This window comes from Roseovarius mucosus DSM 17069 (assembly GCF_000768555.3).
In the GTDB taxonomy this organism is placed as follows: Bacteria; Pseudomonadota; Alphaproteobacteria; order Rhodobacterales; family Rhodobacteraceae; genus Roseovarius; species Roseovarius mucosus.
Genome location: NZ_KN293975.1, coordinates 671,520 through 725,886, shown reverse-complemented (window position 1 = coordinate 725,886; position 54,367 = coordinate 671,520). Strand labels below are relative to the sequence as shown.

Annotated in this window: 61 protein-coding genes and 1 tRNA gene (2 of these 62 only partly in view); 37 read left to right on the top strand and 25 right to left on the bottom strand. The window is 61.9% G+C overall.

Features of this window, described 5'->3' with window-relative positions; translation table 11 throughout:
• Positions 1–73: the 3' portion of a DUF1194 domain-containing protein gene (locus ROSMUC_RS03670; protein WP_037269632.1), read on the top strand. Its footprint begins 608 nt before the window's first position; only the last 73 of its 681 coding nucleotides appear in the window; the start codon falls outside the window, past its left edge; the stop codon is at positions 71–73.
• Here ROSMUC_RS03670 and ROSMUC_RS03665 read toward each other — a convergent pair.
• The 3 genes from ROSMUC_RS03665 to ROSMUC_RS03655 all read right to left on the bottom strand — a co-directional run bounded on the left by ROSMUC_RS03665 (position 67) and on the right by ROSMUC_RS03655 (position 1,348).
• Positions 67–567 carry a MarR family winged helix-turn-helix transcriptional regulator gene (locus ROSMUC_RS03665; protein ID WP_037269914.1) on the bottom strand — a complete coding sequence of 167 codons (501 nt, stop codon included), beginning with the start codon at positions 565–567 and terminating at the stop codon, positions 67–69. The two genes, ROSMUC_RS03670 and ROSMUC_RS03665, sit on opposite strands and share 7 nt — an antisense overlap.
• 90 nt (positions 568–657) lie before the next feature.
• Positions 658–954, bottom strand: a complete 297-nt coding sequence (locus ROSMUC_RS03660) for a succinate dehydrogenase assembly factor 2 (RefSeq protein WP_206018420.1) — start codon at positions 952–954, stop codon at positions 658–660.
• The gene (locus ROSMUC_RS03655) at positions 947–1,348 is read right to left on the bottom strand and encodes a helix-turn-helix domain-containing protein (RefSeq protein ID WP_037269630.1); all 402 of its coding nucleotides are present in this window, start codon (positions 1,346–1,348) and stop codon (positions 947–949) included. Before ROSMUC_RS03655 ends, ROSMUC_RS03660 begins: the two co-directional genes overlap by 8 nt.
• 85 nt (positions 1,349–1,433) lie before the next feature.
• Here ROSMUC_RS03655 and ROSMUC_RS03650 point away from each other — a divergent pair, with 85 nt between their 5' ends.
• Complete coding sequence (locus ROSMUC_RS03650) at positions 1,434–2,636, top strand: pyridoxal phosphate-dependent aminotransferase (RefSeq protein ID WP_037269628.1); 1,203 nt, start codon at positions 1,434–1,436, stop codon at positions 2,634–2,636.
• An 8-nt stretch (positions 2,637–2,644) separates the two neighbouring features.
• Positions 2,645–3,049, top strand: coding sequence for a hypothetical protein (locus tag ROSMUC_RS03645; protein ID WP_037269626.1), 405 nt, complete (start codon positions 2,645–2,647; stop codon positions 3,047–3,049).
• Between the two features lie 256 nt (positions 3,050–3,305).
• On the opposite strand, the gene ROSMUC_RS03640 is transcribed toward ROSMUC_RS03645, so the two are convergent.
• Positions 3,306–4,259, bottom strand: coding sequence for a radical SAM protein (locus ROSMUC_RS03640; protein WP_037269624.1), 954 nt, complete (start codon positions 4,257–4,259; stop codon positions 3,306–3,308).
• A gap of 160 nt (positions 4,260–4,419) precedes the next feature.
• Between ROSMUC_RS03640 and zwf the strand changes: the two genes are divergently transcribed.
• The 9 genes from zwf (at position 4,420) to ROSMUC_RS03595 (ending at position 14,342) form a co-directional block, all read left to right on the top strand.
• Positions 4,420–5,874 carry a glucose-6-phosphate dehydrogenase gene (zwf, locus tag ROSMUC_RS03635; RefSeq protein WP_037269622.1) on the top strand — a complete coding sequence of 485 codons (1,455 nt, stop codon included), beginning with the start codon at positions 4,420–4,422 and terminating at the stop codon, positions 5,872–5,874.
• Positions 5,871–6,542 carry a 6-phosphogluconolactonase gene (gene pgl / locus ROSMUC_RS03630; protein WP_037269620.1) on the top strand — a complete coding sequence of 224 codons (672 nt, stop codon included), beginning with the start codon at positions 5,871–5,873 and terminating at the stop codon, positions 6,540–6,542. Before zwf ends, pgl begins: the two co-directional genes overlap by 4 nt.
• 12 nt (positions 6,543–6,554) lie before the next feature.
• Positions 6,555–8,135, top strand: a complete 1,581-nt coding sequence (gene pgi, locus ROSMUC_RS03625; RefSeq protein WP_037269618.1) for a glucose-6-phosphate isomerase — start codon at positions 6,555–6,557, stop codon at positions 8,133–8,135.
• A 117-nt stretch (positions 8,136–8,252) separates the two neighbouring features.
• Entirely contained in the window at positions 8,253–9,230 is a 978-nt protein-coding gene (ppk2, locus tag ROSMUC_RS03620; protein ID WP_037269616.1) for a polyphosphate kinase 2, read from the top strand.
• A gap of 100 nt (positions 9,231–9,330) precedes the next feature.
• Positions 9,331–10,089 (top strand): TylF/MycF/NovP-related O-methyltransferase, encoded by a 759-nt coding sequence (locus tag ROSMUC_RS03615; protein ID WP_037269613.1) that lies wholly within the window; start codon positions 9,331–9,333, stop codon positions 10,087–10,089.
• A 78-nt stretch (positions 10,090–10,167) separates the two neighbouring features.
• A complete protein-coding gene (locus ROSMUC_RS03610) occupies positions 10,168–10,812 on the top strand; it encodes a DUF1007 family protein (protein ID WP_037269611.1) in 645 nt (214 codons plus the stop codon).
• Positions 10,794–11,702, top strand: coding sequence for a nickel/cobalt transporter (locus ROSMUC_RS03605; protein ID WP_037269609.1), 909 nt, complete (start codon positions 10,794–10,796; stop codon positions 11,700–11,702). The genes ROSMUC_RS03610 and ROSMUC_RS03605 overlap by 19 nt, the downstream gene beginning before the upstream one ends.
• A gap of 42 nt (positions 11,703–11,744) precedes the next feature.
• Positions 11,745–13,097, top strand: coding sequence for an MATE family efflux transporter (locus tag ROSMUC_RS03600; protein ID WP_037269607.1), 1,353 nt, complete (start codon positions 11,745–11,747; stop codon positions 13,095–13,097).
• A 78-nt stretch (positions 13,098–13,175) separates the two neighbouring features.
• Positions 13,176–14,342, top strand: a complete 1,167-nt coding sequence (locus ROSMUC_RS03595) for an alpha-hydroxy acid oxidase (RefSeq protein WP_037269605.1) — start codon at positions 13,176–13,178, stop codon at positions 14,340–14,342.
• Between the two features lie 6 nt (positions 14,343–14,348).
• On the opposite strand, the gene ROSMUC_RS03590 is transcribed toward ROSMUC_RS03595, so the two are convergent.
• On the bottom strand, positions 14,349–15,377 hold the full coding sequence (locus tag ROSMUC_RS03590; protein ID WP_037269603.1) for a hypothetical protein: 1,029 nt from the start codon (positions 15,375–15,377) through the stop codon (positions 14,349–14,351).
• Between the two features lie 164 nt (positions 15,378–15,541).
• Here ROSMUC_RS03590 and ROSMUC_RS03585 point away from each other — a divergent pair, with 164 nt between their 5' ends.
• The 3 genes from ROSMUC_RS03585 to ROSMUC_RS03575 all read left to right on the top strand — a co-directional run bounded on the left by ROSMUC_RS03585 (position 15,542) and on the right by ROSMUC_RS03575 (position 18,326).
• Complete coding sequence (locus ROSMUC_RS03585; RefSeq protein WP_037269601.1) at positions 15,542–16,168, top strand: 50S ribosomal protein L25/general stress protein Ctc; 627 nt, start codon at positions 15,542–15,544, stop codon at positions 16,166–16,168.
• Positions 16,169–16,306: 138 nt separating this feature from the next.
• A complete protein-coding gene (pth, locus tag ROSMUC_RS03580) occupies positions 16,307–16,987 on the top strand; it encodes an aminoacyl-tRNA hydrolase (protein WP_037269599.1) in 681 nt (226 codons plus the stop codon).
• Positions 16,988–17,162: 175 nt separating this feature from the next.
• Positions 17,163–18,326, top strand: coding sequence for a serine hydrolase domain-containing protein (locus ROSMUC_RS03575; protein WP_037269597.1), 1,164 nt, complete (start codon positions 17,163–17,165; stop codon positions 18,324–18,326).
• 92 nt (positions 18,327–18,418) lie between these two features.
• Here the strand turns inward: ROSMUC_RS03575 and ileS are convergent, their stop codons facing one another.
• A complete protein-coding gene (gene ileS, locus ROSMUC_RS03570) occupies positions 18,419–21,358 on the bottom strand; it encodes an isoleucine--tRNA ligase (protein ID WP_037269595.1) in 2,940 nt (979 codons plus the stop codon).
• Between the two features lie 283 nt (positions 21,359–21,641).
• Between ileS and ROSMUC_RS03565 the strand changes: the two genes are divergently transcribed.
• Both ROSMUC_RS03565 and ROSMUC_RS03560 read left to right on the top strand, forming a co-directional pair.
• On the top strand, positions 21,642–22,052 hold the full coding sequence (locus ROSMUC_RS03565; protein WP_037269593.1) for a group III truncated hemoglobin: 411 nt from the start codon (positions 21,642–21,644) through the stop codon (positions 22,050–22,052).
• A gap of 183 nt (positions 22,053–22,235) precedes the next feature.
• The gene (locus ROSMUC_RS03560; RefSeq protein ID WP_037269591.1) at positions 22,236–22,496 is read left to right on the top strand and encodes a hypothetical protein; all 261 of its coding nucleotides are present in this window, start codon (positions 22,236–22,238) and stop codon (positions 22,494–22,496) included.
• Positions 22,497–22,568: 72 nt separating this feature from the next.
• Here ROSMUC_RS03560 and ROSMUC_RS03555 read toward each other — a convergent pair whose 3' ends face one another.
• On the bottom strand, positions 22,569–23,192 hold the full coding sequence (locus ROSMUC_RS03555; RefSeq protein WP_037269588.1) for a helix-turn-helix domain-containing protein: 624 nt from the start codon (positions 23,190–23,192) through the stop codon (positions 22,569–22,571).
• Positions 23,193–23,259: 67 nt separating this feature from the next.
• On the opposite strand from ROSMUC_RS03555, the gene ROSMUC_RS03550 reads away from it, so the two are divergent.
• Positions 23,260–24,786 (top strand): class I adenylate-forming enzyme family protein, encoded by a 1,527-nt coding sequence (locus tag ROSMUC_RS03550; RefSeq protein WP_037269586.1) that lies wholly within the window; start codon positions 23,260–23,262, stop codon positions 24,784–24,786.
• Entirely contained in the window at positions 24,773–25,408 is a 636-nt protein-coding gene (locus tag ROSMUC_RS03545) for a DsbA family oxidoreductase (RefSeq protein WP_037269584.1), read from the top strand. Before ROSMUC_RS03550 ends, ROSMUC_RS03545 begins: the two co-directional genes overlap by 14 nt.
• 3 nt (positions 25,409–25,411) lie before the next feature.
• Here ROSMUC_RS03545 and ROSMUC_RS03540 read toward each other — a convergent pair whose 3' ends face one another.
• The 4 genes from ROSMUC_RS03540 to ROSMUC_RS03525 all read right to left on the bottom strand — a co-directional run bounded on the left by ROSMUC_RS03540 (position 25,412) and on the right by ROSMUC_RS03525 (position 28,115).
• Complete coding sequence (locus tag ROSMUC_RS03540) at positions 25,412–26,287, bottom strand: DMT family transporter (protein ID WP_037269582.1); 876 nt, start codon at positions 26,285–26,287, stop codon at positions 25,412–25,414.
• A 79-nt stretch (positions 26,288–26,366) separates the two neighbouring features.
• Positions 26,367–27,251 carry a cation diffusion facilitator family transporter gene (locus tag ROSMUC_RS03535; protein WP_037269581.1) on the bottom strand — a complete coding sequence of 295 codons (885 nt, stop codon included), beginning with the start codon at positions 27,249–27,251 and terminating at the stop codon, positions 26,367–26,369.
• 25 nt (positions 27,252–27,276) lie between these two features.
• A complete protein-coding gene (locus ROSMUC_RS03530) occupies positions 27,277–27,693 on the bottom strand; it encodes a Fur family transcriptional regulator (RefSeq protein ID WP_037269580.1) in 417 nt (138 codons plus the stop codon).
• 83 nt (positions 27,694–27,776) lie between these two features.
• Positions 27,777–28,115 carry an SMR family transporter gene (locus tag ROSMUC_RS03525; protein ID WP_075571703.1) on the bottom strand — a complete coding sequence of 113 codons (339 nt, stop codon included), beginning with the start codon at positions 28,113–28,115 and terminating at the stop codon, positions 27,777–27,779.
• A 357-nt stretch (positions 28,116–28,472) separates the two neighbouring features.
• On the opposite strand from ROSMUC_RS03525, the gene ROSMUC_RS03520 reads away from it, so the two are divergent.
• From ROSMUC_RS03520 to ROSMUC_RS03495, 6 genes are all read left to right on the top strand, one after another.
• A complete protein-coding gene (locus ROSMUC_RS03520; RefSeq protein WP_037269578.1) occupies positions 28,473–29,162 on the top strand; it encodes a M48 family metallopeptidase in 690 nt (229 codons plus the stop codon).
• A gap of 183 nt (positions 29,163–29,345) precedes the next feature.
• A complete protein-coding gene (locus ROSMUC_RS03515; protein ID WP_037269577.1) occupies positions 29,346–30,662 on the top strand; it encodes a glutamine synthetase family protein in 1,317 nt (438 codons plus the stop codon).
• A gap of 47 nt (positions 30,663–30,709) precedes the next feature.
• Complete coding sequence (locus ROSMUC_RS03510) at positions 30,710–31,405, top strand: type 1 glutamine amidotransferase (protein WP_037269575.1); 696 nt, start codon at positions 30,710–30,712, stop codon at positions 31,403–31,405.
• A complete protein-coding gene (locus tag ROSMUC_RS03505) occupies positions 31,389–32,756 on the top strand; it encodes a glutamine synthetase family protein (RefSeq protein ID WP_102105841.1) in 1,368 nt (455 codons plus the stop codon). The genes ROSMUC_RS03510 and ROSMUC_RS03505 overlap by 17 nt, the downstream gene beginning before the upstream one ends.
• 48 nt (positions 32,757–32,804) lie before the next feature.
• Complete coding sequence (locus ROSMUC_RS03500; protein ID WP_037269573.1) at positions 32,805–34,109, top strand: NAD(P)/FAD-dependent oxidoreductase; 1,305 nt, start codon at positions 32,805–32,807, stop codon at positions 34,107–34,109.
• 126 nt (positions 34,110–34,235) lie between these two features.
• The gene (locus ROSMUC_RS03495) at positions 34,236–35,444 is read left to right on the top strand and encodes a DegT/DnrJ/EryC1/StrS family aminotransferase (protein WP_037269571.1); all 1,209 of its coding nucleotides are present in this window, start codon (positions 34,236–34,238) and stop codon (positions 35,442–35,444) included.
• A 65-nt stretch (positions 35,445–35,509) separates the two neighbouring features.
• On the opposite strand, the gene ROSMUC_RS03490 is transcribed toward ROSMUC_RS03495, so the two are convergent.
• Together ROSMUC_RS03490 and ROSMUC_RS03485 are read right to left on the bottom strand one after the other, a co-directional pair.
• Entirely contained in the window at positions 35,510–36,085 is a 576-nt protein-coding gene (locus ROSMUC_RS03490; RefSeq protein WP_037269570.1) for a YceI family protein, read from the bottom strand.
• A gap of 137 nt (positions 36,086–36,222) precedes the next feature.
• Entirely contained in the window at positions 36,223–36,732 is a 510-nt protein-coding gene (locus ROSMUC_RS03485) for a hypothetical protein (RefSeq protein WP_245875103.1), read from the bottom strand.
• 235 nt (positions 36,733–36,967) lie between these two features.
• Between ROSMUC_RS03485 and rpsF the strand changes: the two genes are divergently transcribed.
• The 5 genes from rpsF (at position 36,968) to ROSMUC_RS03460 (ending at position 40,334) form a co-directional block, all read left to right on the top strand.
• Positions 36,968–37,384, top strand: a complete 417-nt coding sequence (rpsF, locus tag ROSMUC_RS03480; protein ID WP_037269567.1) for a 30S ribosomal protein S6 — start codon at positions 36,968–36,970, stop codon at positions 37,382–37,384.
• Positions 37,385–37,413: 29 nt separating this feature from the next.
• Positions 37,414–37,641, top strand: a complete 228-nt coding sequence (gene rpsR / locus ROSMUC_RS03475) for a 30S ribosomal protein S18 (protein WP_008282293.1) — start codon at positions 37,414–37,416, stop codon at positions 37,639–37,641.
• Between the two features lie 11 nt (positions 37,642–37,652).
• Entirely contained in the window at positions 37,653–38,255 is a 603-nt protein-coding gene (gene rplI, locus ROSMUC_RS03470) for a 50S ribosomal protein L9 (RefSeq protein ID WP_037269565.1), read from the top strand.
• Positions 38,256–38,677: 422 nt separating this feature from the next.
• Entirely contained in the window at positions 38,678–39,352 is a 675-nt protein-coding gene (locus tag ROSMUC_RS03465; protein ID WP_037269562.1) for a LuxR family transcriptional regulator, read from the top strand.
• A gap of 187 nt (positions 39,353–39,539) precedes the next feature.
• Positions 39,540–40,334 (top strand): acyl-homoserine-lactone synthase, encoded by a 795-nt coding sequence (locus ROSMUC_RS03460; RefSeq protein WP_037269559.1) that lies wholly within the window; start codon positions 39,540–39,542, stop codon positions 40,332–40,334.
• A 127-nt stretch (positions 40,335–40,461) separates the two neighbouring features.
• Here the strand turns inward: ROSMUC_RS03460 and tig are convergent, their stop codons facing one another.
• Positions 40,462–41,793, bottom strand: a complete 1,332-nt coding sequence (tig, locus tag ROSMUC_RS03455) for a trigger factor (RefSeq protein WP_037269556.1) — start codon at positions 41,791–41,793, stop codon at positions 40,462–40,464.
• A 118-nt stretch (positions 41,794–41,911) separates the two neighbouring features.
• Positions 41,912–41,996, bottom strand: a tRNA-Leu gene (locus tag ROSMUC_RS03450).
• Positions 41,997–42,171: 175 nt separating this feature from the next.
• Between ROSMUC_RS03450 and ROSMUC_RS03445 the strand changes: the two genes are divergently transcribed.
• The gene (locus ROSMUC_RS03445) at positions 42,172–42,669 is read left to right on the top strand and encodes a Hint domain-containing protein (protein WP_037269553.1); all 498 of its coding nucleotides are present in this window, start codon (positions 42,172–42,174) and stop codon (positions 42,667–42,669) included.
• Here the strand turns inward: ROSMUC_RS03445 and ROSMUC_RS03440 are convergent.
• Positions 42,666–44,180: a bifunctional ADP-dependent NAD(P)H-hydrate dehydratase/NAD(P)H-hydrate epimerase gene (locus tag ROSMUC_RS03440; protein ID WP_037269550.1), complete on the bottom strand. Its 1,515-nt coding sequence runs from the start codon at positions 44,178–44,180 to the stop codon at positions 42,666–42,668. The genes ROSMUC_RS03445 and ROSMUC_RS03440 overlap by 4 nt on opposite strands.
• Before the next feature lie 172 nt (positions 44,181–44,352).
• Between ROSMUC_RS03440 and ROSMUC_RS03435 the strand changes: the two genes are divergently transcribed.
• The 5 genes from ROSMUC_RS03435 to ROSMUC_RS03415 all read left to right on the top strand — a co-directional run bounded on the left by ROSMUC_RS03435 (position 44,353) and on the right by ROSMUC_RS03415 (position 48,883).
• On the top strand, positions 44,353–44,691 hold the full coding sequence (locus ROSMUC_RS03435; protein WP_008282302.1) for a P-II family nitrogen regulator: 339 nt from the start codon (positions 44,353–44,355) through the stop codon (positions 44,689–44,691).
• Positions 44,692–44,721: 30 nt separating this feature from the next.
• A complete protein-coding gene (glnA, locus tag ROSMUC_RS03430) occupies positions 44,722–46,128 on the top strand; it encodes a type I glutamate--ammonia ligase (RefSeq protein WP_037269546.1) in 1,407 nt (468 codons plus the stop codon).
• 196 nt (positions 46,129–46,324) lie between these two features.
• The gene (locus tag ROSMUC_RS03425) at positions 46,325–47,197 is read left to right on the top strand and encodes a hypothetical protein (protein ID WP_245875102.1); all 873 of its coding nucleotides are present in this window, start codon (positions 46,325–46,327) and stop codon (positions 47,195–47,197) included.
• A gap of 91 nt (positions 47,198–47,288) precedes the next feature.
• The gene (locus ROSMUC_RS03420) at positions 47,289–48,107 is read left to right on the top strand and encodes a lytic murein transglycosylase (protein WP_425442757.1); all 819 of its coding nucleotides are present in this window, start codon (positions 47,289–47,291) and stop codon (positions 48,105–48,107) included.
• 83 nt (positions 48,108–48,190) lie between these two features.
• Positions 48,191–48,883, top strand: coding sequence for a hypothetical protein (locus ROSMUC_RS03415; RefSeq protein WP_037269535.1), 693 nt, complete (start codon positions 48,191–48,193; stop codon positions 48,881–48,883).
• Positions 48,884–48,909: 26 nt separating this feature from the next.
• Here ROSMUC_RS03415 and ROSMUC_RS03410 read toward each other — a convergent pair whose 3' ends face one another.
• Positions 48,910–49,644 carry a heme-dependent oxidative N-demethylase family protein gene (locus ROSMUC_RS03410; protein ID WP_037269532.1) on the bottom strand — a complete coding sequence of 245 codons (735 nt, stop codon included), beginning with the start codon at positions 49,642–49,644 and terminating at the stop codon, positions 48,910–48,912.
• Between the two features lie 9 nt (positions 49,645–49,653).
• Complete coding sequence (locus ROSMUC_RS03405; protein ID WP_037269529.1) at positions 49,654–50,094, bottom strand: DUF6314 family protein; 441 nt, start codon at positions 50,092–50,094, stop codon at positions 49,654–49,656.
• A 118-nt stretch (positions 50,095–50,212) separates the two neighbouring features.
• Between ROSMUC_RS03405 and ROSMUC_RS03400 the strand changes: the two genes are divergently transcribed.
• Positions 50,213–50,488 (top strand): hypothetical protein, encoded by a 276-nt coding sequence (locus ROSMUC_RS03400; RefSeq protein WP_037269526.1) that lies wholly within the window; start codon positions 50,213–50,215, stop codon positions 50,486–50,488.
• Here the strand turns inward: ROSMUC_RS03400 and ROSMUC_RS03395 are convergent, their stop codons facing one another.
• The 7 genes from ROSMUC_RS03395 to ROSMUC_RS03365 form a co-directional block, all read right to left on the bottom strand.
• Positions 50,489–51,508, bottom strand: a complete 1,020-nt coding sequence (locus tag ROSMUC_RS03395) for a glycosyltransferase family 10 domain-containing protein (protein WP_037269904.1) — start codon at positions 51,506–51,508, stop codon at positions 50,489–50,491.
• 137 nt (positions 51,509–51,645) lie between these two features.
• Positions 51,646–52,533 (bottom strand): FAD:protein FMN transferase, encoded by an 888-nt coding sequence (locus tag ROSMUC_RS03390; RefSeq protein ID WP_037269523.1) that lies wholly within the window; start codon positions 52,531–52,533, stop codon positions 51,646–51,648.
• Positions 52,534–52,753: 220 nt separating this feature from the next.
• On the bottom strand, positions 52,754–53,086 hold the full coding sequence (locus ROSMUC_RS03385; protein WP_037269521.1) for a VanZ family protein: 333 nt from the start codon (positions 53,084–53,086) through the stop codon (positions 52,754–52,756).
• A 42-nt stretch (positions 53,087–53,128) separates the two neighbouring features.
• Positions 53,129–53,371 (bottom strand): TFIIB-type zinc ribbon-containing protein, encoded by a 243-nt coding sequence (locus ROSMUC_RS03380; RefSeq protein WP_037269517.1) that lies wholly within the window; start codon positions 53,369–53,371, stop codon positions 53,129–53,131.
• An 82-nt stretch (positions 53,372–53,453) separates the two neighbouring features.
• On the bottom strand, positions 53,454–53,861 hold the full coding sequence (locus ROSMUC_RS03375; RefSeq protein ID WP_037269513.1) for a universal stress protein: 408 nt from the start codon (positions 53,859–53,861) through the stop codon (positions 53,454–53,456).
• A 76-nt stretch (positions 53,862–53,937) separates the two neighbouring features.
• Complete coding sequence (locus ROSMUC_RS03370; RefSeq protein WP_037269511.1) at positions 53,938–54,225, bottom strand: DUF5665 domain-containing protein; 288 nt, start codon at positions 54,223–54,225, stop codon at positions 53,938–53,940.
• Positions 54,222–54,367, bottom strand: the 3' portion of a protein-coding gene (locus ROSMUC_RS03365; RefSeq protein WP_037269507.1) for an antibiotic biosynthesis monooxygenase family protein. Its footprint extends 175 nt past the window's final position; the window shows 146 of its 321 coding nt (coding positions 176–321); its start codon lies off the right edge, out of view; it ends in the stop codon at positions 54,222–54,224. The genes ROSMUC_RS03370 and ROSMUC_RS03365 overlap by 4 nt, the downstream gene beginning before the upstream one ends.

Genomic DNA, 54,367 nt, shown 5'->3' with positions numbered 1-54,367 from the left:
TTTCGAGCGCGCCATGTCGCGCAAGCTGTATCGTGAGATCAACGATCTCATGCTTGGCGCCCTGCCTCAATAGATATAGCGGATCTGATCCGTCCAATACCGCTCCACCCGGCGCAAGGAGGCGGTAATCTGGTCGATCCCATCGGGGCCAAGAACACCGCGCGCCTCCAACCCCTCGGCGTGGCGGGCAAAGAGATCGCCAACCAGATCGCGGATCGTGCGCCCCTTTTCCGTCAGCCGCACCCGGACCGACCGGCGATCCGCCTCGCAGCGCTGATGGTGCATATATCCCATCTCCACCAGCTTCTTGAGATTGTAGCTGACATTGCTGCCCTGGTAATAACCGCGCGTTTTCAATTCACCCGCCGTCACCTCGTGGTCGCCGATGTTGAAAAGCAAGAGCGCCTGCACCGCGTTGATTTCCAACACGCCCACGCGCTCGAACTCATCCTTGATGACATCCAGCAATAGCCGGTGCAGGCGTTCCACCAGCGACAAAGCGTCAAGGTAACTGCTGATAAAGGCGCTCTGAACGGCGCTCGTCGCGAGGGGGCTGTGATAGCTCATGTCGGTCTCCGTGCGATACTGCTCGCACGGGACCATCTGGCAAAAACCCGAACATTCGGTAAATCGCGACGAAACCGCCTAAAATGCGATCTACTTTCCGCCGCTGGCCTCTGCCGCAATCTCTGCCACCAGGGGCGCGAAGCGCGCAGGCGGCGCGGCTTGACCCGTCACCCATTGATAGAGATCCTGATCGTTCTCGCACAACAGCGCGTCGAACCCGTCCAATGCGGCCTTGTCCATCACCTCGAGCCGCGCTTCGGCATAGCGGCTCAGGATGATGTCCATTTCCTTGATCCCCCGGCGCATCGCGCGCATGCGCAGGCGCTTGATCCGGTGGGCGGGCGGCTCATCAGCGCCGCCCGGTGCCTCGACAGGGGCCTCACTCACCGGCTTCTTCCCGCAACTTGGCGCGTAGGGTCTTTTCCAACCGTCCCAGACGGTCGGTCGCCCGGGTCATCTGCGCGCGGATGTCGCGGATTTCGGTCAGCATATCGATCACGTCGCGCGACAACTCGCCCATCTCGGGCGCGCCCGGTCCCTCGCCTTCACCCGACAAGAGCCACAAGAGCGAGACATTGAGCATCCCCGCCATCATCGACAACTTATTGGCGCGCGGCTCCGACAGATCGTTCTCCCAGGCCTTCAACGTCTTGAGCTTGACGCCCAACCGTTTCGCCAGATCGGCCTGGCTCATGCCTGCGCGCTCGCGCGCACCTGTCACGCGGTCGCCAAAGGTGGTGGCCTCGGGATCGAACCAGCCGTCGGTGTTGTCTGCGGTCATCGTCTTCCTTTCCAGTGATCGGGCTTGATCGCGCCCTGACCGCAGCCTAAGACATTCTAGAAATGAATTCAAACCGGAGCCGGCCATGTCCCGTCTTTCCGCGACATTGTCGCGCGTCAAACCCTCGCCCACCATCGCCGTGACCACCAAGGCACAGGAACTCAAGGCCGCAGGGCGCGACGTGATCGGTCTGGGGGCCGGAGAGCCGGATTTCCCAACCCCCGCGCATATCCGCGCTGCCGGTATCCGCGCCATCGAGGAAGGCAGGACCAAATACACCGCCGTCGACGGCATCCCCGAGCTCAAGGCGGCGATCTGCGCCAAGTTCAAGCGCGACAACAGGCTCGACTATACCCCCGCGCAGGTCAGCGTCGCCTCGGGCGGCAAGCAGATCCTCTACAACGCCCTCATGGCCACGCTCAATCCCGGGGACGAGGTGCTGATCCCCGCCCCCTATTGGGTCAGCTACCCCGACATGGTGCTCCTGGCAGGCGGCGAGCCGGTGATTGCCCCCGCAGGCATCGAAACCGGCTTCAAACTGACGCCAGAGGCGCTCGAGGCCGCGATCACGCCCAAAACCCGCTGGTTCATCTTCAACTCGCCCAGCAATCCCACCGGCGCGGGTTATACTTGGGACGAGTTGAAGGCGCTGACGGATGTGCTCCTGCGACATCCTCATGTCATGATCATGACCGACGATATGTATGAACATCTGGCCTATGACGGCTTTGAATTCTGCACGCCCGCACAGGTGGAACCGGCGCTCTATGACCGCACGCTCACCTGCAATGGCGTGTCCAAGGCCTATTGCATGACCGGCTGGCGGATCGGCTATGCGGCGGGGCCGCAGGATCTGATTGCCGCAATGCGCAAGATCCAGTCGCAAAGCACCTCGAACCCCTGCACCATCAGCCAATGGGCGGCCGTCGAGGCGCTCAATGGCAGCCATGATTTCATCGCCGAGAACAACACCGTTTTCGCCCGCCGCCGCGATCTGGTGGTCAAGATGCTGAACGAGGTCGAGGGCATCGACTGCCCCACACCCAATGGCGCGTTCTATGTCTATCCGTCGATTGCCGGGCTGATCGGCAAGACCAGCGCAGGAGGGGCCAAGATCACCGATGACGAGGCCTTTGCCACGGCCTTGTTGGAGGAAACCGGCGTCGCGGTGGTCTTTGGCGCAGCCTTTGGACTATCGCCGAATTTCCGGATCAGCTATGCAACCTCCGATGAAGCGCTCAAAGAGGCGTGCACGCGGATACAGACGTTCTGCAAAGGGCTGAGCTAGGGGGACGGATGGCGGGCGATCTGCCGGATTATTATTTCAGGGTCCGTGAAAACGGGGCCTTCGTGTTTCGGGTTGATACCGAGAACCGGCAGCGCCGGATCGAGATGGAACAGATCGCCATCGTCAATATCCGCAAGTCCGAAATCAAGCCGCATGGCGACCGCGCCCTGTCCGACGCCGACATCACCGCCATCACCGCGTGGATGGAAGAACGGCTGAAGCTGGTCGAATACCGCGACATCGACGATATCCTGCGCGCGGTGGATTACCTCAACACCACAACCCATTGGGTGCAGTCCAAGGCGACCGACGACCAACTCGAACAGGTGACGGATGCGCTTCTCTTGGCGATGCACGACCTGCGCTCGGTGCTGGTGCGCAAAAAGGCGGACCGGCTGCTAAAGGGCGAGTGAGGCGGCTTGAGGGGCTTGGAATGAACGTTTGCCCCAATCTCCAAGGCGCGGAATCAAGGCGCGGCACGCGCCGCCGCGCAGCGCCCGTCCGCCCCACCGGGCGGGCGCTTTTGCGAGGTCTCAACACACTGAAAGCGCGGAAGTGTTTGGCAGGCATAAAGTGCCAGCCAACCCGGTTACAGCGCCCACCCGGCGGACAGGCACCACGCGGCTCCTTCGCTTGCGGCCAAGGTCAGCAACACGCCAGCCCACCCCCTCACCGCGAACAACTCGCCCCGCCTAGCACACAGAACTTGGTGCAATGGGGATGGTTCAGCGCCACGTCGCGCTCGGCCTCGGCCAGTGTCTCGCCCAATTCGAACTCGGGCGCATAGGGTAGCAGCGTGCAGGCCACCACCGCTGGCCGCGCCGCCCCCCTGCGCTTGACCACCATGCGCGACGAGGCGCACATGATGTCCTCGGGCCGCTTGCCCAGAATATCCCAACAGGCCGTGGTAATCTCGGGCACCTCGGCCCCCTCGTCCATCTCGGGGAAGAGAACGGTCGCGCCGGGATCATGCGCATCAATCTCGAACCCATGTTCCGCATAAAATGCGGCATAGCCCGCGCGCGATGCCGCCTCGCTCTCGCCCCAGACAGTGCGCCCGGCCACGGTCATGCGGATGCCATGGTCCCGCAACCAGCACATGCCCTCCAGCGTCTTGGCAAAGGCCCCCGCGCCGCGCTCGACGTCATGCAGCGCCTCGGACCAGTGATCGACCGAAATCCGCAAACTCAGCTTGCCGCCCCAGACCTTGACCAGATCCAACAGGCCTTCCCGAATCGTCTTGCGCATCATCGGGCGCATGGCGTTGGTCAGGATCAGCACCTCAAACCCCGCCTCCAGCGCCGCCCGCGCCATGCCGATCATCTCGGGGTTCATGAAGGGCTCGCCGCCGGTAAAGGCGATCTCGCGCAGCGGCCAACCCCGCTCACGCACCTGATCCAGATAGTCACGCACCTCTGATTCGGTGATGTAGACCAGCGCGTCATTGCTGGGCGAGCTGAGAATGTAACAGTTGCGGCATTCGATATTGCACAGCGTGCCGGTGTTGAACCACAGCGTTTCGGGATGGCTCAGCGGCACCGAGGCACGCGCCTCACCCTTGGCGGTGCGCGCCGGGTCCTGAAACTTGCCCTGATTGGCCGGGCCGGTGACGGTATCTTTCATAAGGTCATCCACCTTGCTGTTTTTCTTTTCTCACCTAACGCTCGCGATCTGGCAAGAGAAGCGTTCTGACGCCATTGTGAAGACGCCCCAACATGTTAGAGTTGCAGGGGCAAGGGTTGCGCCGGAAAAACAGGCGATTGACGAGCAAAGGAGACAGGCCATGGCCTCTCGGGTGATCCCGGTCGATCCCTTCGATCTGGTGATATTTGGCGGCACCGGCGATCTGGCGCGGCGCAAGATACTGCCGGCCCTCTTCCGGCGCTTTGTCGCCGGTCAGATCGAAGGCGATGTGCGCCTGATCGGGGCCGCGCGCGGCGATATGGACCGCGACGGCTATCGCGCCATGGCGCGTGCCGCGATCACCGAATTCGGCGGCGAGGAATCGGCCCGCAAAAAGGATCTCACCGCCTTTCTCGACCTGCTCGATTTCGTCACCCTTGACGCGCGCGGCACCGAAGGCTGGGAGCAACTGGCCGCCCTCATGCGCCCTGACCGCATCCGCGCCTTCTACTTTTCGGTCGCCCCCGCGCTCTTTGGCGATCTGGCCAAACGCCTGCACAAACACGGCATGGCCGACGACCTCAGCCGCATCGTGGTGGAAAAGCCATTTGGCCGCGATCTGGACACCGCGCGTGACCTCAACCGCACCCTGGCGCGGCACTTCACCGAAGGTCAGATTTACCGGATCGACCATTATCTTGGCAAGGAAACGGTTCAGAACCTGATGGCGATCCGCTTTGGCAACGTCCTCTTCGAACCGCTCTGGAACAGCCAATATGTCGATCACATCCAGATCACCGTGGCGGAATCCGTGGGCGTGGGCGGGCGCGGCGATTACTATGACAAATCCGGTGCCATGCGCGACATGGTGCAAAACCACATGATGCAGCTTCTGTGCCTCATCGCGATGGAGCCGCCCGCCAAATTCGAACCCGACGCCGTGCGCGACGAGAAACTCAAGGTCATCCGCGCCCTTGATCCGGTGGCGCGGGGCAATGTCGTGCGCGGTCAGTATGAGGGCGACGGCACCCAACCCGGCTATCGCAATCAGGTGGGCAACCGCGACAGCACGACCGAGAGCTTCGTGGCGCTGAAGGCGCATATATCCAACTGGCGCTGGGCAGGCACGCCGTTCTACCTGCGCACCGGCAAACGCCTGCGCGACCGCGCCAGCGAAATCGCCGTGGTGTTCAAGGATGCGCCCCATTCGATCTTTGGCGCCGATGCCGGGCGGCACCGCAATATTCTCACCATTCGTCTGCAACCCAACGAGGGGATCGAACTGGGTGTCACGATCAAGGAACCGGGGCCGGGCGGCATGCGCCTCATTGACGTGCCCCTCGACATGACCTTTGCCGAGGCGCTGGGGCCGGAAGAGGCGGATTTTCCCGATGCCTACGAGCGGCTCATCATGGATGTGATCCGCGGCAACCAGACCCTCTTCATGCGTGGCGACGAGGTCGAGGCGGCCTGGGCTTGGACCGATCCGATCATCGCCGATTGGGAAGATGAGGGGGCACCCCCCCTTGCCTATGCCACGGGCTCGGCAGGACCGGATGATGCGCTGATGCTCATGCACCGCGATGGACGCCGCTGGCGGGAGATACGACCATGACCTTTGTGGATTACGCAGACGACGAAATGCTCGCGATGGGGCTGGTCGATGTTCTCTCGACAGACCTGCGCAACGCCCTGCGCAGCCGCGACCGCGTGCTGTTTGTCGTGCCGGGCGGCACCACGCCGGGACCGATCTTTGACGGGCTCTGCGGCCTTGATCTCGATTGGGACCGGGTTGACATCCTGCTCTCGGATGAGCGCTGGCGCCCCGAGGTGCACCTGCGCTCCAACACCCGCCTCCTGCGCGAGCGCCTCTTGCGTGACCGCGCAGCGGCGGCGCGATACCTGCCACTATACGCCAAATCCCCGGAACCAGAGGCCGTGCTGGCCGAGTTGGAAACCAACATCTCGCCTGTTCTGCCGATTGATGTCTGCCTCTTGGGCATGGGGTCCGATATGCACACCGCCTCGCTCTTTCCCGGTGCCGACCGCCTCGCCGATGCGCTGGCCGAGGATGCGCCCATCCTCGTGCCGATGCGCGCGCCGGGGCTGGAAGAGCCGCGCATCACCCTCTCGGCGCGGGTCCTGGACGGTGCGCTGTGCAAGCATGTGGTGATCACCGGCGCGCGAAAACGGGCGGCGTTAGAGCGCGCCCAGCATATGCGCCCCCTTGAGGCCCCGATTGCCGCCGTGCTAGCGGGAGCCACAGTGCATTGGTGCCCCTAAGAGGATTTGAAAATGTGGTCAGCGGTTGAAGAGGTCGCCCAAGCGGCGCGAGACATCGACATCACCTGGTTGTTCAGCGATCCCGCACGCGCCACGGCCTTTTCGACCCGCTTCGATGGCATGCTCTTTGATTATTCCAAGACCGCCCTCACCGCCCCCGCACGCGCGGCTCTGCTCTCGTTGGCCGAAACCGCAGGCGTCGCCACCCGCCGCGCCGCGATGTTCGCAGGCGAAGCGATCAACGAGACCGAGGACCGCCCGGTGCTGCACACCGCGCTGCGCAACCTCTCGGGTGGCCCGGTCCGGGTCGCAGGCCAGGACATCATGCCCGAGATCACCGAAACCCGCAGCCGCATGGCCCGCTTTGCCGACAGCATCCGGCGCGGTCCCATCACCGATGTGGTCAATATCGGCATCGGCGGCTCGCATCTTGGCCCCGAAATGGCGGTGCGCGCGCTGCGCCCCTATCACGATGGCCCGCGCTGCCATTTTGTCTCGAACGTGGACGGTGCCGACATCTCTGACACGCTGGCGGGGCTGAACCCGGCCACCACCCTTGTGATCGTCGCGTCCAAGACCTTCACCACCATCGAGACCATGACCAATGCCGCCACGGCACAGGCCTGGATGACCCGCGCCGGGGTCAATCCGGGGCCGCAATTCGCCGCCGTGTCCTCAGCCGCGGCCAAGGCTGCGGATTGGGGCATCGACGCGTCCCGCGTCTTTGGCTTTGGCGATTACATCGGCGGGCGCTATTCCGTCTGGGGGCCCATCGGCCTGCCGCTGATGATCGCCATCGGGCCCGAGCGGTTCGAGGATTTCCTGCGCGGGGCCGAAGCGATGGATCAGCATTTCCAGACCGCAGATCCCCTCGACAACATGCCGCTCCTGCTTGGCCTCATCGGCATCTGGCACCATCAGGGCATGGGTCACGGCACACGCGCCGTGCTGCCCTATGACCAGCGTCTCGCGCGCCTGCCCGCCTATCTGCAACAGCTCGAAATGGAATCGAACGGCAAACGCGTCAGCATGTCCGGCGCCGCGCTCAGCCGCCCCTCCGGTCCCGTCGTCTGGGGCGAGCCGGGAACCAACGGCCAACACGCCTTTTACCAGTTGATCCATCAGGGCACCGCCGTGATCCCCTGCGAGTTCCTCGTGGCCGCAACCGGGCACGAACCGGAACTTGCGCATCATCACCGCCTGCTGCTGGCCAATTGCCTGGCGCAATCCAAGGCGCTCTTGCGCGGCCGTTCGCTGGACGAAGCGCGCGCGCTGATGCGCGACGCAGGCTACACCGGCCCCGAGCTTGAGCGGCAGGCGGCCCACCGGGTCTTTCCCGGCAACCGCCCCTCGACAACGCTGATCTATGACCGGCTGACCCCGCGCCGACTGGGCCAGATCATCGCCCTCTATGAACATCGCGTGTTCGTCGAAGGCGTGATCCTCGGGATCAACTCCTTTGATCAATGGGGGGTGGAACTGGGCAAGGTGCTGGCGGTCGATGTCGATGCCATGTTGACCGGCGATGCCACCCTCACCCGCGACGGATCAACCGCCGCCCTCGTGGCCTTTGCCCGCGCGGCCGGGGTCTGAGCCAAAAGCAACAGACGAGGCGCACATTTCTCACAGAGTTTGACCTCGCTCAAAGTCTGTCACAAAAAGTTCAAATATCATTCCCGGAGTGATCAATAGACCAGTCCGGAGTGCCGTATGAGCGAATCCCCTCTCTCCCCCCTGCCCACGCCCGAAACTCCGGACGGCTCCGCCACCCCGCCGATCAATGGCGCAGCCCCGGCAGCCCCGGCAGGCTCCCCCGCCGCAGCACCCTCCCAGACCGATCCCAACTCGCTGCGCGACGCCTTTGAGAATGGCGATTACCCCTACGAAACCCGCATGGGTCGCCGCAGCTACGAGACGCAAAAGGCGCATCTTCAGGCCGAATTGCTCAAGGTCCAGCTTTGGGCGCAAGAGACCGGGCAGAAATTCGTGCTGATCTTCGAGGGGCGCGATGCGGCCGGCAAGGGCGGCACGATCAAACGCTTCACCGAACATCTGAACCCCCGCACCGCGCGGGTCGTGGCCCTGAACAAGCCCACCGATCAGGAACGCGGCCAGTGGTATTTTCAGCGCTATGTCCAACACCTGCCCACCTCGGGGGAAATGGTGCTCTATGACCGCTCATGGTATAATCGCGCGGGCGTCGAGCGGGTGATGGGCTTTTGCGAGCCGCATGAATATCTCGAATTCATGCGCGAGACCCCCGAACTGGAGCGGATGCTCGTGCGCTCGGGCATCCGGCTCTACAAATACTGGTTCTCCGTCACCCAAGGCGAACAGCGCGCCCGCTTTGCCAGCCGCGAAACCGATCCCCTCAAGCAATGGAAACTCAGCCCCATCGACAAGGCCAGCCTTGATAAATGGGACGATTACACCGAGGCGAAAGAGGCGATGTTCTTTTATACCGACACCGCCGATGCGCCTTGGACCGTGGTCAAATCCGATGACAAGAAACGTGCGCGCCTCAATTGCATGCGGCATTTTCTCAACTCGCTCGACTACCCCGGCAAGGATCGCCATATCGCCCATGCGCCCGACCCGCTGATCGTGTCGACCGCGCAGCATGTGCTGCACAAGAGCGATCATATTCTGGGCAAATCCCTGCATCCCGAGGACCGCAAGACCCGCTAAGGCCCGTACACGCGCCCCTTGACGCGGTGCCCCGGTCTGGGCCAAGAACCCGCAGGCGCGGCCAGCAGGTCGGCCTGCGGCGTCAGACAGGGGGCAATCCGTGATACTCAAGGCACTCGACTCGCTCGGCGGGCTTCTTTTCGGACGCGAAAAATATCGGCGCGGTCACTACAAGCTGGCCAAGCGTCTGGCCTCGCGGCAGCGCTACGAGGTGTACAAGCCGCACCTGATCTGGCTCACCGACCCCGAGTTTCTCGCCGCCCGTGACATGGTCGAGGCGCGCGGCATCGAAGGCAGCCCCTATGACCGCTGCTTCACGCTGATGACCTCTGCCCGCATGGTGCGCAACATTCCCGGCAATTTCGCCGAATGTGGCGTGCGCTTCGGCAAATCCTCGGTTTTCCTGCTGACCGGCGCGGGCGCGCAGAGCACCAAGCGCCTGCATATCTTCGACTCCTTTCAGGGTCTCTCGGAACCCAGCGACGCCGATGTGCAATCGGGCGGCAAGTCCGAATGGTCCAAAGGCGATCTGGCTGTCCCCCAGGACATCGTGCGCCAGAATCTCAGCGCCTTTGGCGACCGTGTGGACCTGCACAAAGGCTGGATTCCCGACCGTTTCCCCGATGTCGCGGATCAGGAATTCTCGCTCGTCCATGTCGATGTTGACCTTTACGAACCAACGCTCGCTTCGGTCGAATTCTTCTATCCTCGGGTCAAACCGGGCGGTGTCATCATCTGCGACGATTACGGCTCTGGCGATTGCCCCGGCGCGAAAAAGGCGATCGACGAGTTTTTCGCCGACAAGCCCGAGAATGTCCTCTCGCTGACCAGCGGGCAATCCATCGTGATCAAGGCCTGAGCGAGCTTTCGCGCGGGCGCGCGCGCCCACGCCAAACGCGCCTTGCGGCAGACGCGCCCTGCGCCTAAGTCTGACGGCATGAAGCCGCTCATTCCCATGGCCCTTGCCACCGCCCTCTGCCTGCCCGCCGCCCCCATGGGCGCGCATCCGCATGTCTTTGTCGATGTCGCCCTGCGCTTCAACGCCGACGCCCAAGGGCACCTGACCGAGGTCGAGGTGACATGGAGCTATGACGATTTCTTTTCCCTTCTGATCCTCACCGACATGGGCCTTGATCCCGATGGCGACGGCACGCTGACCGAGGCGGAACTGGACAAGCTCAAGGGCTTTGATCTGGTCGAATGGCCCGAGGGGTTCGAGGGCGATCTCTATATGTATCAGGGCGAGACCAAGATTGCTCTGGATCACCCCATCCCGACCGGCATCGCCCTTACGAATGGCCGCATCATCGCCACCCATACCCGCACCTTTGGCCCCGTCAAGGCCGAGGGACTGCGCATCGAGGCCTATGATCCCACCTATTATGTGGCCCATAGCCTTGCCGGTCCGATCACCCTGCCCAAGGGCTGCGTCTACACGATCACCGAACCCGATTTGGACGAAAGTCAGGAACAGTTCCGCCAGATGCTCAGCGAGTTGACCGCAGAGGAGCAATATACCGGGGTCGAAATCGGCAATCTTTTCTCCGAGAGCCTGTCGGTCACATGCGCCGCCCCATCCTGAGCCTCGCGGCCCTTGCCCTTGCCGCTCTTGTCATCTGGCTCTGGGGGTTTGGCGGGGCCACGCAGGTTGCCGCTTGGGCCCGCACCGGACAGGCCGATACGCAACAGGCCATGGCCCGCCTCCTGCGCGCCCTGCGCGCGGGCGAACCGGGGACCTTGGCCGGGCTGATGGGCCTCTGCTTTGCCTATGGCTTTTTTCACGCGGCGGGGCCGGGGCATGGAAAACTCCTGATCGGGGGCTATGGCATGGCCGCACGCGTGAGCGCGCTGCGCCTGTCCCTTTTGGCGCTGGCCTCCAGCTTTGCGCAGGCGGCGGCTGCGGTGCTGCTGGTCTATGCCGGCATCTTCGTGTTTGACCTCACCCGCCAGCACATGACCGATCTGGCCGAGGACATCATGGCCCCCGCGAGTTTCGCAGCCATCGCGCTCGTGGGTCTCTGGCTGGCAATACGCGGCTTGCGCCGCTGGCGGCAGAACCGCCCCGTCCCCCCTCATCATAATCACCACCACCACGACCACGACGCCCCTTGCGCCTCTTGCGGACACAAGCACGGGCCAACCCTGGCCGAGGCCGAGGCTGTCACCACCTGGCGCGATGCCGCTGCCCTGATCGGGGCCGTGGCGATCCGCCCCTGCACCGGCGCGCTCTTTCTCCTGATCCTCACATGGCGCATGGGGCTGGATCTGGCAGGCATCCTTGGGGCCTTCGCCATGGGCCTTGGCACGGCCAGCGTCACCCTTGCCGTGGCACTCGCCTCCGTCACCCTGCGCGAAGGCGCGCTGGCGCGCCTCGCTACCGGCGACACCGCCCGCGCCCTGCCCCTCTTCGAGATAGCGGCAGGCGTGATCATTGCGGCACTCTCGACACATCTCATGCTGGGCGCACTCTGACGAGGGTTGCGCCCCACGCGCCCCCCGTCTAACCCCGATCCCATGCAACCCCGCCTCACATATCGCCAACATGCCCGCGCAGTGCTGGGGCTTGGCCTGCCGCTCATCGGCAGCCATGTTGCGCAATTCGCCATCACCTTCACCGATGCGCTCATGCTGGGCTGGTATTCGGTCGAGGCGCTGGCCGCCGAAGTGCTGGGCGGCACCATGTTCTTTGTCCTCTTCATCATGGGCTCCGGCTTTGCCTGGGCGGTGATGCCCATGGTGGCCTCCGCGCAGGCCTCGGGCGCAACCACCCAAGTGCGCCGCGTCACCCGCATGGGCCTCTGGGCCTCCATCCTCTTCGGCTTGGCCACCCTGCCCCTGATGCTGGGCTCCGGCGCGCTCTTTGACCGCATGGGCCAAGAGCCCGCCACCGCCGCCCTCGCCGCCGATTACCTCGAAATCGCGGGGCTTGGCATCCTGCCCGCGCTCATGGTGATGGTGCTCAAATCCTATCTCGCCGCGCTCGAGCGCACCGCCGTGGTGCTCTGGGTGACACTGGGCGCAGTGGCACTCAACGCCGGCATCAATTACCTGCTGATCTTCGGGCATTTCGGCTTTCCCGAACTGGGCGTGCGGGGCGCGGCCATCGCCTCGCTCGGGGTCAATATCGCCTCCTTCGTTGTGCTGGCCGTCTATGTCCAACGCTCCGCCCCGGACCACGCCCTCTTTCAACGCTTCTGGCGTCCCGACCCCGAGGCACTGGCCCGCGTCTTTCGGCTGGGCTGGCCCATTGGCCTGACCAATCTGGCCGAGGTCGGCCTCTTCGCCGCCGCCTCGATCATGATGGGCTGGCTCGGCACGCTGCCCTTGGCCGCCCATGGCATCGCCATGCAGATCACCTCGGTCATCTTCATGATCCACCTTGGCCTCTCCAACGTCGCTACCGTGCGCGCGGGACAGGCCCATGGGCGGGGCGATGGCGCGTCCTTGCGCGACGGCGCACGCGTGGTGCTTGGCCTCTCGGCCACCGTGGCGCTTGCAACCATGGCCCTGCTTCTGCTCGTGCCCGATCCGCTGGTCGGGCTGTTCCTTGCCCCCGACGATCCCGACCGGGTCGAGGTCATCGCCATTGGCCGCCAACTCCTCGCCGCCGCCGCCCTTTTTCAGCTCGTGGATGCGGCCCAGGTTCAGGCGCTCGGCCTCTTGCGCGGGGTGCAGGACACCCGCGTGCCCATGGTCATCGCCGCCCTCAGCTATTGGGCGGTCGGCGTGCCGGTCAGTTACCTTCTCGGTTTCACCCTCGGCTTGGGCGGCCCCGGCATCTGGCTTGGCCTCGCGTCGGGGCTGGCGCTGGCGGGGGTGTTCATGCTGGTGCGGTTCTGGGGATGGTCGGTGCGCACCATCCCATGAGTCCCCCTGCGGCAACAGGGGTGATTGCGCGGACCCGCGTCCGTTGGTAAAGGAAACTAACCAATTTCGGAGGACGCCATGCCCGTCATCACCAATATCGCCGATCTCAAACAGATTTACCGCCGCCGCGTCCCCAAGATGTTCTACGACTATGCCGAATCCGGCAGTTGGACCGAACAGACCTTCCGCGAGAACACCACCGATTTCGACAAGATCTACCTGCGCCAGCGTGTCGCCATCGACATGACCGGGCGCAGCACGGCAACCAAGATGATCGGGCAGGATGTGGCGATGCCCGTGGGCCTCGCGCCTGTCGGCCTGACCGGCATGCAACACGCGGATGGCGAGATCAAGGCCGCCCGCGCCGCCGAGAAATTCGGCGTGCCCTTCACCCTCTCCACCATGTCGATCTGCTCGATCGAGGATGTGGCCGAGAACACCACCAAACCCTTCTGGATGCAGGTCTATACCCTCAAGGACGACGACTTCATGCAGCGCCTTTTTGACCGGGCGCGCGATGCCAAATGTTCGGCGGCGATGATCACGGTCGACCTGCAAATGCTGGGACAGCGCCACAAGGACCTCAAGAATGGCCTCTCCGCCCCGCCCAAACTGACGCCGAAAAGCATCGCCAACATGATGACCAAGGTGCAGTGGGGCCTGGGCATGCTGGGCACCAAGCGCCGGTTCTTCGGCAATATCGTGGGCCATGCCAAGGGTGTCACCGATCCCTCCTCGCTCAGCACATGGACGGCAGAGGCCTTCGATCAGGCGCTCGATTGGGACCGCATCCGCCAATTTCGCAAGATGTGGGATGGCCCGCTCATCATCAAGGGCATCATGGACCCGCGCGATGCGCGCGAGGCGCTGAATGTCGGGGCCGATGCCATCATCGTGTCGAACCACGGCGGCCGGCAGCTCGACGGCGCGCTCTCGGCCATCCGCGCTCTGCCCGCCATCGTGGATGCCGTGGGCGACAAGATCGAGGTGCATCTTGATAGCGGCATCCGCTCAGGTCAGGACGTGCTCAAGGCTTTGGCGATGGGGGCCAAGGGCACCTATATCGGGCGTGCCTTCGTCTACGGTCTGGGGGCCATGGGCGAGGCGGGCGTCACCCGCGCGCTGGAGGTGATCCACAAGGAACTCGACAGCAGCATGGGCCTCTGTGGTCGTCGTGACGTCAAAACGCTCGACCGCGATATCCTGATGATACCCGAGGATTTCACCGGCCGCTGGATGGAGTGAGGCGCCTCAGCGCCCCAAAAGCCGCCGCAAAAGCCCGCCCCGCGCCTGCACCTTTGGTGCGGGCGCAAGGCCTTTGGCCGCCTTCCAGTCCGCCAGAACGGCGCGCGCCTCGTCCTCCAATGGCACCTCGGACGCGGCATCCTGTGCCACCTCGACATCGAACTTGCCGACATGCCCCGCCCGCCGCTCCAGATCGTGATTGCTGCCCTTCCAGCGGTCCACCACCTCCTGACGCAGGGCATGGGGCATCAAAAACCGCCGCTTCGGCACCTCGACCACACCCGGCGCCTCCGCAAAGAAACGGTCCAGAGCAACATCCACCTCAACCGCAGAGGCCCCGGCCTCCTGCATCTCACACTTCAGCAACCGCGCAGGCTCGATCAGCCCGGTGGGCGGGCTGACATTGGCGGTCGGCACCTCCTCACCCTCCGCATAGCAGAGGCTCCCCGCACCAATCTGCTCCAGCACGAAATTCACCGGATCGCGGCGCGCGCTCCCCGGCTGGATCACGGCTGTGAACACCCGATCCCGACCGACATATTTCCCCCAATAAAGAGTAAAGAGCGCAAAGTTCAGCACATCCTGCTCCGTGCGCTTTTCCAGCAACTCCCCGATGCTGCCGTTCCAGGTCCGCGCACCTTTGACATGCTGCTTGAAATCCGACTCGAGCCAGTGATCCTGCCTGCGAAACAGGGCGATCACCGAGACATCGAACCCCCGCGCGCGCAACGCCTCAACGAATTTGATCGCCGCCGCCGATTTATAAAGCGCCGAGAACACTTCCGAACTCAGCACAACATCGCCCGTCCCGCGCGAGAAAAAATCAAGCGCTTCCTCGATGGCCTCTTCCCTGTCCCGCAAGATCGAAATCGCCAGACGCGCGGCATTGCCCTGCCCCTCCGCCGCTGGCCCCTCCGGCATCTCATAGGCGATCCCCAAGCCCCGCAAAGCCTCTTGCTTTTGCAACAACGCCGCCTGTATCGTCGTGGTCGCGCATTTGGGCATGCCGACATGCAGGAAAACGCGGCGTGGCATCTTGATCAGGCTCCTCTTGCGTCACGGGATCGACGGATAGGTCACGCCACCCACCCCGGCAACAAGATTCCGCTTTTCAATTCCCCAAAACCCGGCTATTGGCGCAACCTCACGCGGGGGCTACAGCCTTGGAGGAGCCCCGCCCTAACCTATGGAGAAATTAAATGGCTGGAGAAATTCCTGATCTTCAAGCCCAGGAACGCGCGGGGACGGGCAAGGGCGCCGCTCGCGCAGCCCGTCGTGCGGGTATGGTTCCGGGTGTGGTGTTCGGTGGCGACAAAGAGCCGCTGGCGATCAACATTCCGTTCAACGCACTGCTCAAGCGCCTGAAAAAGGGCCGCTTCAAGTCGACGCTCTTCAACCTTCAGGTCGAAGGCCATGACGATGTGCGCGTGATCTGCCGCGACGTTCAGCGCGACGTGGTCAAGGATCTGCCGACCCATATCGACCTGATGCGCCTGCGCCGCACCACCCGGATCAACCTGTTCATTCACGTTGATTTCATCAATGCGGACCAGTGCAAGGCCCTGCGCAAGGGCGGCGTTCTGACCGTCGTGCGTCCCGAAGTCGAACTCAACGTGCTCGCCGGTGACATCCCCGATCACGTGACTGTGGACCTCTCGAAGGTCGAGAAAATCGGCGACGTGGTCACGATTTCGATGGTTGATCTGCCCGAAGGCTCCGAGCCGGTGATCAAGGACCGCGATTTCGTGATCTGCAACATCTCTGCCCCCTCCGCACTGCGCTCGCAGGGCGATGACGAAGAAGATGAAGAGGGCGAAGAGGACTGATCCCGCGGGACCAGACCCAACCCAATCAAACGCGGCCCCCATCGGGGCCGCGTTTTCTTTTGGCCCGCCCTGCGCCCTGTTGATTCCCGCCCCCCAAACCCCTAGACCGTCATCCATTCAGGATCGGGGGCACCACCCATGCAGCTCTTTGTAGGTCTCGGCAATCCGGGCGCGAAATACGAGCGGAACCGCCACAACATCGGCTTCATGGCGCTTGACCGCATCGCCGAGGATCACGGCTTTGGCCCGTGGCGCTCCAAGTTTCAGGGCATGGTCTCTGAGGGCACGCTGGACGGCGCGCGCGTCATCTTGCTCAAACCCATGACCTTCATGAACCTCAGCGGCCAATCCGTGGGCGAGGCGGTGCGCTTCTACAAACTCACGCCCGCCGATGTCACCGTCTTTCACGATGAATTGGACCTCGCCCCCGGCAAGCTGCGCTGCAAGACCGGCGGCGGGCACGCAGGCCACAATGGGTTGCGGTCGATCCATCAACATATCGGCGAGGCTTACGACCGCGTGCGCCTCGGCATCGGCCATCCGGGGCACAAGGACCGCGTGGCGGGCTATGTCCTTCAGGATTTCGCTAAATCCGAAAACGACTGGCTCGATGACCTGCTGCGCGGTATCGCCAAGGGCGCACCATGGCTGGCGCAGGGCAAACCCGACCGCTTTCAGAACGCCGTGGCACAGGCGATGACCCCGCCCAAGCCCTCGCGCCCCGCCCCCGTCGAAACCGAACGCAGCCCTTCGCCCGCGCCAGACCCCACCCCCGACCCCCGCTCGCCCCTGCAACGGCTCGCGGACAAGTTTCGCTAAAGCAACTTCAGAAAAAGTCGATAGAGTTTTTTGGTTCAAAACTGCGCCAAATCAAGGGGTTAAAGTGTTCGCCGTTTCAGGGAAATGCCGAAACGCCTTAGACGACGCCCCAACGTCAGACTTGATCCGACACGAGGGCCCTGCTCAACTATCCGCAGAATATGGGAGGGTGAAAATGCGCAAGGCAGTTAAATGGTTGGCCCGTATCGTGGTGGTTCTGGTCCTTGCGGCGGCGGCGGTGGGCCTCTGGAAGCGCGACCAGATCACCCGCCTCTGGGCGGTCAACAGCCTCTTTGACGAGGGTCGCATCGTCCAGAACTTCTCGCATATGGACCGCGCCTTTCTCTCGGTGCCCGTGCCGCGCGGCACGGGCCCTGTCTCGCCCCTGCCCGCGGGCCCGGCCATGACACTGCCCGCCGTGGCAACCGATTGGATTACCGCGCGCAATGTGACCTCGCTCATGGTCCTGCACCGGGGCGCCGTGGTGCATGAGAGCTATCACCTCGGCACCGCGCCCGAGGATCGCCGCATCAGCTGGTCCATGGCCAAGAGCTTCCTCTCGGCCCTCTTCGGCGTGATAGTGGCCGAAGGGCAGATCGAATCGCTCGACGATCCGGTCACGCGCTACGCCCCCAGCCTCACGGGCAGCGCCTATGACGGGGCCACGATCCGCAACGTGCTCCTGATGATGAGCGGCGTGGCTTTCAATGAGGATTATCTCGACTACGAGTCAGACATCAACCGCATGGGCCGCGTGCTGGCCTTGGGCGGTACGATGGATGGCTTTGCCGCCGGCCTTACCGCCCGTGATGCGGATCCCGGCGCGCGCTGGAAATATGTGTCGATCGACACGCATATTCTGGCCATGGTGCTGCGTGGGGCCACGGGGCGCAGCCTGCCGGACCTTCTGTCGGAAAAGATCATTCAGCCCTTGGGCTTTGAATCCGAACCCTATTACCTGACCGATGGCGAGGGCGTGGCCTTTGCCCTTGGCGGTCTCAACGTCACCACCCGCGATTACGCGCGCTTTGGCCTGATGGCCGCCAATCTGGGGCGCTACAACGGGCAACAGGTGGTGCCCGAGGACTGGATGCGCGCGGCCACCACGCCCACGGCCCCCACCGCCCCCGGCGATCTGCAATATGGCTTTCAATGGTGGATGCCCGCCGATGCCCGGCCGGGCGAATTCTTCGGCCACGGCATATACGGCCAATATATCTACATCGACCGCGCCCGCGATGTGGTGATCGTCGCCACCTCCGCCGACCGCGCCTTTCGCGAACCCGGCGTCAAAAACGACAATATCGCGGTTCTGCGCCAGATCACCGGGGCGCTTTGATCCCGAAACCCCGCCCCGGGCTTGACCCGGGGCCTCTCCTCTTGAGAAACGAGGTCCCGGGGCAAGCCCGGGACGGAGATTAGACGCCTGGCTTACCCCAGGGCCGCGTCACACCGCCCACAGGTGCCCGGATGCTTGTGCTGCCCCACATCCGGCAGGATCTTCCAGCAGCGTTGGCATTTCTCGCCCTCCGCCCGCTCAAAGACCACGCCAACCGTGTCCACCTCCGGCAGGCGGAACGCCTCGTCGGGGCGCGGATCGCCGGTCAGCATCAGATCCGAGGTGATGCAGATATCCGCGAAATCCACTGATTTCAGCGCCTTCAGCATCTCGGCATCGCGGATATGCACCACCGGCGCCGCCTCGAGACTGGCCCCGATCACCTTGTCGGTGCGTTGCACTTCCAGTGCCGCCGTCACCACGCGCCGCGCCTGCCGCACCATCGCCCATTTCGCCGCCAGCGGCTCATCAAGCCAATCGGCGGGCGTGTCTGGAATATCGGTGAGGTGAATCGAGCTCTCCTCACCCGGGAAGCGCGACAGCCAGACCTCCTCCATGGTGAACACCAACACCGGCGCCAGCCACGTGGTCAGGCGGTGGAACAGCAGGTCCAACACCGTGCGCGCCGCACGCCGCCGCGCGGTGTCGCCGTCACAATAGAGCGCGTCCTTGCGAATGTCGAAATAGAACGCACTCAGGTCAAGCGTGCAGAAGTTGAAGATTTGCTGGAAAACCCCTTGGAAATCATAGGTTACGTAGCCTTTCTTCACCTTGTGATCCAGCTCTGCCAGACGGTGCAGCACCCAACGCTCCAGTTCTGGCATATCCGCCGGGTCCACGCGATCCGCCTCGGTGAACGGGGCCAGCGCCCCCAGCATGAACCGCAGCGTATTGCGCAGGCGGCGATAGCCATCGGCCACCCCCTTGAGGATCTCCGGCCCGATCCGCAGGTCAGCTGTATAATCCGCCTGCGCAACCCAGAGCCGCAGAATATCCGCGCCATATTGCTTGACCACTTCCTCGGGCGCGACCGTATTGCCCAGGGATTTGGACATCTTGTTGCCCTTCTCATCGAGGGTAAAGCCATGCGTCAGCACCCCCCGATAGGGCGCGCGCCCGCGCGTCCCGCAAGCCTGCAACATCGACGAATGGAACCAACCGCGATGCTGATCCGTGCCCTCAAGATAGAGATCGGCCAATCCATCCTCGGACCCGTCCGCGCGGTCGCGCAGCACAAAGGCATGGGTCGAGCCAGAATCGAACCACACATCGAGAATGTCATCGACCTTGCGCCAGTCGTCCGGGTTCACGATGCCCTTGAGTAACCGCTCTTTCGCGCCCTCCTTGTACCAGGCATCCGCGCCCTCTTGCTCAAAGGCCGCAAGGATACGCGCGTTCACCTCTTCATTCCGCAAAAGGTAATCTGAATCCGTGGGTTGCGCGCCATTCTTGACAAAACAGGTGAGCGGCACACCCCAGGCCCGCTGACGGCTCAGCACCCAATCGGGCCGCGCCTCGATCATCGAATAGAGCCGGTTGCGCCCGGTTTTGGGCGTCCATGTCACCAGCTCGTCAATCGACCGCAGCGCGCGTTCGCGGATCGTGGTGCCATAGTCGTCCTGCCCGTCGCCCACCGCCCGGTCAATCGCCGCGAACCATTGCGGCGTGTTGCGATAGATCACGGGCGCTTTGGAGCGCCAGCTATGCGGATAGGAATGCTTGATCTTGCCCCGCGCAAGCAACCCGCCCACCTCGGCCAATTTATCAATCACCGCCTTGTTGGCATTGCCCTCCTTGCCCTTGCGGTCAAGGATGAACTTGCCGCCAAAGAACGGCAGGTCAGGCCGGAAAGAGCCATCTTCGAGCACGTTATAGGTGATCACTTTCTCAAGCCAGGTCCCACCGTCGGGATGCTCGCCCAGGTCCCGGTACAGCTCGAATTCCTCCATCCCGTGGCTGGGCGCACAATGAACGAACCCGGTGCCTTCTTCGTCACTCACGAAATCGGCGGCCCGGAAATCGCGCAGGTCATCCCATTCACCGTCGCCGCCTTCGGCCCTGGCCAGGGGATGCTGAAGCTGCATATCTGCCAATTCCGCCGTCGGCACGTCCCGCACACGCCGATACATCGACGGCTCCAGCCGCGCGCGCGTCATCACATCCTCGGCGCGCGTGTCGGCGAGGATGAATTTCTCCCCCACCGCCGCCCAGCACTCGCCCGGCGTCCCGGTCACCTCATAGAGGCCATAGGAAATCCCCTCGCCATAAACCACGGCCTTGTTCGACGGCATGGTCCAGGGCGTCGTGGTCCAGATCACGACCGATGTATCCTCCAGACCGGGGCGCGGCGTGACGACCCGAAACTTCACCCAAACCGTGAAACTTTCCTTGTCGTGATACTCGACCTCCGCCTCGGCCAGCGCGGTCTTCTCGATCGGCGACCACATCACGGGCTTCGACCCTTGATAGAGCACGCCGGTCATCAGGAATTTCTGGAATTCCTCCGCGATGATCCGCTCGGCGCGGAAATCCATGGTGAGGTAAGGGCGATCCCAACAGCCGGTGATCCCCAGTCGCTTGAATTCCTCGCGCTGAATGTCGATCCAGCCCTCGGCGAACTTGCGGCATTCCTGACGGAAATCGACCACATCCACCTTGTCCTTGTCCATGCCCTTGGCGCGGTATTGTTCTTCGATCTTCCACTCGATCGGCAGCCCGTGACAATCCCAGCCCGGGATATAGCGCGCATCGCGGCCCATCATCTGCTGGCTGCGCACCACCATATCCTTGAGAATCTTGTTCAGCGCGTGACCGATATGCAGATGCCCGTTGGCATAAGGGGGGCCATCGTGCAGCGTGAACGGCTTGCGCCCCGCCGCGTTCTCGCGCAGCTTCTCATAGACCCCGATCCGTGCCCACCGTGCCAGCCATTCAGGCTCGCGCGCAGGCAGGCCCGCCCGCATCGGGAAATCGGTCTCGGGCAGGTTCAACGTGTCTTTGTAATCAGGCGTCTGGGTCGTGTCGGCGCACATGGTTTGCGTCCTTGTCACTGGTCTGGAATTTGGGGGGTGAGAGGCGGCGCGGGTGCCCATACGCCTTGTCCCGGCAGCTCGATTGTCTCAGAGCGCCGGGCATGTAATTCGAATAATGATCGCACTGCGTCTCATCATGCCCCGCCTTATAGGCGCGCTCCGGCCAAGCGTCCAGAGGGCGGGTGTCCGCTTTCTTGAAAAGAAAGCGGATCGAAATCTTTTCAAGATTTCGGGTCCACGTTGGGGGATTGCCTCTTGCGACATCCCGCGCCACATAAGGGCCATGGCCACCACCCTGCCCCCGCGTTTTCCCATCACCCGCCCCGAGATCGAGCGGGTCGTGACCGCGTTCTACGCGGCCGTGCGCGCGCATCCCGGCCTTGGGCCGATCTTCGCGGTGCATGTCACCGACTGGCCGTCGCACGAGGCCAAGGTGGCCGACTTCTGGGCCAACTCCATCCTGCATGAACGCGTCTACGACGGCAGCCCGATGGCCGCCCATGTCAACGCCCGCAATGTGCAACCGGGCATGTTCTCGACCTGGCTCGCCCTCTTCGATGCGGTGCTCGCGCGCGAACTCTCTCCCGATCAGGCCGCCGCCTGGTCGGCGCTGGCGCATCGCATCGGGCGGTCCTTGCGCGCGGGCGTGGTGGATCGCAGCACCCTTCCCGGCGGCATCCCCAAACTGCGCTGATCCCGGCCAATCCTTGCCGAATCCGCCTGCCGCTTGCGGCCATATCTGGCCGACGGCGGGAACCTGCCCGGCGCGCGCCCCCAAAATGGCGGCAAAGCGCCGGAAAACACTACCGCGCTTTCAAACCCTCGGGGGCGGCCCCACCTCTGGACTATGCTGAGCGCAGTCAGAGAGGAGCCAGCCATGTACACCCCCCAAGACGATGTCCACCGCCAAGCCAACCGTGACCTAAACCGCTACGGCCCACCCGGCCATGATCCGGGTGCCGGTGCGCGCGGCGGGCTGACGGGTCTGCTCATCGTCGTGATCCTGATGGGCGGGCTGATCGCCTTCAGCATGCTCAGCCCGAGCCGCGACAGCACGCCACCCGCGATTGATGCTGCCCCAAGCAGCGTGATCGACGGCGCGCAATCGCGACAAACCCCTGCCGCCCCGGTCGATTGACGACCACACTCACGGCGCAGACGGCCCGGCCAGAGCCTCCAGCATGGCCGGGCCACTTGCGCCCACGCTGCCTTAGTCGAGCGACGTCACCCAGAGCACGGTCGCATCCTCGGCACTCACCGAAATCACGTTATGCCCCATGGTGGCATCATAATAGGCGCTATCGCCCCGGCGCATCTCGATGGGCTCGTAAAACTCGGTAAAGAGCCGCACCACCCCGGTCAGCACATAGAGAAATTCCTCGCCATCATGGCGCACCCAACCACCGAAATCCTCGACCGCGCGGGCGCGGATGCGTGCGCGATAGGGCATCATGCGTTTCTGGCTCAGCGTATCGGCCAGCAGATCATGCTCATAGGTCGCCGTCGCCATGGGCCTGCCTTCGCCCCCCCGCGTCACCGCCATGCGCCCGTTGATCCGGTCGCGCGACGGCGGGGTAAAGAGCTGCGGCACCGAGATTTCCAACCCCTGCGCCAGCTTCTTCAGCGCCTCATAGGTGGGCGACATCTGGCCATTCTCGATCTTCGATAGGGTCGAGCGCGCCAGCCCCGCCTGTTTCGCCGCCTGTTCCAGCGTCCAGCCCCGCGCCTTGCGCAATTGTCGCACCCGAACGCCCAGATCAAGCGGCTCCGGCACCGTGTCAGCGCCGGTTTCGCGCGTGACGCGCAGCAGAGGGGGCAAGGCTTGATCCGTCATAGGCCCACGCTATAGGCCAAGCGCAAGGCCACTTGCAACCGTCCCCAGAGGCCCCTAAGCCAAGGCCATGAGCGCCATATTCGATCAGGGCCCAAGCGCCCCCTGCCCCCGCCCCTTCAACCTCGCAGCCCATGTTCTGGGCCGGGCCGAAGCGCATCCCGACAAGATCGCCCTCGCAGTCCTCAGCCTGACCAAATCCGACCGCTGGAGCTATGGCCGCCTCGCGGCCGCCGTGCGCGGCACCGGCACCGGCCTCTTGCGCGCGGGTCTCACCCCCGGCGACCGGGTGCTGATGCGGCTGGGCAATACGGTCGAGTTTCCGATTGCCTATCTCGGGGCCATTGCCGTGGGCCTCATCCCGATCCCCACCTCCAGCCAATTGACCGAGCCCGAGGTGGCAGGCATCCTCAAAACCACGCAACCCGCGCTGATCCTGCGCGCCGAGGGCGTGGCCTGCCCGGACACCGACATTCCTACGCTCACTGAGCCCAACCTTGAAGAAATGCGCGCCCTTCCTCCCGCCGATTGGAACATGGACGACCCCGACCGCCCCGCCTATATCATCTACACATCCGGCACCTCCGGCATTCCGCGCGCCGTGGTCCATGCCCATCGCGCCATCTGGGCGCGGCAGATGATGTTTGACGGCTGGTACGGGCTGCGCCCCGACGACCGGCTCTGCCACGCGGGCGCCTTCAACTGGACCTTCACCCTTGGCACCGGCCTGATGGACCCCTGGACCATGGGGGCCACCGCCCTCATCCCTGCCCCCGGTATCACGCCCGAGCAATTGCCCCTTCTGCTCAAACGCCATGACGCCACGATCTTTGCCGCCGCCCCCGGCGTTTATCGCAAGCTTGTGCACCCCGGTCAGCGCCTTGATCTGCCGCATCTGCGGCACGGACTGGCGGCGGGCGAGAAACTCTCGGATACCATCCGCCAGCATTGGCAGGACGCCACCGGCACGCCGATCCTTGAGGCTTACGGCATGTCCGAATGCTCGACCTTCATCTCAGGCAGCCCCGATCACCCCGCCGCACCCGGCACGCTGGGGCGCCCCCAGACAGGCCGCCGCGTCGCCATCCTCGCCGACGGCACGCCCGCGCCCCTTGGCACCGAGGGCACCATCGCCGTCCACCGCTCCGATCCTGGCCTCATGCTGGGCTATCTCGGCGCGCCCGAGGCCACGGCCGAAAAATTCACCGACGACTGGTTCCTGACCGGCGATCAGGGGAGCATGGATGCCGCAGGCCACATCACCTATCTGGGCCGCGCCGACGACATGATGAACGCAGGCGGCTACCGCGTTTCCCCGATGGAGGTCGAGGCCGTGCTCAGCACGCATCCCGGCATCACCGCCGTTGCGGTGACCGACATCGAGGTGAAAGAGGATGCGCGCGTCGTCATGGCCTTCTATACTGGCCCCGAGACACTCGACCCCGCCACGCTTGATGCTTTCGCGCGGGCACGGCTCGCGGGCTACAAGGCCCCGCGCGCCTATCACCACATCGCGGCCCTTCCCACCGGGGCCAATGGCAAAATCCTGCGCCGCGCCTTGCGGCCGATCTACGAGGACCTCCATGGTCAAGCTTGACATCATCTCCGACCCGATCTGCCCCTGGTGCTACATCGGCAAGACGCTGCTCGATCAGGCCATGGCACAGCGCCCCGATCACCCGTTCGAAATCGAATGGCATCCGTTCCAGCTCAACCCCGACATGCCCGCCGAAGGCATGGACCGGCGCGACTACCTAGAGACGAAGTTTGGCGGCAAAGAGGGCGCGATCCGCGCCTATGCCCCCGTGCTGGAACGCGCCGAGGCGGCCGGGCTGACCATTGATTTCGCCGCCATCAAACGCACCCCCAACACGCTCGACGCGCATCGCCTGCTGCATTGGGCTGGCATCGAGGGCTGTCAGGACCGCATGGCCATGGCGCTCTTTCGGGCCTATTTCAACGAGGGCCGCGACATCGGTGACCCCGAGGTTCTGGCCGATCTCGCCGACAGCCTCAGCCTTGACGGCGCGATGATCCAGCGCCTGTTGGCCACAGAGGCGGACCGTGACGCGATCCGCGCCCGCGATGCGCAATTCCGCGAAATGGGCATTTCGGGCGTGCCCACCTTCATCGTCGGCGGCCAGCACGCGGTGCCGGGATGCCAGCCCGCAGAGCTTTGGGTCAAGGTGATCGACGACCTGACCGCCGCCGCAAGCTGACCCTCACGCCAGCGCCATCCGCCGCGCCAACCGCCGCTCGCGCCAGAACGTGTAGATGCCCGAGGCAATGATGATCCCCGCCCCCGCCAGCGTCCAGACATCGGGCCGCTCGTCAAAGAGCGTGACCCCGATGATCAGCGCAAACACCAGCCGCGAATAGCGAAACGGCGTGATCACCGCCACATCGCCCAACCGCATCGCGGCCACGATGGCGTAATAGGCCGACACCCCGCACAAGAGCGCCAGCACCAGATCACGCCAGTTCACCGCAGTGGGCATCGCAGGCGTGCCATGAAACGCCAGCAAAATCACCCCCGTCGGCACCAGCGTGGCAAAGGCATAGGTCGACAGCTGCATGGATGAGATCGTGCGCGACACCCGGCGCGTTGCCAGATCCCGCGCCGCAAGCCCAAAGACCGCCAAGACCGCAAAGAGCGACGCCGGCTCAAACCCCGCCATGCCGGGCCGGATCACCATCAGCACACCACAAAACCCCACAAGGATCGCCGCCCACCGCCGCCAGCCCACCGCCTCGCCCAGGAAAAGCGCCGCCCCCAGCGTGACCGCGAGCGGTGTCGCCTGTAAAATCGCCGAGGCCGAAGACAGCGGCGTCAGCGCAATCGCCATCACGAACCCCAGCGTTCCCACCAGTTCGCCGCAATTGCGCAGGATCACAGGCCGCGACACCAGATCGCGCGACCAGAGCCGCCCGCCCTGCGTCCGCGTGATCGTGCCAAAGATCAGCGCGCCCCCCAAACCCAGCAGAATTATGATCTGACCCACCGGCAAGCTATCCGCCAACCGTTTGACGAACATATCCTCCAGCGCGAAACCGCCCATCGAGAGGACCATCAGAATACTGCCGCGCAGATTTTCCATGTCAGACTTTCTTGGCCGGGTTGCGGATCGGTTGAACGCCCGTGATAGCTCGGATCATTCGCCCAAAAAAGCGGCAGAGCTATGACAGCACGACATGACCGCTATGCTTGGCCTTGTGCTCGGGCTCGACATGGATCGTCACCCGCGCGCCCGGCAGCGCCGCCATCAGCGCCGCCTCGATCCGGTCACAGAGGTCATGCGCCGCCTCGACCGTGGTCTTGCCCGGCATCACCAGATGAAATTCGATGAAGGTCACAGGCCCGGCATGGCGCGTGCGCAGATCATGCGCCTGCAAGGCGGCATCGTCGCTGGCGGCCGCCTCGATCACCTGCCGGATCGTGACCAGTTCCGCCTCGGATACCGCCTCATCCATCAACCCGCTCAGCGACGCCTTGATCACCATGCTCCCGGACCACAGGATATTGAGCGCGACCAGGACCGCCATCGCCGGATCAAGCCAGAGCCAGCCCGTCGCCAACGCCAGCGCAACGCCAAACAGCACGCCCACCGAAGACACAACATCGGTCATCAGATGCTTGCCATCCGCCACCAGCGCCGGCGAGCGATAGCGCCGCCCGTTGCGGATGAGCGCCAGCGCCCAGAGCGCGTTGATCCCCCCCGCCGCCATGTTGATCGCCATGCCCAGAAAGGGCTCGTCCATTGCGCGCGGGGCCTGAAACCCGTCATAGGCTTCGCGCAGGATAAAGAGCGCCGCAATGACGATCAAAACCCCCTCGAGCACCGCCGAGAAAAACTCCGCCTTGTGATGCCCAAAGGGGTGATTGTCATCCGCAGGCCGCCGCGCCACCATGAGCGCCACGATCACCGCCAAGGCCGTCGCCAGATTGACCAGGCTCTCCAGCGCATCCGACATCAAAGCGAGCGACCCGGTAAGCGCCCAGGCCAAGACCTTGAGCGCCATCACCAACAGCCCCACGACCACGCTGCCAATCGCCAGCCGCATCACCCGCGTGGCGGCGCTCCCTGCCTCAGTCACCGGATTTGACCGGCACGCCGTAGAGTTCGAGCCGATGCCCGATCAGGCGATACCCCAACTTTTCCGCGATCTTGTCTTGCAACGCCTCGATCTCGGGATCGACGAATTCGATCACCTCGCCCGAATTCATGTCGATCAGGTGATCGTGGTGGTCGCGCTCGGCATCTTCATAGCGCGCACGCCCGTCGCCGAATTCCAGCTTGTCGAGAATGCCCGCCTCTTCAAACAGCTTGACGGTGCGATAGACCGTCGCGATCGAAATCCGCGGATCACGCCCCGAAGCGCGGGCGTATAGCTCTTCGACATCGGGGTGATCGTCCGACCCCTCCAGAACCGACGCAATCGTGCGGCGCTGCTCCGTCATGCGCAGCCCCTTGGCCTCGCAACGCTCGGTGATGGTCTCTGTCATGGGCGGCCTCGTCTTGTCTTGCGGCGGTGCCATAACGGCACGGGGCGGTGCTGACCAGCCCCTTTGCCGCCCTGCCTGCGCGGTCAATGCGGTGCTGTGCGCGAGAATAGCTGAATGACAACGATCCCCGCAAGGATCATACCCGTGCCGATGATGGCGGGAAGATCGAGTTTCTGGCCAAAGATCACATAGCCGATACAGGCGATGAACACGATCCCCAGCCCCGACCAGATCGCATAGACAACCCCGACCGGCATCACCTTTAGCGTTTGCGCCAGCAGAAAAAAACTGATGCCATAGGCCACCACCACCAAAACCGACGGCCACAAGCGGGTGAATTGCTGGCTTGCCTGCAACGCCGTAGTGCCTGCGGTTTCGGCAAGAATGGCAAGAAACAGGATCAGGTAAACCTGTGGGATCATGACGCACACTCCGGTCTCGGGCAATTGGCCCCAGACTTATGCGAGGGGGCAAGCGACGTCCACCGGGAAAGGGTGGCTTTCATCTGCGCCTTGCACGGAAACCCCGCGCGGAACAAGGCGCGGGACGCGCCGCCGCGCGGATCGCTGGGCAGTCCCGCGGCCTAGCGATTGTGAGAGGGAGCGCCTCACGGAGAGGTTATACGAACTTTGCTGGCATAAAGTGGCAGCCACAGACCTTGCATCGCTAGTCCCCGGCCCAACGATCCGCGCTACTCATCGCTTGATGCAAACCTCAGCGAACCCCCATCCCCTCAAACCCTGCTTGCCAGCCACCCCACCCCACCCCATATTCCTCTCATGTTGAAATTCACCCCGATCCTGCTCGCCATTCTCTACGCGCTCGCCATGTATCGTTTCTCGGTCTGGCGCACCTCGCGGGAATTGGATGCTCAATCAACCGAATTGGCCGACCCCAAGCTCAAGGCGATGACAGACCAGCTCGCGCGTGCGCTCGACCTGCCCCGCGTTCGCGTGCATATCTATGAGATTGACCCGGTGAACGGCTTGGCCGCCCCAGATGGGCGCATCTTCATCACCCGTGGCTTTTATCGTAAATTCCAGACCGGCGAGGTTTCCGCCGAAGAAATGGCCTCTGTGATCGCGCATGAGTTGGGCCATGTCGCCTTGGGTCATTCCCGCCGCCGGATGATCGACTTTTCCGGGCAGAACGCCCTGCGCACGGCCCTCGCCATGATCTTGTCGCGCTTCAGTCCCGGTCTCGGCGTCTGGATCGCCAATGGTCTGACCACCCTGCTCGCTGCCCGCCTCTCGCGCGGCGACGAGTATGAGGCCGACGCCTATGCCGCCGCGCTCCTGACCAAGGCGGGCATCGGCACGGCCCCGCAAAAATCGCTGTTCGAAAAACTCGAAGCGTTAACAAGCAGCGCGGGCGGCGCCATGCCTGCTTGGCTGCTCAGCCACCCCAAGACCGCTGAACGCATCGCCGCGATCGAAAAACTTGAGAGTCGCTGGAAGAGCCTTCCTTGATTGTCAGTGATCCTCGGACCTGACCCGAGGATCTGCCGCCTTCCGACGACCTTACAAAATCACCTGACAAAGCTTACAAACCTTACCATTCGTCACCTTCAAAATTTTTTGATCAAATTATCTTGGCAAGCCCCCCACTGCCGGGCTAGGCTGTCACAAAATCATCATCAGGACTTACTTCCAATGGATCTTACACAGTTCCAGACCTTCCGCGTGGCTGCCTGTGACCTCAATGGCCGGATGCGGGGCAAACGTCTTCCCGCCGCACATGCGGACAAACTATCAACCGGTAGCGTGCGGATGCCGCTTTCCTCTCTAAATCTGGATATCTTCGGTGCAGACATCGAAAACTCGCCGCTGGTGTTCGACACCGGCGATATCGATGGCGTGCTCCTGCCCACCGACCGTGGCCCCGTGCCCCTGCCTTGGCTCGACGTGCCCCAAGGCCTTGTGCCCATGGTCATGCACCACGAAGACGGCACCCCCTTTGCCGGTGATCCGCGCCATGCCCTCGTGTCCGTCCTCGACCGCTACGCCGCACGCGGTTGGCACGTAGAGGCCGCGACCGAGTTGGAATTCACGTTGGTTGACGGAAAAGGCAATACTCTCAAGAACATAAGAGACCCCCGCAATGGCCGACGGATGAAATCGCCAGGCATTCTTTCGCTCGGCCAGATGGATGCATTCGACGGGTTTCTCAGCGCCTTGTACGACGCCGGGTTGGAAATGGGTCTGCCGGTCGAGACCGCCGTCAGCGAGGCGGGCATCGGTCAGTTCGAACTGACCCTGCATCACCAGAACGCCTTACGCGCCGCCGATGATACTTGGCTTTTTAAGACACTCATCAAGGGCTTGGCCCGTCAGCACGGCTATGTCGCCACCTTCATGGCCAAGCCTTTCGAGGATGACACCGGCAACGGTATGCACATGCATTTCTCGGTGATGGACAAGGCCGGGAACAATGTTTTCAACGATGGAACTGCAGAAGGCACGGACATCCTGCGCGCCGCCGTGGCGGGCTGTCTTGCAGCAATGCCGCCCTCAACGCTGATTTTTGCGCCGCATGCCAACAGTTATGCAAGGCTGGTGCCCGGCGCCCATGCGCCAACCGGTGCAGGCTGGGGCTATGAAAACCGCACCACCGCTGTGCGCATCCCCGGCGGCCCCCCTGCCGCGCGCCGGATCGAGCACCGCGTCGCAGGCGGCGACATCAACCCTTACCTCAGTTTTGCCGCCATTCTCGGCGCGGCAATCACCGGGATCGAAGACGGGCTGACCCCGCCGCCGCCCATCAGCGGCAATGCCTACGAGGTCGAGATGCCACAACTGGCGGCGGATTGGGCCACAGCGATCGACTGGTTCGCCGAGAATCCGATGATTGCGCGCATCTTTCACCCCGACCTCATCCGCAACCTCGTGATGACCAAACGTCAGGAATTGGCCTATATGTCCCCCATTCCCAAAGAAGACCACTGGAAGACCTATCTCGAAACGGTGTAGCCTGAACCAGCAACCCCGCGTTAATTTGATCAAATCAAGAGACCGCCATGAAAATCGGCATCCTGAAAACCGGCCACGCCCCCGACATCGTGCAAGACGAGTTGGGCGACTACGAGGTGATGTTCGCCCAGTTGCTCGACGGGCATGGCTTTGAATTCGATCATTACAACGTGGTTGATGAAGACTTCCCTACCGGACCGGACGCTGCCGACGGCTGGCTCATCACCGGCTCGAAACACGGGGCCTACGAAGACCATCCCTGGATTCCCCCGCTGGAGCAGTTGATCCGGGATATCCACGCCTCGGGGCGACCGCTGGTGGGGGTCTGCTTTGGTCATCAGATCATCGCGCAGGCCATGGGCGGCAAGGTCGAGAAATTCGGCGGCGGCTGGCAGGTGGGTGTCACCGACTATGATATCGAGGGGCAACGCCTGCCTCTCAACGCCTGGCATCAGGATCAGGTGACAGAACTGCCGAAAGGGGCACAAGTCGTTGGAAGCAACGCGTTTTGCGAAAACGCTGCCCTGCTCTACGGCGACCGGATATACACGATCCAGCCGCACCCAGAATTCACCGCCACAATGATCGACCGCCTCATCCACCACCGCGCCCCCGGCGTGGTGCCGCCCGACCTGATTGCCGAGGCCAAGGCCAAACTTGACCAACCGACCGCAAATGCCACGATAGCCGCCCGTATGGCGGAGTTTTTCAAACGAGGTGCCAGCCATGGCCGATCTGAATGACCTGACCAATTCCCTGCCCGCCTCCGCGCAGGCCTATCTCGAGAATAGGCGTCTCGACGAGGTCGAGTGTATCATCTCAGATCTGCCCGGTATCGCGCGCGGCAAGGCGGTGCCAGCGACGAAATTCGCACGCCAGAAATACTTTCACCTGCCCGATTCCATCTTTTTCCAAACCATCACAGGTGATTGGGGCGAAGCAGCCGGCGAAGGCGGCTTTATCGAGCGCGACATGATCCTGCGCCCGGACATGTCGACCGCCACCGCCGCGCCCTGGACTGCGGACTGGACGCTTCAGGTGATCCATGACGCATTTGACCGCGAAGGCGCGCCTATTCCCTTTTCTCCGCGCAACGTTCTGCGCCGGGTGGTCGACATGTATCACGCCCATGGCATGAAGCCCGTGGTCGCGCCCGAAATGGAATTCTTCCTCGTGGCGCGAAACCTCGACCCGGCGCATGAGATCAAGCCGATGATGGGCCGCTCTGGCCGCCCCGCCGCCGCGCGTCAGGCTTATTCGATGACCGCAGTCGACGAATTCGGCCCCGTGATTGACGACATCTACGATTTTGCCGAGGCCCAAGGTTTCGAGATCGACGGCATCACGCAGGAGGGCGGCGCCGGGCAGCTGGAAATCAACCTGCGCCATGGCGATCCGATCAAGCTGGCGGATGAAGTGTTTTATTTCAAACGGTTGATCCGCGAAGCCGCCCTGCGCCATGACTGCTTCGCCACCTTCATGGCCAAGCCCATCGCCGACGAGCCGGGCAGCGCCATGCATATCCACCACTCTATCCTCGACATGGAAACGGGCCGCAATATCTTCGCCGGGCCGCAGGGCGGCGAAACTGACGCTTTTTTCCACTTCATCGGCGGCTTGCAGAAACACCTGCCGTCGGCCATCGCGGTCCTGGCCCCCTACGTCAATTCCTACCGCCGCTACGTCAAGGATCACGCCGCTCCGATCAACCTGGCCTGGGGCCGTGACAACCGAACCACCGGCATTCGGGTTCCCCTCTCGGGCCCCGAGGCGCGGCGCGTGGAAAACCGCATGGCCGGCATGGATTGCAACCCCTATCTCGGCATCGCGGCCAGCCTTGCCTGCGGCCTCTTGGGAATTCTCAACGAAGATTGGCCCGACAAGCAATTCAAGGGCGATGCCTACTCCGGCGAGCCGGATATCCCCAACGTTATGGGTGACGCGCTCGATATGTTCGAGGAAGCCAAGGCGCTGCACGAGATTCTCGGGCCGGAATTCGCCCGTGTCTACGCCATCGTGAAACGCACCGAATACGAGGAATTCCTCCAGGTCATCAGCCCATGGGAGCGTGAGCATCTCCTCCTCAACGTCTGAGCCGCGCGGCACCGGCGTACGATTGAGTATTTGCACCAAGAAGAAGCCATGAACCTGCTCTATTCCAACGACCGGCGCGGCCTCTATCCGCCAAGCTGGTATGCGGCCACGGCCTCGACCCTGCCGGAATTCGCGCCCCTGCGCGGGCAAACGAGGGCCGATGTCTGTGTGGTGGGCGCGGGATATACCGGCCTCTCGGCGGCACTGCATCTGGCGGAGGCGGGGTTTGATGTGGTGCTGCTCGAGGCGCAGCGCGTGGGCTTTGGCGCGTCGGGGCGCAATGGCGGGCAATTGGGCAGCGGGCAGCGCATGGAGCAGACCGCGCTCGAGCGGCTGGTGGGCGCGGATGATGCCGCGCATCTGTGGCGGCTGGCGGAAGAAGCCAAGGATCTGGTCAAGTCGCTGGTGGCGCGCCATGGCATCGACTGTTACCTGAAACCGGGTGTGGCGCATGCCTGTTTTACGGCGCGCGAAATGGCGGAAGAGCATGCCTATGCCGATCATCTGGCCAATCGCTATGACTATGATCAGATCGAAAAGCTGGATGCTGAAGGCTTTGCAACGCTCTGCCCCTCACCCGCCTATCACGGCGGCACGCTGGATATGGGGGCCGCGCATCTGCATCCTCTGGCCTATGCGCTTGGCCTTGCGCGCGCGGCAGCGGCGGCAGGGGTGCGTATCCACGAAGGATCAGCGGTGCATCAGATCACGCGCGGCCCCAAGCTGCGCGTGGCCACGGATGCAGGCGCGGTCGAGGCGGATCATCTCATTCTGGCCTGCAACGGCTATCTCGGCGGCCTTGATCGCAAAGTCGCCGCGCGGGTGATGCCGATCAACAATTTCATCGTGGCGACAGAGCCACTGGGCGATGACGCCGCCCGCGTTCTGACGCGGGATGTCGCGGTGGCCGATACGAAATTCGTGGTCAATTACTTTCGCCTCAGCCATGACAAGCGCCTGCTCTTTGGCGGCGGCGAAAGCTATGGCTATCGCTTCCCCAAGGATATTCGCGCCACCGTCCGCAAACCGATGCTCGAGATTTTTCCGCATTTACAGGATGTTGCGCTTGAATATGCATGGGGCGGCACGCTGGCGATCACTCTGCGGCGGATGCCCTATCTGGCGCGCCTTGCCCCCAATATCCTGTCTGCCTCGGGCTATTCCGGGCATGGTGTGGGCACCGCCACACATGCAGGCCGCCTGATGGCCGAGGCCCTGCGCGGCGAGGCATCGGGCTTTGACTGCATGGCGCGGGTGCCTGCGCCAGCCTTTCCGGGGGGCGTCGCGCTGCGCAGCCCGCTTCTGGTGCTGGCGATGACTTGGTTCTCGCTGCGCGACCGTCTCGGTCTTTGACCCCGCCCATTTCAGCGTAATTCTGCCCTTTGCCCCGGTATCAGCTGGGTTTCCTTTGACAAACTGTCACAATTCACTCCTATATGTTCCGGAAAACCGAAATCTAACTTCAGGAAATCCGAAAACATGGTCCTTGCTCCCAATGTCTATGACGCGGAACCCATCCCCGAGGCCGCCCGTGCGGAGATCGACCGGATGCTGCAATCGGGCGATCTCTTCCGCTACACGGCCCCGGAGAACGCCCCGGTGACGCTGTTGGAACGGGAGTTTGCCGCATTGCTGGGCACGAAATATGCGCTGGCTGTGTCATCCTGTTCTGCGGCCTTGTTCCTGTCGCTCAAGGCACTGGGCCTGCCGCGCGATGCGCGGGTGTTGATCCCCGGCTTCACCTTTGCCGCCGTGCCCTCTTCGGTGCTGCATGCCGATTGTCTGCCCGTGCTGTGCGAGGTGGGCGAAAATTACCGGATAGACATCGCGGATTTCACATCTCGACTGGATACGGTGCAGGCCGTGATCATCAGCCATATGCGCGGCCACACATCTGATATGGATGCCATCATGGACCTCTGCGACGCACGCGGCATCCCGGTGATCGAGGATGCGGCGCATTCGCTCGGCACGACCTGGGGCGGGCGCAACATCGGCACCATCGGCAAGATCGGCTGTTTCAGCTTTCAATCCTACAAGCTGGTCAATGCCGGTGAAGGCGGGATCATGGTCAGTGATGACGCCGATCTCATCGCCCGCGCGGTCATCATGTCCGGCGCCTATGAACACAACTGGGCCAAACACCTGAGCGCACCCGATGAAGAGCTTGAAGCAGCGTTCGCGCGCGCTCAGAACCAGCTTCCGCTCTATAATCTGCGGCTCAACAATCTGTCGGCGGCCATTATCCGTCCGCAATTGGCAGAGGTGGCGCGGCGCGTGCGCGACGGGCGGGCCAATCACGATTATGTCGCAACGCGGCTCAACACCTCGCCTTGGATGCAGGTGCCCGAGAAACTGCTTTCCGAAGAACGCGCGCCGGATTCGATCCAGTTCAATCTGGTGGGAATGACCGAAGAAGAAACACGCGCCTTCGCCCAGGCCGCGGCGGCGCGCGGCGTCAAGGTGCAGGTGTTCGGCCTGAGCACCGACAATGCCCGCGCGTTTTGGAACTGGCAGTTTTTGCCGGGTGCGGCCCCGGTGCTGCCGAAAACCCGCGCCATGTTGATGCGCGCCTGCGATACCCGCCTGCCCGCGCACCTGACCCGTACCGATCTCGATCTGATCGCCGATGCGCTGGTTATGGCAGCAGAGGATGTGATGGGCCGCAAACGCGCTTACGGCACCTGACCTGACCCCTTATGAAAAGGGCCGCCCGCAATCGGCGGACGGCCCTGATGTTCTTTGAGACCAGTTTACTCGGCTTTGCCGGCTTCGATCGAAATCTGCACCTCGACCTCGTCGCTGACGAAGGGGGTGAATTTGTCCACGCCAAAATCCGAGCGCAACAGCGTTGTGGTGGCGTCAAACCCAAGCCACGGCTTGTTGTTCATCGGGTGCGCATCCGCCTTTTGATTGAGGCGAGCATCCAGCACGACCGACTTGGTCACGCCGTTCATGGTCAGATCGCCGGTGATCTTGGCGGTGGTGTCGCCCGTGACCTCGATCCCGGTTGAGGTAAAGGTGACCATATCGCCTTCGGTCGCGCCAAAGAAATCCTCAGACATGAAATGCTCTTCGCGCTTTTCCCAGCCGGTGAACATCGACATCACCGGCATCGACACGTTGACCGAAGACGCGGCCGGATCTTCGGCATCGAACATGATCTCACCAGCAAAGCCAGAAAACATGCCATGGGTGGTGGAAAAGCCCAAGTGATTGTAGGAAAACACAACTTGGCTGTGGCTGGGGTCCAGCTCGTATTTTTCAGGGGCAGCAACAGCGCCGGTCGCGGTGAGCGCAAGCGCCGTGGCGAGCAGGATATTCTTCATCGGAAACCTCCAGAGAGTGAAATGTGACGTACATGATCACATTTGGCGCTCCGGGCCCAAATCACAATCCCGTAGTTTCAAACAACCTCTGTGGATTGGCGAACACCTGCCGCAGTAGCGCGTGATACCTGCCCGGCTCAGGCAGGAAAGCCCAAGGCACGGCGCAGGGCCTTGGCCGTGGCGCGATCTTCGATCTTCATCGCGACAATCTGACGACCAGCAGCATCCCGCGCCGTCAGCACCCGGTCCCGCATCGAGAGTTCCGACAGCGTGTCGAGGTCATGCACTGCGACGCGCGCCACCCGCCCACCCGCAACAGGGGCAATCACATGCAGACGTCGGTTCATCACATCGACCTGAATTTCAGGCCCGGTGTGCGCCGAACGCGCGCGGCTCAGGCACATCAGACCCGCAAAGAGCAGCGTCACGAAGAACAGCAGCTTGATCATCATCATCGCGGAGTCCTGCGCGCCAGCCGACACCAGCCAGAGGCCAAAAGCCGAAAAGATCAGCGCACTGCCGCACAAGGTCTGCGTGGCGCGACCAAGATCAGGTGCCGGGGCCTCTGGCAAAGCATGGCCGGTGGTCTCGTGGTAATCGAACGGTGCATGCGTGAACTCGCGCTCAAAATCCGGCAGGGCAACCATGGTCATACTCCTTTTCACCTCGAACACGACCAACCTGCCCGCCAAATTCGTCCGCATTGCGGCAAGTCGGCGGCATTCTGCGGGCTGGATCAAAGCGCCTTGCGCCGACCCGCAGGGCCATGTATACGCGCCCAATCTTTCGCAATCGTTATGAACCGCGCAGTCTCTCGTGGATGGGGCGCGAAAGATCCAAAGCCCGTCCTATGAAATGCGCCTTGATAGAAATGGAGTGAACATGCCGCTTTATGAGCATGTGATGATCGCGCGTCAGGACCTGTCCAGCGCGCAAGCTGAAGGGCTGATCGAACATTTTGGTGCCGTGCTGACCGAGAACGGTGGCACACTCGTCGAGCACGAGTATTGGGGCGTCAAGACGATGGCCTACAAGATCAACAAGAACCGCAAAGGCCACTATGCCTTTCTCAAGAGCGATGCGCCCTCGAGCGCCGTGCAAGAGATGGAGCGTCTGATGCGCCTGCATGACGACGTCATGCGCGTGCTGACCGTCAAGGTCGATGCGCATGAAGAAGGCCCCTCTGTCCAGATGCAGAAGCGTGACGAGCGTGGCGACCGTGGCGACCGTCCCGAGCGTGGTGACCGCCCCGAGCGTGGCGACCGCGCCGACCGTGGCGAACGCCGCGAACGTCGCTGATCCATCCCCTGAGACAAGGAGCATAAACCATGGCTACAAAACCGTTTTTCCGTCGCCGCAAGGTCTGTCCGTTCTCGGGCGATAGCGCGCCCAAGATCGACTACAAGGACACGCGCCTGCTGCAGCGCTACATTTCCGAGCGTGGCAAGATCGTGCCGTCGCGCATCACCGCCGTTTCGGCCAAGAAGCAGCGTGAACTCGCGCGCGCCATCAAGCGTGCCCGTTTCCTCGCCCTTCTGCCCTATGCCGTGAAATAAGGAGACCTCAGATGCAAGTGATCCTTCTTGAACGCGTTGCCAAGCTTGGCCAGATGGGCGATGTCGTCGACGTCAAGCCCGGCTTTGCCCGCAACTACCTGCTGCCGCAGGGCAAGGCGCTGTCGGCGTCGGAAAAGAACATTTCCGATTTCGCCGCCCGCAAGGCCCAGCTTGAGGCTCAGAACCTTGAGACCCGCAAGGAAGCCGAAGCGATGGCGGACAAGCTGAACGGTCAGCAGTTCATCGTCATTCGTCAGGCGTCTGACAGCGGCGCGCTCTACGGCTCGGTCAGCACCCGTGACGCGGCAGAAGCCGCGACCGAGAATGGCTTTACCGTCGAGCGCAAGCAGGTTGCCCTGACCCGTCCGATCAAGGATCTTGGTCTGCATGACGTCCTCGTGACGCTGCACCCCGAGGTCGTGGCAACGATCCAGTTGAACGTTGCACGCTCGGTCGAAGAAGCGGCCCTGCAAGCCTCTGGCAAGAGCATCCAAGATGCTGCCGCCGAGGCCGATCAGGCCGCTGATTTTGAGATCGCGGAACTGTTTGACGACATCGGCGGCGCCGCAGGCGACGAGGATGACTATTCGGTTCGTCGCGACAATAACGCCTGATATCGGCAATTGTTCTGAAAAACGTGCCGCGCAGTCCCCTGCGCGGCACTGTTTTGTGACATCGCGGTCGACAAGACGCGTCTTGCAATGTTACGCTTGGCTTTAAATTCGAGTTTTCTGTCCTCCTAGTGGTTTCTGTCCTTGCGGTTCTCGTGCTGTAACCCCACCGTCGCGCTCGCTTCTGACGTAAATTGTGGGACCAACCAGTTCCCCTGTCGCCATATCACCTGGGCCTGCTCAACATGGAAACCCCGCTTATCCGGAATTTGACCCTACACCGCCACCAGCGGTGCAATGGTCTTGGAATCGGCTGTCTTGCGATCCAACCTAAGAGCGGAGGCGCAGGGTATCTGACGCGCATGTCCTTTCTCTTGGTGGCCCTACCAACCAGCCCGCCCACCCATAACAGGGGGACGCGGTAAATGGCTCAGTTGGATCCGTTCCGGCAGTTTCTTGACGATTTGCGCAATAGGTTCGAGCTTGATCACGTTGCCTATGCCGGCATGAACCCGATCAGCGGGGCCACACATGGTCATATGACCTATGGTGCGGACTGGACATCTCACTATCTCCAGAACAAGTACTACGAGATCGACCCGACCCTGCTCAAGGCCCGTCACAGCATCGCTCCGGTGGACTGGAACAGACTGGAGCGGGGGGCCGAATTTCAAACCATCTTTCGGGCTGCCCGTGACTTTGGGATCTCGGATCGGGGGCTGACGATTCCCATTCACGGCCCCTACGGTGATGTCGGCGGTCTCAGCATCAATCGTGATTGCTCTGAACGCGAGTGGCACCTGCTCATCTCGGGGATCATTGGTGATCTCCAGTCGGCAGCAGTGTATATGCATGACATGGTGATTCAGGCTGATCCTCTGACAAGGATGCTCAATACCCCCTCTCTCTCGACCCGCGAGATTGAAATCCTGCAATGGACGGCCGCCGGGAAATCCCAACAGGACATCGGCGATATCCTGTCCATTTCGCATCGCACCGTCGAAGTGCACCTGCGGTCTGCGCGTCAGAAACTCAATGCGCTGACAACGCCACAGGCGATTGGCCGCGCGATCAATCTCGGTTTGATCTACCCGCGCTGACCTGCGCGGGCTTTTGATCGGATATCCGAAATTTTACGTATTTCCAAAGAGGTTGTCACGGGTTGGTGAGCAGTCGTGTGCGGCGATACGGGATTTCCCCAATAGTATAATCCCCCAATTTTACTAACCTCTGGATTGCGAAAAGCACCACTCACACGGGATACGCCACTTTTGGGGAGACGACACAATGATTTTGGTAATTGATGCCATTAACAAAGACAGGTTCGGCCATGTGCTGGACGAGATGTTCAAACTGCGCGCACGGGTCTTTGGGGACCGACTCGGGTGGCAGGTTGAAGTAAAAGATGGACGCGAGCGGGACCTGTTCGATGATCTGAACCCGGCTTATGCCGTAGGGCTCGACGATGAGGGGAATGTAGTGTCTTGCGTGCGCGCACTTCAGACCACCGGTCCGCATATGTTGGCCGATGTCTTTGCCGATATTCTCGATGGCGAGCCGCCCTTGCGCAGCGCGACCTTGTGGGAATCCACCCGCTTTTGCGTGGACACGCGCCGTCTTGGACGGGGACGGGACCGCAATTCGGTCTCATACGCAACCTGCGAGTTGATGATCGCCTCGCTCGAGGCAGCAAAGCGCGCCGGTGTATCAGATATCGTAACCGTAATTGATCCGGTGATGGACCGGGTTCTGAAACGCTCGGGCAATGCACCCTATGACTATGTCGGCAAGACAGCCGATATGGGCAAGGTGCCCGCGCTCGCTGCCCTTCTGGATTGCACGGAAGAGCGGATTAATCGCATCCGCGCCTTTGGCGGAGTTGAGGGCGACGTTTTTATCAGCGATGAGGCGGCTCTTGCCCTTCCGGCGATTGCTCGCACTGTCACTCCCAAAACGCCGCTCGAGCAATATTGCGACGAGCAAATTACCTCAGCCACCTCGGAAAAAGAGCGCGTTGCCGCTCTGCGCCTCAAGGCGGCACTCGAGGACAAGATTCGTTCGCGCATGGATCAGCGCGCCTGACCCCCAGGGGCGCGCAATCCTGACCGGCGACCGGCACTGTCGCCCATGTCACATGCGCTCGAACGAAAAGGGCCGCCCCACTTCTCCCCGGGGCGGCCCTTCATTTTTTCGGCAGGTTGCCTGACGATCACTCGTCGTTCATCGCCTCGATCGCTTTTTCCAATTCTTCCTTGGACAGCTCTTTTTCAGTCACATCTGCCAGCTCGACCACATAATCAATGACCTTGTCCTCGAAGATGGGTGCGCGCAATTGCTGACGCATTTGCGGGTTCTTCTGCACGAATTCAAAGAACTCCCGCTCATGCCCCGGATACTGGCGCGCCTGGTTCATCACCGCTTGCGTCATTTCAGCATCCGTAACCTCCACATCCGCCTTCTGACCCAATTCCGCCAGCAAGAGACCAAGGCGCACGCGGCGCTCGGCAAGCTTGGTGTGCTCTTCGGTCACGTCGATCTCGGGATGATCATGGCCTTGAACGTCCGGGTTTTCCTCGTGCCAAAGCTGATGCGCGATCTGCTTGGCCTCGGTTTCGACCATGGTCGGCGGCAGGTCAAAGCTGACCTTCTCATCCAGTTGATCCAGAACATGACGCTTGAGGATCGCACGTGCGGCCCCGGCATATTCCATTTCCAGACGCTCAGCGATTTGCGTCTTGAGCGCGGCCAGATCCTCGGCCCCATATTTTTGCGCCAACTCATCGTCGACTTCGGCGGCCACCGGCTCTTTGACGGCCTTTACGGTGCAATCGAACACGGCTTCTTTGCCGGCAAGATGCGCAGCCTGATATTGCTCGGGGAAGGTCACGGTCACGGCTTTGACCTCTTCGACCTTGACGCCGACAAGCTGCTCTTCAAAACCGGGGATAAAGCTGCCTGAGCCCAGAATCAGCGGATAATCCTCGGCGCTGCCGCCGTCAAAGGCTTCGCCATCGACCTTGCCAACAAAGTCGATCACAACCTGATCGCCATCCTTGGACTTGGAACCCTTCTTGCGATCCTTGAAATCCTGCGCATTCTCGGCAAGGTTCTTCAGCGCTTCGTCAACCGCCGCATCGTCGGCCTTGGCGACCAGACGCTCCAGCTTGATCGACTTGAGGTCAACATCGGGAATCGCAGGCAGAGCTTCGTAGCTCAGCACAATTTCGACATCGTCGCCCTCTTTCCATTCCTGATTGGCCATCTTGACGTCAGGCTCGAACGCCGGGCGTTCGCCCTTGGCCTCGAAATGCGCCTTCATCGCGTCATCGACGCTCTCTTGCATGGCTTCGCCCAGCACGCGCTGGCCAAACTGCTTTTTCAAGAGCGGAAGCGGCACCTTGCCCTTGCGGAACCCTTTGATCTCGATATCCGGCTGGGCCTCCTTGAGCTTGGCGTTTACCTTCTCGTCCAGATCCTTGGCCGACAAGATCATCTTGTAGCCGCGCTTCAGCCCTTCGTTCAGGGTCTCGGTGACCTGCATTTTCGTCCTCTCATATGCATCGGGCCGCGGAGGCGTCCGCGGCGGTCAAAATCACGCGTGTTCTATTGAGGCCCCCGCCAACGTGCAAGGGGAATCCGGCGTTCTTACGCCAGTCTGTTGGTGCGGGTGGAGGGACTTGAACCCCCACGCCTTGCGGCGCCAGAACCTAAATCTGGTGCGTCTACCAATTTCGCCACACCCGCATCCGTAGCGCGCCCTTTCAGGCTGCTGGCGCGGTATCTAGCAAAGCGCCTCGCCGGATGCGAGGGGAAAATTCAGCACTGGCCGACAGGATCATGGCGAAAAAAAGGCAGGACATTAACCCAATATTGCCATATTCTGGTTCTAATTCGAGGCAGAAAACAAGCGAGACACGCCATGAAACCGAAAACGGTCGGGCGGTCAGATGGTGGATTGGCCATCTTTCCCCCTGTGGACACATGCGGCCTCTTGGCCGATAGCATCATTCTCACCCTCGACGGCGAGCGACGCGTCACTGATCTTAGAGTGGGGGATCGTGTGATTACCCGCGACAGCGGCACAGCGGTTTTGCGCGGTATCACCCGCCACCGGGTGCGCTCGGCGGCGGTGCGGATCATGGCAGGCACCCTCGGACACACGCGACCTGAACGCGATGTGACCCTGCCCGCCGGACAACTCCTCTTGGTGCGCGACTGGCGGGCAAACGCGCTGTTTGGCGATGCGCAGGCGCTGGTTCCCGCAACGCGGCTTGTGGATGGCGAATTTGTGACACTCGAGGCGGCGCAGGAAATGACCATCTTCAGTCTCGATTTCGCAACGCCCCATATCCTCTACGTCGACGGGTTGGAATTGGCCAGCAACGCCGACATGCGGCTTGACGCCCGCGCCGCCTAATCTGGTAAGGCGCGCAGCACTTTGGGCAGCATCTCGGGCAGGTCTTCGGCAATCAGACCGGGGCCAAACAGGCGCGCGCATTCGACATGCAGCCAAGCCGCGGTCTCGGCGGCCTGCATCGGGTCAAAACCGCGCGCCAATAGCCCCGCGATAAACCCGGCCAGCACATCGCCCGCGCCCGCCGTGGCCAGCCAGGGAGCCTGACGCCCATAGGCCGCCGGGTGAATGGCGCAATCCCCGTCCGGTGCCGCAATGACCGTGTCCGGACCTTTGAAGAGCACGACGCAGCCTGCCCGCTTGGCCGCTTCACGCGTGGCATTTACCTTGGAATAAGCAGGCCCCGTTTCCGGTACGCCTATTAGCCTTTGCGCAAGATCGGGAAAGAGCCGCGCGAATTCCCCCGCATGGGGTGTCAGGACACAGCCCGGATGTAACAGCGCAAAGAGGTCAGCATCGCGCGCAATCATGGTCAGCGCGTCCGCGTCCAACACCAGTGCCCGACCACTCTGCAAAGCCACCCTGAGCAAGCCCGCTTTGTCAGCGCTCAACCCCATCCCCGGCCCGAGACAGAGCGCGTTGATGCGCGCATCCCCAAGCACAGAGGTCAAATCCGCACCATCCCTGACCCGCCGCAGCATCAGGGCAGTGATCTGGCAGGCCACCTCCAGCTGCGCGGCCGGTGGCACGCCCAGTGTCACCACCCCTGCCCCAATTCGGAGCGCCGCGCGCGCAGCCAACCGCGCCGCGCCGGTTGTGCCCGCGCCGCCTGTCAGGACCAGCGCGTGACCATGGCCGTATTTATGCGCCCCTACCGTTTTACCGAGAAGCTTCACATCCGGTGACGCAACCAGCCTGGCCGCGCCCACAGCCGTTGTCGCAAGGCCGATGTCCGCAACCTCAAGCCGCCCACAGACCGCAGGCCCATCGGCCAGCACATGACCCAGCTTGGGCGCATGAAACGTCACAGTTAGCGCCGCCCGCACGGTGGCCCCCACCTTACCCAGCACGCGCCCACTGTCGCTACATAGTCCAGAGGGCAGGTCCACCGCGACTCTGTGCTCCGCCCAGAGATCCAAGACCGTCAGCGTCACACCTTGCAGCGGCCGCCGCAGTCCGGTGCCAAACAGTGCATCGACCAACAATGCCACTTTTGGCCCTTCGACAGAGGCCTGCGCCAGGTCGTGCACAGGCCCCATGGCGCACCAACGATCGTAGTTCATCCGCGCGTCCGGTGGGAGCAGCGCCGGGTCGCCATAGAGAAAAGCTGCCGCCTCCCATCCCCAATCTTGCAAGAGCCGCGCGATGACAAAGCCATCGCCGCCATTGTTGCCGGGACCACAGAGGACAACTGCCTTTTGCGGCGCCTTGGCCAGATCCGGCCACTCGGTAAACACCGCGTCGACCACGGCCCGACCTGCACGCTCCATCAGCTCAAGTCCTGTAACTGAACCCGACTCGATAGCCGCCTGTTCTAGGGCGCGCATTTCGGCGGCTGACAAAATTTCAAACATCCCTGGCCCTTTTACGTTTTTTTATCGCTGTCCTTTTACGCATTCTGCACAATTATTAGGCAATAAATTCGTTCACCCCCTCGTAAGCGCTGCAAAATCCAGCTTAACCGATTGAGCCTTGTCCTGAGAAGTGGTCTGCACGTTCCGAACGTAACCGCGGGAGGCCGAGCCGATGAAAAAGATCGAAGCGATCATCAAACCCTTCAAACTCGACGAGGTGAAGGAGGCGCTTCAGGAAGCTGGCATTCAGGGTCTGTCTGTCATCGAGGTCAAGGGGTTTGGCCGCCAGAAGGGTCATACCGAGCTGTATCGCGGTGCCGAATACGTGGTCGATTTTCTGCCAAAGGTAAAAATCGATGTCGTTCTCGATGACGATCAGGTGGACGCAGCCATCGCAGCCATCATCGACGCGGCCAAAACCGACAAGATCGGCGACGGCAAGATTTTCGTCAGCCCCGTCGAACAAGCCATTCGCATCCGCACTGGTGAATCCGGTTCGGACGCACTCTGAAATCTACTCTAACAAGAAAAGGACAAGAGAATGAGCAAGGACGCAGTTCTCAAGCTGATCAAGGATGAGGACATTGATTATGTCGACATCCGCTTTACCGACGTGCGCGGCAAACTTCAGCATGTGACCGTGGTCGCCGACCTGGTCGATGAGGATTTCCTCGAGGAAGGCTTCATGTTCGACGGCTCTTCGATTGCCGGCTGGAAGTCGATCGAAGCCTCGGACATGAAACTGATGCCCGACACCGAAAGCGCTTATGTCGATCCGTTCTACGCGGAAAAGACCCTCTGCATCCATTGCTCGGTGGTCGAGCCCGACACCGGCGAATCCTATGACCGCGATCCGCGCGGCACGGCAGAAAAGGCCGAGGCCTATCTGAAGTCCTCCGGCATCGGCGATGTCGCCTATTTCGGCCCCGAGGCAGAATTCTTCATCTTCGACGACGTGCGCTTCTCGAACACGATCAACAAGGTCTCGTATCAGGTGGACGCCGTTGACGCCTCCTGGAACAGCGACACCGAATATGAGATGGGCAACACCGGTCATCGCCCCGGCCTCAAGGGCGGTTATTTCCCCGTGAACCCGGTGGACGATGCACAGGACCTGCGCGCCGAAATGCTCTCGACCATGAAGCGTATCGGCATGAAGGTGGACAAGCATCACCACGAAGTCGCAAGCTGCCAGCACGAACTCGGTCTTATTTTCGGAACGCTGACCAAGCAGGCCGACGAAATTCAGAAATACAAATACATCATTCACAACGTGGCCCATGCCTATGGCAAATCGGCCACCTTCATGCCCAAGCCGATCTATGGCGACAACGGATCGGGCATGCATGTGAACATGTCGATCTGGAAAGACGGCAAGCCGCTCTTCGCCGGTGACAAATATGCCGATCTCAGCCAAGAGGCGCTCTACTTCATCGGTGGCATTCTCAAGCACGCCAAGACGCTGAACGCCTTTACCAACCCCGGCACCAACAGCTACAAGCGGTTGATCCCCGGTTTCGAAGCCCCCGTTCTGCGCGCCTATTCGGCCCGTAACCGCTCGGGTTGCGTGCGTATTCCGTGGACCGAAAGCCCGAAAGCCAAGCGCGTCGAGGCCCGTTTCCCCGACCCGAGCGCGAACCCCTATCTGGCGTTCTCGGCCCTGCTGATGGCTGGCCTCGATGGGATCAAGTCCAAAATCGACCCCGGCGAAGCCATGGACAAGAACCTCTATGACCTGCCCGCAGAAGAACTGAAGGACATTCCGACTGTCTGCGGTAGCCTGCGCGAAGCTCTGGAATGCCTGGCGGCAGACCACGATTTCCTTCTGGCTGGCGATGTCTTCACCAAGGACCAGATCGAGGCATACATTGCCCTTAAGATGGATGAGGTCCACAAATACGAGCACACGCCGCACCCGGTCGAGTTCGGCATGTACTACAGCTGCTGACCACTCAACGTGCAGTTGCAAAATCAGGGCACCCCATCTGGGGTGCCCTTTTTCACGGACAGTTCACCGTTGCGTGATCGGCATCAATATCAGCATTTTTGAAGAATTGCCCAAATTAATCCTCATTTGAAACAAATCAGCTCCACCTTCGGTTGTCATTGATGGTTCACTCACAACGCAGATAATGGAACCTCCCATGGCCAACTCCACTCACAGGGTAACGGCAGGGCTAGTATTTCTCGGTACGAGAAGCTTCGACATCGTCAGGATCGGAAATCGGATCAGCATGGTCCTCGACTGGTTGGGCGAGCAAACGACGGGCTTGCGCGTCCTCTCGGATTGTGCGGCCCACCTGCATTCCGATCACTTTGTTCTAAGGATCGAAATCCATCAGGAATACAAACTGACCGCGTTGGATCAGCCTGCTGAACACTTTCTTGCACTAAGCCTTTCACACACCGACCCAGAGGCATCGCCCCAGACGCAATTGGCCCTTTCGATATTGGCGCATGTTCTGCGCGCGTTGCACAGCACGCTGGCCCCGGATTATGTGCAGTGGATTCATCCACTGGCCCTGCTCAGCCATGCCGAATTTCTGGAGGCTATCACCTTTCAGGACGAACATGAGGCACCCGCGCCCCAAGCTGAAATCGTGCCCCTTCCCACGGCAACCGCGGCGCGGTGTCGTTTGCCAGACATCGATACGACACATCAGGCGCTACACGCGCGCTTTGTGTCAGAGAGCGACGCAATGCCAGGGGATCGTATGACAGGCGCATTGCGTGCGGTTTTTCGAGACAATCTCGAACCAGCAGATGCCGCCGCGTTCCAGTCAGACAACATCCGCGAGAGCACGGCGCCCCTGCGCCTCAGTGTCTGGTTAATGACCATCACGCTTGGCCTCTTTGCGCTTCCGGTTGCCGCTGCCCTAGCCATCATCAACCTGATGCGCGGCGAGAACCTGCGACTTGCCTCTCAGACGGCGGCGATGACCGGATTGTTCCTGACCTTGCAGGTCCATGGGGCCACGGCGCAGGCTCTTCAAACCGTGCAGGACCTTTTGGGATGACCGGAACAATAAAATTCCCCGCTGAGGTGGACTTGTGGCGCGCGCGTGGCGCGTTACACTCTGTCCGAAAGCTATTTCACGGGAGATTGTAATGTTCACGTCGACAATGCGTCGCCTTCGGCCCTTTGCCATGGCCCTTGGCTTTGGCCTTTTGGCCAACAGCGCGCTGGCCGCAACCTGCGGCAACAGCGCTGATGGGTTCTCCAACTGGAAGGCCGCCTTTGCCAGGGAGGCCGCCGCCGAAGGTGTCGGCCAAAGAGGGCTCCAAGCTTTGGCAGGGGCGCAATATGCGAGCGGCACCATAGCGGCGGATCGCAATCAAAAGAGCTTCAAATACAGTCTCGAGAAATTCTTGCAGGTGCGCGGCGCCACCACCATCGTGGCCCAGGGCCGCAAGCGTCGCGCGCGGGATGCCGCCTTTTACGACGCATTGGAGCGGCAATATGGCGTGCCAGCCGGTGTGCTCATCGCCATTCACGGAATGGAGACAGGATTTGGCGGATTCATGGGGGATAGTGCTGTGGTGTCTGCCATCGTCACTCTCACCTATGATTGCCGCCGCTCTGACTTCTTTCGACCTCATGCTCTTGGTGCGCTCAAACTGGTGGATCAGGGGGCTATCACCGCTCAGACCAAAGGGGCGAAGCACGGCGAGTTGGGACATACGCAATTCTTGCCGGGCAATGCCCTCAGATATGGGGTTGATGCCAATGGCGACGGGCGCGTGGATTTCTACAATCTCACCGACGCGCTGGCCTCGACCGCGAACTTCTTGCGCCAAAAGGGCTGGCAGCCCGGACAGGGTTATCAGGAAGGTCAGCCGAATTTCGCTGTGATCCAGCAATGGAACGCCGCCGGTGTCTATCAAAAGGCGATTGCCCTGATGGGCGCGCAAATCGACGGGGGCTGACGGGTAATCGTCCGCACTAATCTACAGGTAACGTGCCAAGTATGTCCGGTTTCATCTGAACCCTCTCAAAAACAGGGCATGATATGAGCAGACAGCATTACGGCCAGATCGCCGCACTAGAGTTCTTTGACCCTCCGGAAATGGACTTTCCCGACATTGTCGAGGAATTCGACATCGCATCTCAGCGTCTTGCGCCGCAGTTGCGCCGCCTGACGTGGGATGGCGAGGACATTGCTCTCATCGACCGGGACGCGGTGCGCATCGCACTTGGCTGGCTACCGGGCCAAGACCGCGATCAGCCAAGTTATCTGGTGCTGGCCGTAGGACCGCGCAACACCAAGCGCACCATCACACTTGACCCCGAAGCCTATGAAATGCTGACCCGACGCTTGGTCGAACGGGTGCGCGGCTATCTGCCCTTTGACGCGGTTCTGCATGGGGCAGCAAACCGTCCCATCGGCAGTGCGCTTCTCGACATGACATTCGAGCTGTTGTCCGGGTGCGCCAATGACGCCACGGAGCGCCGTCGACAGACGCCACGCGCGCGCCCATCCAGGCCCCGCCGTGAAAAGGACACAGGCCAGAGCTCTGAGGGTCCCAAGTATACCATTCCCGAGGATGCAGTGGACGCACAGTTGGCAATTCCTGACGCCTCATTGCCGATGCGATTGACGATTATCACCTTCGGCCTTACGCTCTTTTTGCATGTGCCACCGCTTGGTGCGGCGCTTTTGGCCTATACCACCCTGCGCGAAGCGCAACCGCTTCTGACCTGAGCAATCAGACAAGCCGGCTTTGCGGGTTACTGCGCGGTCGTACGTGCCAGAACATAGGTATGTATCGAAAACACGCAGGCCCGCGTTTGCGGCAGGCGCAGCACGCATTGCCGTTCGCTGCGCAGATAGGGATACTCGGCGTCCGCACTCGGTTGCACGCGCGATCGGGGCTGATGCAACGTCGGACTGGCATAGCGCAGCGCGTTGAACCGCCAGAGCGGCCGCCCCACCTGCACCCCGTCAAAGAGCCGCTGCACCCGGCGCGCAAGAGCATCATCATAAGCTTTGACCGGAACATGAATGGTGGTCAGCGGACGACCAATCTTGTCCGCCAGATGCCAACTCGCCGGAAAGCACAGGACGGCGGCGGTCAACACATGCTCGTCGCCGCGCCGCTCCATGAGGCAAAGATCCTCTTGCACCAGATGGCCCAGAGTTCCCATCGGGTCCGTCCTGTCGATGGGAACGATCACACCATCGGGGCGTTGTACCTGATTTGCGGAAATGCCATAGCCTTGGCCGTGGTCCCGCAACCAGTCCAGCACAAATTGCAAAAGCTCTGCTGCCGCGGGGCCCGCACCCTCTGTGATCGCCACCACCTCGGCGCGCTGCTCGGACAAGAGCCGGGCACGTTCGGCCATCTGCCCTGCAAAGGCCTCGTCAACCTGCAACCAGTCGGCCATCAAGAGCGGAGAAATACCCGGCAAGGCATGCCGACCCGCCGGATCATAGGGTAATCGTGTCTGAAGAATCTCTGCCATACGGCAAACTTAGCCAAGCGCCCGTGCCGCTGCATCCGCAAAATCGTCGGCACGGCGATAGAGTGTCTCCATCCGGTAATCCTTGCGCGGTCCACGCACGCGCCATGTGACCCTAAAGGCGGGCCAATCGGCAAAATCGTACTGCCCGTCATACTGATCGGGATCGCACCAATGCGCGGTCGTCCCGCCATGGGGTGGCACGTTATGAAAAAAGCGCCCATCGTCAAACCAGACCGATAGATCCGCAGACCACAGATACCGCCGCTCAGCCAAGAAACGCGCGCCCTCTGCCAACACCATCTCGCCGGTCTCATGATAGGCCAAACCGTTTGGATCAGGCCGCCAGACCGCGCGCCCGGTGAAACAGGCCCCTGTGCCATCCGCGTGTTGGATGGTTCGCTCAAGCGTCCAGACGCCTGTAAAGTCATCGAGGGTGACGGTGTGTGCCATGTTCCATTCCCTGCGGTAGTCCTTTGCGATTCGCAAGCGGAGCGGCACAATTGATCCAGAGGGCAATGGACGTCGCCATTCAAGCGGCATAGGATCGCTGGGAAAGGCAGGAGAGGCCATGAGCACGGCAAAAGAAACTGTTCTCAACCCGCAAGCAACACCGGGCGAGCAAATTCTTCTTGCGCAGTTGCATCAGGTGCAACGTGCGCTGGAACAGTCCTACGCCGACCGGCGACAGCAAGAGGCAGAGACCGCCGCCTGCGCCCAGAGGGTCCAAGCACTCGAGGTTGAATTGGCGCAACTCAAGGCGCATCTCAGCGCCGTTTTGACCTCGCGCAGTTGGCGCATTACGGCCCCCCTGCGGCGTCTGTTCGAACGGCAGAATAACGATTGATCAGATCAGCGCAGCAAGATTGCGCGTCAGTGCCTGCGCCAAGCGGTCGTATTCCGCACAGAGCAGCGACGGCGTGTTGAACAGCGCCGCCAAGCGCGCCTGCGCCTCGCAATACGCGGACAAGCCCTGTGGGTCGGCGGTATATCTGGCTATCTGTTCTGCGGCCGCCTCTGGTGTAAGACCGTAGAGGTTGACGAACGCCCCCGGCGGTAAGAGGTCGTTAATCCGGTGATCCGCTCCCGCGACATAGAGCGGCATGGCCCCAATTGCGAAACTATCAAAGATTTTCTCCGTTATATACGCGCGGTGATAGGTGTTCTCGACGGCAGACAGCACGACGCAGCGACCGCGCAGATCAAGGTATTTCTCAAGATGCCAATCCGGCAGGGTCTGCCTGCGCGGCAACTCATTCCAGCCTGACCCCATCCGCAGCAACCGCTCGCCGGTGCAGGCCAATGCCAGACGGGTCCGCCAACGCCCCAGACCGTAAATCCCCGCGTCGGGATAGGCCGCATCAAAGCGCGGCTCGTTCCGGTATTCGGCGACAAAGGCCAGATCCCACTTCGCCCCGGCAAACCGCGCCACCCAATCCTGCTGGGACAGACGCGCATTTTCCATGAACCAGCAGCCATAGCGCGTGGGATAGGCATAGTCCGTCAGAAGGAAATAGGGTATCCGCTCGAAATCGTAGATATCTGACGTCACATGATTGAGATAGACATAGGGCAATGACCCTGCCTCGGTATCAAAGACCTGCGCGCGGGTGATTGGATCTTTTGCCCAGACACAATCCCAGAGCGGCTCTTCGGACAAGAGCACAACACGCTGATGCGCGGCCAGGCGGGAAAATAGCGTTTCGGCATGACGCTCAAGATCTTTGGTATGTGCAAGCAGGATAATATCAGCCGCATCAAACGCATCCGTGATCGTGACCATTGGCATGCAGGCCCGGCGAATGGGATCATAGGCCAAGGGCTGCCGGTGCGCGTAATCGCCAAAGGGATGAACTTTTATTGTCACGACCAGCCCTTTGGTTCCGCAGGAGACGGGCATAAAGTAGCCGTGGAAGATCGCAGGCGCAACGTCCATCCGGGCTCGTGCACCGGTTCACAGGGGCGAAAAAACTCAGCCAACGGTCAAAGGTAGAGCCGATCGCCTCAGCGGATCATCTCGATGCGGGCACCTTCAAACTGTGCCACAACCCCTAAGGTCTTATTGCGCGGTATGAGGGCAAGAGCGGTCGAAAGACCATCCGCAACCGCCGCACTGGGTGCAGAGACTGTGACAATCGAGTGATACGGCCTCTGCCCCGAAGCGGCGACAACATGACCACAACGTCCAGGACGAAGTCCACCAAACGGCCGTGTTGTGGATACTGCCCGGTTGCGCAGCGTGATGTGATCCTCGTATGCCCCGTCCGTGGCAAAGATCCGCGCCTGCCACGGCCTGCGCAAGGGGCACTGGCCAATACCCTGCAACTCACCCATATCGAGCATGACGTCGTTCAGGCCGTGAGCCCGCAAAAGAGCCGCGATCTTATCGTTGATATATCCTTGGGCGACACCATTGAGCGTCAGCGCCATGCCTTCGCTTGCAAAGGAGATCTCGCGCGGGTCGATGTTGACCTTATCCCAGCCGATCAACCCGAAAACCTTGGCGCGGGCACGTCCAAATGTGCCAGCCTCAAGCAAAGGCAAGACCGTGGGATCAAACACACCGCCAGATGCTTGGTATAGCCTGTCCGACAAAACAAGGACGTCGAGCAATTCGGACGGGGGCGCGACCAAACGGCCAGAGCGGTTAAGCCAACTCAAGGAACTGTCGGGGCGAAAGAGGCTGAAAATCTGTTCAAGACGCTCTAACTCTACCTCAAGCGCCGCGAATACAGGACGCGCCTCATCCGGAGAAAGGCCTGCAACGGCCAGGCGCGCCGGAGCCCCCATGGCACGGCCCTGCCAATGGGCACTCTGCGCGGCCAAGGCGGTAGATGGAACCGCAAGCGCGGCGGCGGTCATGCTGAGAAAGCGGCGGCGGGTCGTTGTCATGGCATTCTCTCTTCAAAATCAATGTCAGGGCAAGACCCACTCACGAAATACAAAAAACCTGAACCACTCGTGACACCTGCAAAACCGACACAACCCTAGGGCCCGACTTGACCCTAGGTGCAATCCCGGAGGTGAAACTTGATCAAAATCAACTTTTGAAGCGCCGGAGGAAAAAAGATGACCCAAAAGGGCTCTTTTTGCACGTGCAGCATGCACATTACTACCTATCGTCGATCAAACGTCGCCGCAAAGTCAGGGCCAAGGCGATTCCCAGGGCAGCCCCTAGCCCATCCGCCACAAGGTCCGCCCATTCCGCACTACGTCCGACATGCGGTTGCACAATCTCGATCAGGCCCCCATAGGCCAGAGCCAAAGCGAAAATCAGAGGCCAGCGGCGCGGCTGCGCAAGGGTCATCGGGATGACCAGACCGGCAAAAGCCAGCAAATGCGCCACCTTGTCCAACCCGAGAAGTGTGGAATGCCCCCCAGTGGAGGGCATCAGAGTGGTAACACCGATCACAAGCGTTATCAGGGCTGTCAGGATTTGTGGCATTCCCGCGCATACCCTTGCCATCATGGCCCTTCAAGGGTCGTATCAGAAATCGAAAAGATCTTCGAGAAAGCCACCGCGCTTTTTGCGGGGACGTTCTCCGTGACCGTGCTGCTCGCGCGCGCCCTGCACCGGTGCCGCAGTCCCAGAAGCTGAGGCTGAGCGGTCGATGATCTTGTCCAACTCGCCCCGATCCAGCCAGACACCCCGGCATTGCGGGCAATAGTCGATCTCGACCCCGGCGCGTTCCGCCAGAACCAGTTGCGTGCCGTCAATCGGGCATTGCATGGGCGCTCTCCTCTTGTTGCCTTATGGGGCATGTGGGGTCGCGCCAGCAACGGTGCAACCCAAAGCCTCCAATCAAGGCACCTCAGCGGATCACATGCACCGCGCAGGGCGCATGGCGCACCACTTTGGCCGCGGTCGAGCCAAGCAAGAGGTCCTGCATGCCGGGCCGATGGCTGGCAATCACAATGCAGTCGGGATTGTGGGCCTCTGCCCAATCAAGAATGGTGCGGCCCGAATGCCCCTCCACCACATGCGCCGAGGCATTGGGCAGGGTGGTGGCGATCTCGGCCAACTCTGCCTCGATTGCCTTGCGCGCCTCGTTCACATAGCCTTGCGGCAAATAGGAGATAGCATAGCTCGGCACCTGCTCGATGACATGCAATAGGCTGATGCGGCCCGTCTCGCCCGCAAGGAGCTGCGCCGCGCGCAGTGCGGCTTTGGAGTCGCGGTCTTGGTCGAATGACACGGGAACCAGAATATGAGCGTACATGGCCTGTCCTTTCTGTTGACTACGCTGACAATCCGTCAGCCGGCCGCGCTCTGCCATGATCCAGATCAGCCCCGGTTCAGTTCTGCATGTCGCGCACCTGCGCCGCGATTTGTGCCGCCCAATCGCCAATGATCGGCAAAAATTCGATCTGACTGAGAGCCCAGATCATCACGGACAAAAGCACCGTCGCCCCAAGCACCGTGCCAAGCCCGGCGGCAAGACCGCGCGCCAAGCTAAAGGCCAACATGCGCGGAAATGAATTATGAACACGAATGAAGCGATGCGCGTTCAGCCGCTGCACTTCGCGACGCAGCGCCGCCACCTCGCGCGTCAATTCCTCGGTCGGCCCGTTGTCTTGGGTCATCCGAAGGTCGCCACCACGTCATACATCACCGGCTCGAACCCCTTGCATAGCGCGCTGATCTCACGGTTGCGGGCGCGCATTTCGTCCGAGCGCAGCATCGCCTGAAAATCCCCACGCGCCCGCCATTGCGAGTAATTGGCAA

What these genes read in the sequence shown, in the direction of transcription:
- ROSMUC_RS03665 (WP_037269914.1), bottom strand. Translation starts at nt 567, where the DNA reads ATGAGCTATCACAGCCCCCTCGCGACGAGCGCCGTTCAGAGCGCCTTT.
- ROSMUC_RS03655 (WP_037269630.1), bottom strand. Translation starts at nt 1,348, where the DNA reads ATGACCGCAGACAACACCGACGGCTGGTTCGATCCCGAGGCCACCACC.
- ROSMUC_RS03650 (WP_037269628.1), top strand. Translation starts at nt 1,434, where the DNA reads ATGTCCCGTCTTTCCGCGACATTGTCGCGCGTCAAACCCTCGCCCACC.
- ROSMUC_RS03645 (WP_037269626.1), top strand. Translation starts at nt 2,645, where the DNA reads ATGGCGGGCGATCTGCCGGATTATTATTTCAGGGTCCGTGAAAACGGG.
- ROSMUC_RS03640 (WP_037269624.1), bottom strand. Translation starts at nt 4,259, where the DNA reads ATGAAAGATACCGTCACCGGCCCGGCCAATCAGGGCAAGTTTCAGGAC.
- zwf (WP_037269622.1), top strand. Translation starts at nt 4,420, where the DNA reads ATGGCCTCTCGGGTGATCCCGGTCGATCCCTTCGATCTGGTGATATTT.
- pgl (WP_037269620.1), top strand. Translation starts at nt 5,871, where the DNA reads ATGACCTTTGTGGATTACGCAGACGACGAAATGCTCGCGATGGGGCTG.
- pgi (WP_037269618.1), top strand. Translation starts at nt 6,555, where the DNA reads ATGTGGTCAGCGGTTGAAGAGGTCGCCCAAGCGGCGCGAGACATCGAC.
- ppk2 (WP_037269616.1), top strand. Translation starts at nt 8,253, where the DNA reads ATGAGCGAATCCCCTCTCTCCCCCCTGCCCACGCCCGAAACTCCGGAC.
- ROSMUC_RS03610 (WP_037269611.1), top strand. Translation starts at nt 10,168, where the DNA reads ATGAAGCCGCTCATTCCCATGGCCCTTGCCACCGCCCTCTGCCTGCCC.
- ROSMUC_RS03605 (WP_037269609.1), top strand. Translation starts at nt 10,794, where the DNA reads ATGCGCCGCCCCATCCTGAGCCTCGCGGCCCTTGCCCTTGCCGCTCTT.
- ROSMUC_RS03600 (WP_037269607.1), top strand. Translation starts at nt 11,745, where the DNA reads ATGCAACCCCGCCTCACATATCGCCAACATGCCCGCGCAGTGCTGGGG.
- ROSMUC_RS03595 (WP_037269605.1), top strand. Translation starts at nt 13,176, where the DNA reads ATGCCCGTCATCACCAATATCGCCGATCTCAAACAGATTTACCGCCGC.
- ROSMUC_RS03590 (WP_037269603.1), bottom strand. Translation starts at nt 15,377, where the DNA reads ATGCCACGCCGCGTTTTCCTGCATGTCGGCATGCCCAAATGCGCGACC.
- ROSMUC_RS03585 (WP_037269601.1), top strand. Translation starts at nt 15,542, where the DNA reads ATGGCTGGAGAAATTCCTGATCTTCAAGCCCAGGAACGCGCGGGGACG.
- pth (WP_037269599.1), top strand. Translation starts at nt 16,307, where the DNA reads ATGCAGCTCTTTGTAGGTCTCGGCAATCCGGGCGCGAAATACGAGCGG.
- ROSMUC_RS03575 (WP_037269597.1), top strand. Translation starts at nt 17,163, where the DNA reads ATGCGCAAGGCAGTTAAATGGTTGGCCCGTATCGTGGTGGTTCTGGTC.
- ileS (WP_037269595.1), bottom strand. Translation starts at nt 21,358, where the DNA reads ATGTGCGCCGACACGACCCAGACGCCTGATTACAAAGACACGTTGAAC.
- ROSMUC_RS03565 (WP_037269593.1), top strand. Translation starts at nt 21,642, where the DNA reads ATGGCCACCACCCTGCCCCCGCGTTTTCCCATCACCCGCCCCGAGATC.
- ROSMUC_RS03560 (WP_037269591.1), top strand. Translation starts at nt 22,236, where the DNA reads ATGTACACCCCCCAAGACGATGTCCACCGCCAAGCCAACCGTGACCTA.
- ROSMUC_RS03555 (WP_037269588.1), bottom strand. Translation starts at nt 23,192, where the DNA reads ATGACGGATCAAGCCTTGCCCCCTCTGCTGCGCGTCACGCGCGAAACC.
- ROSMUC_RS03550 (WP_037269586.1), top strand. Translation starts at nt 23,260, where the DNA reads ATGAGCGCCATATTCGATCAGGGCCCAAGCGCCCCCTGCCCCCGCCCC.
- ROSMUC_RS03545 (WP_037269584.1), top strand. Translation starts at nt 24,773, where the DNA reads ATGGTCAAGCTTGACATCATCTCCGACCCGATCTGCCCCTGGTGCTAC.
- ROSMUC_RS03540 (WP_037269582.1), bottom strand. Translation starts at nt 26,287, where the DNA reads ATGGAAAATCTGCGCGGCAGTATTCTGATGGTCCTCTCGATGGGCGGT.
- ROSMUC_RS03535 (WP_037269581.1), bottom strand. Translation starts at nt 27,251, where the DNA reads ATGCGGCTGGCGATTGGCAGCGTGGTCGTGGGGCTGTTGGTGATGGCG.
- ROSMUC_RS03530 (WP_037269580.1), bottom strand. Translation starts at nt 27,693, where the DNA reads ATGACAGAGACCATCACCGAGCGTTGCGAGGCCAAGGGGCTGCGCATG.
- ROSMUC_RS03525 (WP_075571703.1), bottom strand. Translation starts at nt 28,115, where the DNA reads ATGATCCCACAGGTTTACCTGATCCTGTTTCTTGCCATTCTTGCCGAA.
- ROSMUC_RS03520 (WP_037269578.1), top strand. Translation starts at nt 28,473, where the DNA reads ATGTTGAAATTCACCCCGATCCTGCTCGCCATTCTCTACGCGCTCGCC.
- ROSMUC_RS03515 (WP_037269577.1), top strand. Translation starts at nt 29,346, where the DNA reads ATGGATCTTACACAGTTCCAGACCTTCCGCGTGGCTGCCTGTGACCTC.
- ROSMUC_RS03510 (WP_037269575.1), top strand. Translation starts at nt 30,710, where the DNA reads ATGAAAATCGGCATCCTGAAAACCGGCCACGCCCCCGACATCGTGCAA.
- ROSMUC_RS03505 (WP_102105841.1), top strand. Translation starts at nt 31,389, where the DNA reads ATGGCCGATCTGAATGACCTGACCAATTCCCTGCCCGCCTCCGCGCAG.
- ROSMUC_RS03500 (WP_037269573.1), top strand. Translation starts at nt 32,805, where the DNA reads ATGAACCTGCTCTATTCCAACGACCGGCGCGGCCTCTATCCGCCAAGC.
- ROSMUC_RS03495 (WP_037269571.1), top strand. Translation starts at nt 34,236, where the DNA reads ATGGTCCTTGCTCCCAATGTCTATGACGCGGAACCCATCCCCGAGGCC.
- ROSMUC_RS03490 (WP_037269570.1), bottom strand. Translation starts at nt 36,085, where the DNA reads ATGAAGAATATCCTGCTCGCCACGGCGCTTGCGCTCACCGCGACCGGC.
- ROSMUC_RS03485 (WP_245875103.1), bottom strand. Translation starts at nt 36,732, where the DNA reads ATGGTTGCCCTGCCGGATTTTGAGCGCGAGTTCACGCATGCACCGTTC.
- rpsF (WP_037269567.1), top strand. Translation starts at nt 36,968, where the DNA reads ATGCCGCTTTATGAGCATGTGATGATCGCGCGTCAGGACCTGTCCAGC.
- rpsR (WP_008282293.1), top strand. Translation starts at nt 37,414, where the DNA reads ATGGCTACAAAACCGTTTTTCCGTCGCCGCAAGGTCTGTCCGTTCTCG.
- rplI (WP_037269565.1), top strand. Translation starts at nt 37,653, where the DNA reads ATGCAAGTGATCCTTCTTGAACGCGTTGCCAAGCTTGGCCAGATGGGC.
- ROSMUC_RS03465 (WP_037269562.1), top strand. Translation starts at nt 38,678, where the DNA reads ATGGCTCAGTTGGATCCGTTCCGGCAGTTTCTTGACGATTTGCGCAAT.
- ROSMUC_RS03460 (WP_037269559.1), top strand. Translation starts at nt 39,540, where the DNA reads ATGATTTTGGTAATTGATGCCATTAACAAAGACAGGTTCGGCCATGTG.
- tig (WP_037269556.1), bottom strand. Translation starts at nt 41,793, where the DNA reads ATGCAGGTCACCGAGACCCTGAACGAAGGGCTGAAGCGCGGCTACAAG.
- ROSMUC_RS03445 (WP_037269553.1), top strand. Translation starts at nt 42,172, where the DNA reads ATGAAACCGAAAACGGTCGGGCGGTCAGATGGTGGATTGGCCATCTTT.
- ROSMUC_RS03440 (WP_037269550.1), bottom strand. Translation starts at nt 44,180, where the DNA reads ATGTTTGAAATTTTGTCAGCCGCCGAAATGCGCGCCCTAGAACAGGCG.
- ROSMUC_RS03435 (WP_008282302.1), top strand. Translation starts at nt 44,353, where the DNA reads ATGAAAAAGATCGAAGCGATCATCAAACCCTTCAAACTCGACGAGGTG.
- glnA (WP_037269546.1), top strand. Translation starts at nt 44,722, where the DNA reads ATGAGCAAGGACGCAGTTCTCAAGCTGATCAAGGATGAGGACATTGAT.
- ROSMUC_RS03425 (WP_245875102.1), top strand. Translation starts at nt 46,325, where the DNA reads ATGGCCAACTCCACTCACAGGGTAACGGCAGGGCTAGTATTTCTCGGT.
- ROSMUC_RS03420 (WP_425442757.1), top strand. Translation starts at nt 47,289, where the DNA reads ATGTTCACGTCGACAATGCGTCGCCTTCGGCCCTTTGCCATGGCCCTT.
- ROSMUC_RS03415 (WP_037269535.1), top strand. Translation starts at nt 48,191, where the DNA reads ATGAGCAGACAGCATTACGGCCAGATCGCCGCACTAGAGTTCTTTGAC.
- ROSMUC_RS03410 (WP_037269532.1), bottom strand. Translation starts at nt 49,644, where the DNA reads ATGGCAGAGATTCTTCAGACACGATTACCCTATGATCCGGCGGGTCGG.
- ROSMUC_RS03405 (WP_037269529.1), bottom strand. Translation starts at nt 50,094, where the DNA reads ATGGCACACACCGTCACCCTCGATGACTTTACAGGCGTCTGGACGCTT.
- ROSMUC_RS03400 (WP_037269526.1), top strand. Translation starts at nt 50,213, where the DNA reads ATGAGCACGGCAAAAGAAACTGTTCTCAACCCGCAAGCAACACCGGGC.
- ROSMUC_RS03390 (WP_037269523.1), bottom strand. Translation starts at nt 52,533, where the DNA reads ATGACAACGACCCGCCGCCGCTTTCTCAGCATGACCGCCGCCGCGCTT.
- ROSMUC_RS03385 (WP_037269521.1), bottom strand. Translation starts at nt 53,086, where the DNA reads ATGCCACAAATCCTGACAGCCCTGATAACGCTTGTGATCGGTGTTACC.
- ROSMUC_RS03380 (WP_037269517.1), bottom strand. Translation starts at nt 53,371, where the DNA reads ATGCAATGCCCGATTGACGGCACGCAACTGGTTCTGGCGGAACGCGCC.
- ROSMUC_RS03375 (WP_037269513.1), bottom strand. Translation starts at nt 53,861, where the DNA reads ATGTACGCTCATATTCTGGTTCCCGTGTCATTCGACCAAGACCGCGAC.
- ROSMUC_RS03370 (WP_037269511.1), bottom strand. Translation starts at nt 54,225, where the DNA reads ATGACCCAAGACAACGGGCCGACCGAGGAATTGACGCGCGAGGTGGCG.